46 protein-coding genes, 1 tRNA gene and 1 pseudogene (1 of these 48 only partly in view) are annotated in these 57671 nt (G+C 64.8%); 26 read left to right on the top strand and 22 right to left on the bottom strand.

Annotation, left to right across the window (positions count from 1 at the left end):
* Positions 1-144: 144 nt before the first annotated feature.
* Positions 145-756 (top strand): globin domain-containing protein, encoded by a 612-nt coding sequence (locus BLEFHOIH_RS03560; protein ID WP_088343104.1) that lies wholly within the window; start codon positions 145-147, stop codon positions 754-756.
* Between the two features lie 181 nt (positions 757-937).
* Here BLEFHOIH_RS03560 and BLEFHOIH_RS03555 read toward each other — a convergent pair whose 3' ends face one another.
* The 5 genes from BLEFHOIH_RS03555 to BLEFHOIH_RS03535 are packed head-to-tail and all read right to left on the bottom strand — an operon-like array spanning position 938 to position 6423.
* A complete protein-coding gene (locus BLEFHOIH_RS03555) occupies positions 938-1294 on the bottom strand; it encodes an Hpt domain-containing protein (RefSeq protein WP_088343103.1) in 357 nt (118 codons plus the stop codon).
* Between the two features lie 2 nt (positions 1295-1296).
* Entirely contained in the window at positions 1297-1695 is a 399-nt protein-coding gene (locus BLEFHOIH_RS03550) for a response regulator (protein ID WP_088343102.1), read from the bottom strand.
* A 54-nt stretch (positions 1696-1749) separates the two neighbouring features.
* On the bottom strand, positions 1750-3708 hold the full coding sequence (locus BLEFHOIH_RS03545; protein ID WP_088343101.1) for an ATP-binding protein: 1959 nt from the start codon (positions 3706-3708) through the stop codon (positions 1750-1752).
* Between the two features lie 21 nt (positions 3709-3729).
* Positions 3730-4860: an ATP-binding protein gene (locus BLEFHOIH_RS03540; protein ID WP_088343100.1), complete on the bottom strand. Its 1131-nt coding sequence runs from the start codon at positions 4858-4860 to the stop codon at positions 3730-3732.
* A gap of 6 nt (positions 4861-4866) precedes the next feature.
* The gene (locus tag BLEFHOIH_RS03535) at positions 4867-6423 is read right to left on the bottom strand and encodes an ATP-binding protein (protein ID WP_170936976.1); all 1557 of its coding nucleotides are present in this window, start codon (positions 6421-6423) and stop codon (positions 4867-4869) included.
* Positions 6424-6865: 442 nt separating this feature from the next.
* On the opposite strand from BLEFHOIH_RS03535, the gene BLEFHOIH_RS03530 reads away from it, so the two are divergent.
* The 8 genes from BLEFHOIH_RS03530 to BLEFHOIH_RS03495 all read left to right on the top strand — a co-directional run bounded on the left by BLEFHOIH_RS03530 (position 6866) and on the right by BLEFHOIH_RS03495 (position 16695).
* Positions 6866-8674: a response regulator gene (locus BLEFHOIH_RS03530; RefSeq protein ID WP_170936975.1), complete on the top strand. Its 1809-nt coding sequence runs from the start codon at positions 6866-6868 to the stop codon at positions 8672-8674.
* Positions 8675-8731: 57 nt separating this feature from the next.
* Entirely contained in the window at positions 8732-9727 is a 996-nt protein-coding gene (locus BLEFHOIH_RS03525) for a biotin/lipoyl-binding protein (RefSeq protein ID WP_088343097.1), read from the top strand.
* 407 nt (positions 9728-10134) lie between these two features.
* Positions 10135-11433: a porin gene (locus BLEFHOIH_RS03520; RefSeq protein WP_170936974.1), complete on the top strand. Its 1299-nt coding sequence runs from the start codon at positions 10135-10137 to the stop codon at positions 11431-11433.
* Positions 11434-11551: 118 nt separating this feature from the next.
* A complete protein-coding gene (locus tag BLEFHOIH_RS03515) occupies positions 11552-11782 on the top strand; it encodes a DUF2892 domain-containing protein (RefSeq protein WP_088343095.1) in 231 nt (76 codons plus the stop codon).
* Between the two features lie 93 nt (positions 11783-11875).
* Positions 11876-13216 carry a bifunctional UDP-N-acetylglucosamine diphosphorylase/glucosamine-1-phosphate N-acetyltransferase GlmU gene (gene glmU / locus BLEFHOIH_RS03510; protein WP_088343094.1) on the top strand — a complete coding sequence of 447 codons (1341 nt, stop codon included), beginning with the start codon at positions 11876-11878 and terminating at the stop codon, positions 13214-13216.
* 112 nt (positions 13217-13328) lie between these two features.
* A complete protein-coding gene (gene glmS / locus BLEFHOIH_RS03505) occupies positions 13329-15149 on the top strand; it encodes a glutamine--fructose-6-phosphate transaminase (isomerizing) (RefSeq protein ID WP_088343093.1) in 1821 nt (606 codons plus the stop codon).
* A 9-nt stretch (positions 15150-15158) separates the two neighbouring features.
* On the top strand, positions 15159-15596 hold the full coding sequence (locus BLEFHOIH_RS03500; protein ID WP_210191770.1) for a GNAT family acetyltransferase: 438 nt from the start codon (positions 15159-15161) through the stop codon (positions 15594-15596).
* A 250-nt stretch (positions 15597-15846) separates the two neighbouring features.
* Positions 15847-16695 (top strand): SPOR domain-containing protein, encoded by an 849-nt coding sequence (locus BLEFHOIH_RS03495; protein WP_125461564.1) that lies wholly within the window; start codon positions 15847-15849, stop codon positions 16693-16695.
* 463 nt (positions 16696-17158) lie between these two features.
* On the opposite strand, the gene recG is transcribed toward BLEFHOIH_RS03495, so the two are convergent.
* Positions 17159-19330: an ATP-dependent DNA helicase RecG gene (recG, locus tag BLEFHOIH_RS03490; protein WP_088343091.1), complete on the bottom strand. Its 2172-nt coding sequence runs from the start codon at positions 19328-19330 to the stop codon at positions 17159-17161.
* Positions 19331-19467: 137 nt separating this feature from the next.
* On the opposite strand from recG, the gene BLEFHOIH_RS03485 reads away from it, so the two are divergent.
* The 4 genes from BLEFHOIH_RS03485 to BLEFHOIH_RS03470 all read left to right on the top strand — a co-directional run bounded on the left by BLEFHOIH_RS03485 (position 19468) and on the right by BLEFHOIH_RS03470 (position 25194).
* Positions 19468-19725 (top strand): succinate dehydrogenase assembly factor 2, encoded by a 258-nt coding sequence (locus BLEFHOIH_RS03485; RefSeq protein WP_088343090.1) that lies wholly within the window; start codon positions 19468-19470, stop codon positions 19723-19725.
* A 3-nt stretch (positions 19726-19728) separates the two neighbouring features.
* Complete coding sequence (gene mfd / locus BLEFHOIH_RS03480) at positions 19729-23298, top strand: transcription-repair coupling factor (protein WP_088343089.1); 3570 nt, start codon at positions 19729-19731, stop codon at positions 23296-23298.
* A gap of 472 nt (positions 23299-23770) precedes the next feature.
* The gene (locus BLEFHOIH_RS03475) at positions 23771-24118 is read left to right on the top strand and encodes a DUF952 domain-containing protein (RefSeq protein WP_088343088.1); all 348 of its coding nucleotides are present in this window, start codon (positions 23771-23773) and stop codon (positions 24116-24118) included.
* Positions 24115-25194, top strand: coding sequence for a quinone-dependent dihydroorotate dehydrogenase (locus tag BLEFHOIH_RS03470; RefSeq protein ID WP_088343087.1), 1080 nt, complete (start codon positions 24115-24117; stop codon positions 25192-25194). The genes BLEFHOIH_RS03475 and BLEFHOIH_RS03470 overlap by 4 nt, the downstream gene beginning before the upstream one ends.
* A gap of 110 nt (positions 25195-25304) precedes the next feature.
* Here BLEFHOIH_RS03470 and BLEFHOIH_RS03465 read toward each other — a convergent pair whose 3' ends face one another.
* Both BLEFHOIH_RS03465 and BLEFHOIH_RS03460 read right to left on the bottom strand, forming a co-directional pair.
* Complete coding sequence (locus tag BLEFHOIH_RS03465; RefSeq protein ID WP_088343086.1) at positions 25305-26651, bottom strand: MATE family efflux transporter; 1347 nt, start codon at positions 26649-26651, stop codon at positions 25305-25307.
* Between the two features lie 6 nt (positions 26652-26657).
* On the bottom strand, positions 26658-26948 hold the full coding sequence (locus tag BLEFHOIH_RS03460; protein WP_088343085.1) for a DUF6460 domain-containing protein: 291 nt from the start codon (positions 26946-26948) through the stop codon (positions 26658-26660).
* A 373-nt stretch (positions 26949-27321) separates the two neighbouring features.
* Between BLEFHOIH_RS03460 and pdeM the strand changes: the two genes are divergently transcribed.
* Positions 27322-28059 carry a ligase-associated DNA damage response endonuclease PdeM gene (gene pdeM / locus BLEFHOIH_RS03455; RefSeq protein ID WP_088343084.1) on the top strand — a complete coding sequence of 246 codons (738 nt, stop codon included), beginning with the start codon at positions 27322-27324 and terminating at the stop codon, positions 28057-28059.
* A 15-nt stretch (positions 28060-28074) separates the two neighbouring features.
* Here pdeM and BLEFHOIH_RS03450 read toward each other — a convergent pair whose 3' ends face one another.
* Together BLEFHOIH_RS03450 and BLEFHOIH_RS03445 are read right to left on the bottom strand one after the other, a co-directional pair.
* Positions 28075-28533, bottom strand: a complete 459-nt coding sequence (locus BLEFHOIH_RS03450) for a GNAT family N-acetyltransferase (RefSeq protein WP_088343083.1) — start codon at positions 28531-28533, stop codon at positions 28075-28077.
* A 19-nt stretch (positions 28534-28552) separates the two neighbouring features.
* Entirely contained in the window at positions 28553-29164 is a 612-nt protein-coding gene (locus tag BLEFHOIH_RS03445; protein WP_088343082.1) for a LysE family translocator, read from the bottom strand.
* Between the two features lie 271 nt (positions 29165-29435).
* On the opposite strand from BLEFHOIH_RS03445, the gene BLEFHOIH_RS03440 reads away from it, so the two are divergent.
* The gene (locus BLEFHOIH_RS03440; RefSeq protein WP_088343156.1) at positions 29436-29996 is read left to right on the top strand and encodes a cysteine hydrolase family protein; all 561 of its coding nucleotides are present in this window, start codon (positions 29436-29438) and stop codon (positions 29994-29996) included.
* 19 nt (positions 29997-30015) lie between these two features.
* Here BLEFHOIH_RS03440 and BLEFHOIH_RS03435 read toward each other — a convergent pair whose 3' ends face one another.
* From BLEFHOIH_RS03435 to BLEFHOIH_RS03425, 3 genes are all read right to left on the bottom strand, one after another.
* Positions 30016-30798 (bottom strand): TIGR02186 family protein, encoded by a 783-nt coding sequence (locus tag BLEFHOIH_RS03435; RefSeq protein WP_088343081.1) that lies wholly within the window; start codon positions 30796-30798, stop codon positions 30016-30018.
* Positions 30795-31727, bottom strand: coding sequence for a sulfite exporter TauE/SafE family protein (locus BLEFHOIH_RS03430; protein ID WP_088343080.1), 933 nt, complete (start codon positions 31725-31727; stop codon positions 30795-30797). Before BLEFHOIH_RS03430 ends, BLEFHOIH_RS03435 begins: the two co-directional genes overlap by 4 nt.
* A gap of 178 nt (positions 31728-31905) precedes the next feature.
* Positions 31906-34344: an SEL1-like repeat protein gene (locus BLEFHOIH_RS03425; protein ID WP_170936973.1), complete on the bottom strand. Its 2439-nt coding sequence runs from the start codon at positions 34342-34344 to the stop codon at positions 31906-31908.
* Between the two features lie 457 nt (positions 34345-34801).
* Between BLEFHOIH_RS03425 and BLEFHOIH_RS03420 the strand changes: the two genes are divergently transcribed.
* Entirely contained in the window at positions 34802-35308 is a 507-nt protein-coding gene (locus tag BLEFHOIH_RS03420; protein WP_245296853.1) for a secondary thiamine-phosphate synthase enzyme YjbQ, read from the top strand.
* Between the two features lie 181 nt (positions 35309-35489).
* Positions 35490-35849, top strand: coding sequence for a response regulator (locus BLEFHOIH_RS03415; RefSeq protein WP_088343155.1), 360 nt, complete (start codon positions 35490-35492; stop codon positions 35847-35849).
* 94 nt (positions 35850-35943) lie between these two features.
* On the opposite strand, the gene BLEFHOIH_RS03410 is transcribed toward BLEFHOIH_RS03415, so the two are convergent.
* Complete coding sequence (locus BLEFHOIH_RS03410; RefSeq protein ID WP_088343077.1) at positions 35944-36669, bottom strand: hypothetical protein; 726 nt, start codon at positions 36667-36669, stop codon at positions 35944-35946.
* A 138-nt stretch (positions 36670-36807) separates the two neighbouring features.
* Positions 36808-40503 carry a vitamin B12-dependent ribonucleotide reductase gene (locus tag BLEFHOIH_RS03405; protein WP_088343076.1) on the bottom strand — a complete coding sequence of 1232 codons (3696 nt, stop codon included), beginning with the start codon at positions 40501-40503 and terminating at the stop codon, positions 36808-36810.
* Positions 40504-41096: 593 nt separating this feature from the next.
* On the opposite strand from BLEFHOIH_RS03405, the gene BLEFHOIH_RS03400 reads away from it, so the two are divergent.
* Positions 41097-41492, top strand: a complete 396-nt coding sequence (locus BLEFHOIH_RS03400) for an NADH:ubiquinone oxidoreductase subunit NDUFA12 (protein WP_088343075.1) — start codon at positions 41097-41099, stop codon at positions 41490-41492.
* 234 nt (positions 41493-41726) lie between these two features.
* On the opposite strand, the gene BLEFHOIH_RS03395 is transcribed toward BLEFHOIH_RS03400, so the two are convergent.
* The 3 genes from BLEFHOIH_RS03395 to lipB form a co-directional block, all read right to left on the bottom strand.
* Entirely contained in the window at positions 41727-42920 is a 1194-nt protein-coding gene (locus tag BLEFHOIH_RS03395) for an acetyl-CoA C-acyltransferase (protein ID WP_088343074.1), read from the bottom strand.
* 77 nt (positions 42921-42997) lie between these two features.
* Complete coding sequence (locus tag BLEFHOIH_RS03390; RefSeq protein ID WP_280950409.1) at positions 42998-43840, bottom strand: isocitrate lyase/phosphoenolpyruvate mutase family protein; 843 nt, start codon at positions 43838-43840, stop codon at positions 42998-43000.
* 239 nt (positions 43841-44079) lie between these two features.
* Positions 44080-44778, bottom strand: coding sequence for a lipoyl(octanoyl) transferase LipB (lipB, locus tag BLEFHOIH_RS03385; RefSeq protein WP_088343154.1), 699 nt, complete (start codon positions 44776-44778; stop codon positions 44080-44082).
* A gap of 291 nt (positions 44779-45069) precedes the next feature.
* Here lipB and BLEFHOIH_RS03380 point away from each other — a divergent pair.
* A tRNA-Leu gene (locus tag BLEFHOIH_RS03380) sits at positions 45070-45154 on the top strand.
* 261 nt (positions 45155-45415) lie between these two features.
* Here the strand turns inward: BLEFHOIH_RS03380 and BLEFHOIH_RS03375 are convergent.
* Together BLEFHOIH_RS03375 and BLEFHOIH_RS03370 are read right to left on the bottom strand one after the other, a co-directional pair.
* Positions 45416-45778 (bottom strand): hypothetical protein, encoded by a 363-nt coding sequence (locus BLEFHOIH_RS03375; RefSeq protein ID WP_125461563.1) that lies wholly within the window; start codon positions 45776-45778, stop codon positions 45416-45418.
* Positions 45779-45999: 221 nt separating this feature from the next.
* Complete coding sequence (locus tag BLEFHOIH_RS03370) at positions 46000-46950, bottom strand: sulfonate ABC transporter substrate-binding protein (RefSeq protein ID WP_088343071.1); 951 nt, start codon at positions 46948-46950, stop codon at positions 46000-46002.
* Positions 46951-47536: 586 nt separating this feature from the next.
* Between BLEFHOIH_RS03370 and BLEFHOIH_RS03365 the strand changes: the two are divergent.
* The 3 genes and pseudogenes from BLEFHOIH_RS03365 (at position 47537) to BLEFHOIH_RS03355 (ending at position 50510) form a co-directional block, all read left to right on the top strand.
* Positions 47537-49274 (top strand): annotated as a pseudogene (locus tag BLEFHOIH_RS03365) (fumarate reductase/succinate dehydrogenase flavoprotein subunit).
* 18 nt (positions 49275-49292) lie between these two features.
* The gene (locus BLEFHOIH_RS03360) at positions 49293-49526 is read left to right on the top strand and encodes a ferredoxin family protein (protein WP_088343070.1); all 234 of its coding nucleotides are present in this window, start codon (positions 49293-49295) and stop codon (positions 49524-49526) included.
* 9 nt (positions 49527-49535) lie between these two features.
* A complete protein-coding gene (locus BLEFHOIH_RS03355; RefSeq protein ID WP_088343069.1) occupies positions 49536-50510 on the top strand; it encodes a HEAT repeat domain-containing protein in 975 nt (324 codons plus the stop codon).
* Positions 50511-50697: 187 nt separating this feature from the next.
* On the opposite strand, the gene BLEFHOIH_RS03350 is transcribed toward BLEFHOIH_RS03355, so the two are convergent.
* Entirely contained in the window at positions 50698-51675 is a 978-nt protein-coding gene (locus tag BLEFHOIH_RS03350) for a tripartite tricarboxylate transporter substrate binding protein (RefSeq protein WP_088343068.1), read from the bottom strand.
* A gap of 483 nt (positions 51676-52158) precedes the next feature.
* Between BLEFHOIH_RS03350 and BLEFHOIH_RS03345 the strand changes: the two genes are divergently transcribed.
* A complete protein-coding gene (locus BLEFHOIH_RS03345; RefSeq protein WP_088343067.1) occupies positions 52159-53097 on the top strand; it encodes a D-2-hydroxyacid dehydrogenase family protein in 939 nt (312 codons plus the stop codon).
* A 101-nt stretch (positions 53098-53198) separates the two neighbouring features.
* Here BLEFHOIH_RS03345 and BLEFHOIH_RS03340 read toward each other — a convergent pair whose 3' ends face one another.
* Positions 53199-54050 carry a helix-turn-helix transcriptional regulator gene (locus BLEFHOIH_RS03340; protein ID WP_088343066.1) on the bottom strand — a complete coding sequence of 284 codons (852 nt, stop codon included), beginning with the start codon at positions 54048-54050 and terminating at the stop codon, positions 53199-53201.
* 189 nt (positions 54051-54239) lie between these two features.
* On the opposite strand from BLEFHOIH_RS03340, the gene BLEFHOIH_RS03335 reads away from it, so the two are divergent.
* From BLEFHOIH_RS03335 to BLEFHOIH_RS03325, 3 genes are all read left to right on the top strand, one after another.
* The gene (locus BLEFHOIH_RS03335; protein WP_245296852.1) at positions 54240-55250 is read left to right on the top strand and encodes a fatty acid desaturase; all 1011 of its coding nucleotides are present in this window, start codon (positions 54240-54242) and stop codon (positions 55248-55250) included.
* Between the two features lie 34 nt (positions 55251-55284).
* Positions 55285-56115 (top strand): PhnD/SsuA/transferrin family substrate-binding protein, encoded by an 831-nt coding sequence (locus BLEFHOIH_RS03330; protein ID WP_245296851.1) that lies wholly within the window; start codon positions 55285-55287, stop codon positions 56113-56115.
* A gap of 212 nt (positions 56116-56327) precedes the next feature.
* Positions 56328-57671: the 5' portion of an ABC transporter substrate-binding protein gene (locus BLEFHOIH_RS03325; protein WP_088343065.1), read on the top strand. 321 nt of this gene lie beyond the right edge of the window; 1344 of the gene's 1665 nt are visible here — the first part of the coding sequence; its start codon is at positions 56328-56330; its stop codon lies off the right edge, out of view.

Raw genomic sequence — 57671 nt, 5'->3', positions numbered from 1 at the left:
TGCGTATTTCCCGTAATCTCCCACGCAACAATAATTGCCGGTCACAGAGCAGATTGGCACCATGCTTGGCGTGTTCGGCCGCAAGGATTGCGACGATTTCAGGCCCCTGAGCTTGCGGTCGCCCCGGGGGAGGGAGCCGGCATCATGAGCAGAATTCGCCTTGCCCAATATGCGGGGCATATTTTCCTCGTGCGCACGGCCATGACCCCGGCACAGGTGAAGATCGTGCAGGATAGCTTCCGCGCGCTCGCCCCGAAAGCCGCCGCCGCCAGCAGCTTTTTCTACGCCGAGCTGTTCCGCCTCTCGCCCGGCATCCGCCAGCTCTTCCCGCAGGACATGGCCAAGCACGAGCTGAAATTCCTGCAAATGCTGGCCACGGTCGTGAAGGCGCTGGACAAGATTGAAACCGTCTCGCAGGAACTCGCCGATCTCGGCCGCAGGCATCTGTCCTACGATGTCGAGGATGAGCATTACGCGGCGGTGGGAGCCGCGCTGATGTCGATGCTGGAGGAACTGCTCGGCGCCGATTGCACGCCCGAAATCAAGGACGCCTGGAACGCGGCCTATGACATGCTGGCGCGGGTGATGCAGGACGCGGCCATCCTGCCGGCGACGGCGGAGGCCTATTTCGGCGGCATCATCCGCAGCGTCATCGCCGCGCAATATGGGCTAACCTTGGCGGCCCCGGTCGGCAAGCCGGGCAAGACGCTGGTCTCGCGCAAGCCCGAACGCGGCCAGGTCGTCCGCTTCCCGTAACGCTGGAAGAGTTGCACTGAAGTCCCGAAAAGCGAAATCCCCGCGAAGGCGGGGATCCAGTACGCCGCAGCGTAAGCGGTTGGGCAGAAAGCCAATTCGAGTTTGTGACTACTGGATCCCCGCCTTCGCGGGGATTACGAGAACGGGGGCGGCCTCGTCGAATCCCCCAAATCGCCACCTATCAGGGGCGCGCCGCATAGAGCTTCGACGATGCCGGGCCTGCCAGTTTGGCGAGGCGGGAGAGCTCGGCCGAGAGCGCGAGGGCGGTCGCCATGCCGGCGACGATCTCCGCTTCGGGACCGGCGAGCAGGCGCTTCAGGTAATCGTCAAGCGCGGTGGCGGCGCGGCTGATCTCGCTGAAGCCGGCGGTGCCGCTGCCGCCCTTGAGCTGATGTGCCAGCGCTTCCACTTCCTCGATGCCGGCCGCCGGCAGGGTCTCGCCCGCCGCGACGGCGGCGAGCATGTCACGCATCTCCTCCGCATTGCGCTTGATCGCCTCGCAATGCCTTTCGATGATCTCGTTGAGCTTGTCCTGCACGACTAGATTTGCGGCTCGTTCAGGACCTGGATCCAGATGGCCTGAATGTCGGCGGGAAGCGTGATCGGATTGAACGGCTTCGAGATGACGCCCGCCGCGCCCAAGAGCTTATATTGCTCAATTTCGTGGCTCTGCGCCTTGGCGGTGACGAAGATGATGGGCGTGATGGCGATCTCGGGCACTTCGCGCAGGGCGCGGTAGGTCTGGATGCCGTTCATGCCGGGCATCATGACGTCCAAGAGCACCAGATCGGGATGGAAGATCGGCGCCGAATCCAGCGCCTCCGCCCCGCTTTCGCAGACATGTAAAGTATAGCCGCCCAGTTCTTCTAGAGCGAGTTGCACGATCTCGCGAATATGGGGCTCGTCCTCGACGTAGGTGATCCGCTGTAATTCTTTCATACTTCATTCTCCTTCGGATCGGACGCCCTCAGTTACAGTTTTAGACCGGACACATTAAGAAGCGTTTGAGTTGGTCAAGCGGATTTGCTCGGTTTGAGGTCCGGTTTGGGGCTGGCCGGGCGAGATCCGGCGGCGATAGAGCGGCAGGTCGAAGAAAAAGCGCGTGCCATGGCCGGCGGCGGCGGGCCCGAAGCCGATGCTGCCGCCATGCTGCTCGACGATGGCCTTGGCGATGCTGAGGCCGAGCCCGGTGCCGCCCTTCTGGCGGGTGTCGGAGGAATCGGCCTGGGAGAATTTCTGGAAGATGCGGTCGCGAAAGCCCTCCGGGACGCCCGGCCCCTGGTCCTCGACCCAGACGCGCACATTGCCGCCGGCCGCCTCCGTGCCGATGGTGACCACGCCGCCATCGGGTGAGAATTTCGCCGCGTTCGAGATCAGATTGGCGAGCACCTGGGTCAGCCGGTCGGCGTCGGCCCGGATCAACGCGCCGCCGGCCGTCAGATGCTCGACGCGCAAACGGACATTGAACGGATCGGCAAAGCTGCGATTGGCTTCGACCGCGCGGTCGACCAGCGCCTCGACGGCGGTCGGCTCGAAGATGAAGCTCATCTTCCCGGACTCGAATTTCTCGATGTCGAGAATATCCCCGATCAGCCGCAGGAGCCGCTCGCTGTTCTCGAGGCCGATGCGGACCATGGACTGGGCGCGGGGCGGCAAGGCGCCGGCGACGCCATGATCGAGCAGCGCCAGCGAGCCGCGGATCGAGGTCAGCGGCGTGCGCAGCTCATGGCCGACCATGGCGACGAATTCATGCTTCAGCCGGTCGAGCCGGGTGCGCTCGGTAACGTCGCGGATGATGCCGGTCTGGATCGTGCGGTGGCGCAGCGCCACCGGGCTGATGGTCAGCTCGACCGGAAACACCTCGCCGCTCTTGCGCCAGCCGGTCACCAGCCGGGCGCCGGTCTGGCCCGCCTCGCCGCCATCCGGCGTGCCGATCAGCACCAGATGGTGGATATGGGTGCCGGTCAGCTCCTCGGGCGCGTAGCCGAACATCGCGGCGGCGGCGGGATTGACCGTCTCGATCAGCCCTTCGGCGCTGAAGGTGACGACGCCGTCGACGGCGCTCTCGAAGATCGCCCGCGCACGGTTCTCGCTCTCGCGCAGCGCATGTTCGATGGTCTCGCGGCGTTGGATTTCCTCGACCAGATCGGCGTTGATGCGCGACAGTTGCTCCGCCTGCGCGACCAGCGCCGCCTCGCGCAGCTTATCCGCCGTGATGTCGGTGGTTACCGTGACCATGCCGTCATCGGGCGTGCGGTAGCGCTGCATCTTCACCCATTTGCCGTCATGCTGCTGCTGCTCGAACGGCTCGCCATTGAGGAGCTGATAGGCCATCAGACGCTTCAGCGTGGTCTCGGCAGCGACGCCGGGGGCGGCGAACTGGCCGCGATCGAAGGCGGTGCGCAGGAGATCGGCATAGGCGATGCCGGCGACGATGTCGGCGCGGCAGCGGTCGAGGCTCGCCCGGTAGCGCTCGTTGCAGATGATGAGCCGGATGTCGGGGTCGAACAGCGCGACGCCCTGGTCGAGCGTCTCGATGGCGGCGGCGAGCCGATGCTCGGCGGCGGTCTTCTCCCGCCGGTTCCGCGCCAGCGCCAGTTCGCGCCCGACCGCCACCTTCAGCCGCGGCAGGTCGTCCTTCAGCACGATGTCCTGGACGCCGTGCTGGACGAGCCGCATGGCCAGATCGGGGTCGAGCCCGCCGGTCACCACGATGATCGGGATGTCGGGATTGATGTTGCGGACGCAGTCGGCGGCCTCGAAGGCGGTCAGCGCCGGCATGTTGAGATCGCACAGCACCAGATCCCAGCGCCGGCTCTCGACCGTCTCGGCCAGATCCTCGGCGCGGTCGACGCGCTGCCAGTTCGGATCGAAGCCGCAATGTTTCAGATAGCGCGCCAGCAGGACCGCGTCGTCTTCGCAATCCTCGATCATCAGGACTTTGAGCTGCATCGTCTCCCCGGCCCGCTCGGTTCAGAGGCTGAAGGTAATCGAGGTGCCTTTGCCCAGGCTGGCCTCGGCTTTGATGTCGCCGCCATGGCGGTGGATGATGCGGGCGACCACGGCGAGGCCGATGCCGGTGCCGGAGAATTCGGTCGCCTCGTGCAGCCGCCGGAAGGGCAGGAACAGCCTGCCGGCATGGGCCATGTCGAAGCCGACGCCATTGTCGCGGATGTAGTACATGGTCTTGGTGCCGCGCCGCTGATAGCCGAATTCGATCTTGGCGTTCTCCTGCTTGGAGGTGAATTTCCAGGCGTTCTTCAGCAGATGCGCCAGGGCGAGGCGCATCAGGTCGCGGTCGCATTCGGCCGTGGCGCCCTCGGCGATCAGCACGGTGACGACGCGGTCCGGCTCGGCGCGCTGCAACTCCTTGATGATGTCGGCCGCCATTGCCGAGAGGTCGACGCTGGTCATCTGCAGCGGCACCCGGGTCAGCCGCGACATGTGGATCAGGTCGTCGATCAGCGCGCCGGTGGTGATGCTGGTCTGTCGGATGCGCTCGAGCAATTCCCGGCCGGCCGCGTCGAGCTGGCCGCCATGCGTCTCGGCGAGCTTGGCGCCATAGGCGTTGATGCTGGTCAGCGGACGGCGCAGGTCATGCGAGATCGTGTAGGTGAAGGCGTCGAGCTCGCGGTTGGCGGCGGTCAGCTCGGCGTTGCAGGCCGCGAGCATGGCGTCGCGGTCGGTGACGAGCTTGGCCATCTCCCGGTTGGCGTCGCGCAGGCTGGCGAGCGTCGGCGCCGAGAGCGCCTTGGGGATCGCCGGCCAGAGCACATAGGCGGCGGCGACGGCGACGGTCGCGGTGAGCGCCTTCATGACGCCGTGCGCGCCATAGATCGGCATCCAGGTGGTGATCATGTCGATCAGATGGGTGATGCCGGTCAAAAGGATGACGGCCGCGAACAGGAGGAACAGGCCGCGAAATTCCAGATCGGTCCGGTGCCGGGCGAAATGCCAGAGCCCGGCGGGGATGATGACGAAGGCGACGGCGAGGACGATGTCCGAAACGGCGTGCAGGGTGACGAGATCCTGCCGCCACAGCAGGCAATAGCCCTGAGGCACGAGCGAGGCTGGGCCCAGATAGTCGGCGATCGCCCGCAGCATGCCGCTTTATTCCTTCAGGGCGCTGCGAAGCGGCAGCACGCGCCGCTCCGTCTCCCGCCCGCGCGCCCGTGCGGCGGTCCGCTGCGGTGCGAGGGGAAGCGCCGCCTCGCCGGCGCCGAGCTGGAAGTAGAAACTGGCGCCTTCGCCTTGCTTGCCCTCGGCCCAGACATGGCCGCCATGGAGCCGCACGATGCGCGCGACCGTGGCGAGGCCGATGCCGCTGCCCGGAAACGCCTCGGCCGAATGCAGGCGCTGGAGCGGCTGGAACAGCCTTTGCCGGTGGGCCATGTCGAAGCCGGCGCCGTTGTCGCGCACGAAGAAGGTGCGCTGCCCGGCTTCGGCGCGCTGGCCGAATTCGATTTCGGCGTGAGCGGTCTGCGCGGTGAACTTCCAGGCATTCTCGAGCAGATTGGTCAGCAGCACCGCGATCAGCCGCCCGTCGCAGCGGGCACGGAGGCCGGGTTGGATGGTCAGGCGCACGCTGCGCGCGGGCTCCTCCTCGCGCAAGGTCTCGCCGATGCGCGCGGCGATGGCGGAGAGATCGGCGTCGGCGAGGTCGGGCGGGCGCGTCAGCCGCGACAGGTTGAGCAGATCCTCGACGAGCTGGGTCATCTGCCCGGCGGCGCGGTGGACGCGGACGAGCATGGCCTTGCCCTCGGCGTCGAGGCGCGGCCCGTGATCCTCGAGCACGGCCTTGCTGAAGCCCGCGATGGTCCTGAGCGGCGCGCGCAGATCGTGCGAGACCGCATAGCTGAAGGCTTCCAGCTCGCGGTTGGCGGCCTCCAGCCCTTCGGTGCGCTCGGCGACGCGGTCTTCCAGATGCGCCTTGCTGCCGACCAGCTCCAGGTTGAGGCGGCTGAGCTCGCCCATCGATTGCAGCAGGCCGAGCCGCATGTGATGCAGCTCGCGCAGCACGTCGCCCATCTCGTCGCCGGCCGGGATCGGGATTTCGACGTCCAGATCGCCCCGGCCGATCGCCTGAATGATGCCCCGCAGCCGCAAAATCCGGTTCAGCAAGCCGGTCGCCAGCAAGAGCAGCACGAGGCCGCCGCCGAGCGCCAGCAGCATCAAGGCGCCACCGATGAGCAGGAACATCGCCTTGGTGGTGGTGTCGGCCGCCGCGATCATCAGCGTCTGCAACTCGGCGGCCCGCGCCTGGATCGCCGCCGACTGCGCCTGGGCGGTGGCGATCTGCGCGTCGCGGCCGCTGCCGGTCGCGGCTTCAAGGCTGGAAACCGTGGCTTTGAGCGCGCCGAGATCGCGGCCGAGCCTTGCGGCCAGCCGGTTGGCGCGGCCCCCCATGGGCGGCGCCCCGGCAAGCGAGGCGGCCAATGACTCATGCTGCCGGTGCCATTGCAAGGCCGCGTCTTCCGAGCCGCGCAGGAACAGCGCCGCGGTCCGCAGATTGAGCTCGGCCGCGCCGGACGTCACCCCGCCCGCGAAGGCGACGCGGCCCTGCGCCGCCCGCACGGCGACATAGGCGCTTCCCGCCGCCGCAAGCGCGAGAGTGCCGGCCAGCGCCGCGCCGATGATCGCCAGCCTCACCGCAGATTTCAGCGTCATGCCGTTCCTACCTGAACCCCAAGCCCGTCTCACCGCACGCGCCGTCCGGCCAGAGGGTTCCGTGCGCGCCGGTCGGCTGGCCATGCCAGCACAAGCGGCAGAGCTTGCGGGTGACTGACCCGCAAGGCGGGCGTCTCCGGCACCGGGGAAAGGGCGGTTTCGACTGTAGGGGCCATGCAACGGCTCACGATAAAATTGGATTGCACGCATTAGGTGTATTGCAGAGTTTTGCAATTAAAGGTAAAGGCCAGATTAGTGAGTCGAGATTTGCCTCAAGAAAGCCCTCGGACGTCCTTGGCGCGGCGCCCCGCCTTGATCCGGCTGCCGGAAGCGTGGGCGCTCGTAAGAATCGCGAAATTGTATTCGACGGGAGGCCGTAAGGGTCTGTTTGTTAAATGGTAATATGACGAATTTATCCAATAAAGAATTGAAAGAAGCCTCTGTGACCCAAGCGCAAACCTATAATATCGACGAAGACGCCCCAGCCCAGAAACGGGTTCTGGTGGCGGAGGACAGCCCGGTCACGCAAGATTTGCTGAAGCTGATCTTGGAGCAGCGCGGACATCTCGTCGATATCGCCCAGGATGGCGAGGAGGCCCTGAGCGCGCTGCGCCAGCACACCTATGACGTCGCCCTGATCGACTTCCGGCTGCCCAAGCTCGACGGGCTGCAGGTGGCCCAGAAATATCGCAGCGAGCGGGTCGGCGAGGCGCAGGCGCGGCTGATCGCCATCACCGCCGATGTCGAGGGGCTGCTGTCGCACAAGGAAAATTGCGAGAATTTCGACCAGATCATCCCCAAGCCGCTCGATGTCTACGAGGTCTGCGACGTCATCGAACGCACCACGCCGCTCGAGGCGCCGGCGGCGGGGCGCGAGGAGCCGCATAAGCCGGCCTCCGCCGCGCAGACCGCGCTGGACGCGCGCGGCGGCGCGGCCCTGCGCTCGGTGCGCGGCTCCGAGCCGTCCTGGGCGCTCGGCCTGGAATTGCTGCGCTGGCCGGAGGATTTCGACGCCGCCCGCTTCTCGCCGGGCCGCCCGCACATCTCCTCCGACCAGCTCGATATCGACGCCATCCTGGTGCGCGACCATGCCGACCCGACGGCCCTGGCCCAGATCTGGCAGCGCCGCCCGCTGCATCTCTTCCCGCTCATCGACCTGAGCGGCAGCCTCGGCGCGCGCGCCGATTACGACGCTTCGACCGCCTCCTTCGGCGATGGCGACGCCATCCGCGGGCTGGTGCAGGCCTTTCACCAGCGCCGGGCGCAGATCCACCACGATCTGGTGGTGACGGCCGATCTCGGCGAGAAGCTGCTCGGCCGCGCCTATGTGCGCGGCGAAAAGCTGACCGCCTGCTACGATCCCGGCGAGCCCTCGCTGATCCGCTACAATCTGGCGCTCGGCAATGCCGAGCTGATCCGCGAGGCGGAGAAACAGTGCAAAAACGGCTTCCTGCGCCGTGAATTTTTCGACCGCTTCCACAATTGCTACCGCTGCGGCTCCTCGCGCCTGCATATCCGCGAGGAATGCCCGCAATGCCGGTCATCGGACCTGCGCGAGGAGCAGTATCTGCATCATTTCCGCTGCGCCTATCAGGGCGTCGAATCGGATTTCAAGCGCGGCGACAAGCTGATCTGCCCGAAATGCCGCCAGGAGCTGACCCATTTCAGCGTCGATTACGACAAGCCCGGTTCGGCGATCATCTGCGGCAATTGCAATCATTCCAGCTCCGAGCCCTCGATCGGTTTCGTCTGCCTGGATTGCCACGTCCATGTCGATGGCGAGGCGGCGCAAACCCGCGACGTCTACTCCTATGCCCTCACCGACGAAGGCATCGCCTTCCTGAAGATGGGCGACGCCCTGCGCGGACCGGTGCAGCGCTCGATGCGCTTCTCCGACCTGCCGCTCGACCTCGTCGTCGCGCTGAACGTGGCGGCGAAGAAATACAATGAATCCAAGACCCCCTTCAGCGTCCTCAACCTTTCTTATGAGAATGAGCGCGAAATCATCCGCGAGGCCGGCCTTCGCCAGTTCAGCCAGGCGCGCGAGCTGTTTTTGGAGAATCTGCGCCATCAGATCGGCGACCGCGGCCTGGTGGTCAAAGGCCATTCCTATGATTTCGCCCTGCTCGACGGCGTCGCGCCCATCGAGACCGAACTGACCATCGTCAAGCTGCGCGAGGATGCCAGCGCCGGCTTGCGTCTCGATCTCGGCGTGACGATTCACATTTTCGGGCCGGAGGATTTTGCCTGATGCCGGCCGTCCCAACACCGGGACGCGCCGGACATTTTTTATCGATGGGAGACGACGATGATTCGCGCTTTGACGAAGCGGTCCCGGCCCGACACGCTGGCCAATGAGAAGCGCCGCGCGGCCAATCCCGTCGGCAGGACGATCTATCTGGGCATCCTGACGATATTCGTCGTCGCGGTGATGAACTATCTGTTCGGCGACCTGATTTTCCTGCGCGCCGACGGGCTGGTGCTGAAGGACCAGACGGTCGTCGCGACCACCTATGTGGTGCGCGTCCAGCAGGTCGACGTCAAGGAAGGCCAGCAGGTCGAGGCCGGCCAGGTGCTGATGCGGCTGCAATCCACCGAGATGCTGGAGCGGCTCGCCGATCTCTCCGCCCGCCGCGCCCGGCTGGTCGCCGACAATGTCGAATTCCGCGTCCGCTCCGAGACCGTCTCGGAATTGCTGCCGCTGGCGAAAAAGCGCGAGGAGGAGGCAACCCGCGTCGTCGGCAAGTTCGACCAGCTCAATCAGGCCGGCTTCACCACCGCCTCCAGCTACGACACCGCGCTGACAGCCAATTACAACGCCCAGCAGGACCGCGTCAAACTCGGCACCCAGCTCAAAATGCTGGAGCGGGAATTGATGACGCTGCAGGAGGCGCGCGACGATGCCGAATCGGCGCTGGCCAATCTGCAGGCGCATTATGCCGAAGGCATCATCACCTCGCCGGTCTCCGGCTCGATCGGGGCGACGGTGCCCTCGATCGGCAATGTCTACCGTATCGGCGACCCGATGCTGTCGATCTATTTCGGCGAGCCCTACGTGCTCGCCTATCTGCCCCGGCGCTACCTGTTCTCCATCAATGTCGGTCAGAACGTCACGCTTTCGGATGGGCGGCACGTCACGTCCGGCGAGATCATCGAGATTCTGCCGGTGACGGATGCGCTGGCCAAGGAGTTCCAGAACACTTTCAAGCCGCGCGACCGCAGCCAGCTCGCCAAGATCAAGCTGCTGGACACCTCGCCCTTCCCGCTGCTGGAGAAGGTCGAGATCACCTCGCGCTGGTTCTGATCGCCCGCGCCGAGCTCATCCATGGCCCCCGTCGCTCAGCCCCCGTTCCGGTCTTAGCCGGACGGGGGTTTTTAGCGTTCATCACGTGGTCTTTCCCACAGTCTGGCTTCCTCCGAAAACGCCGCCGCGAAACTTTGCAAATTTGTCACAGGCAGGGGGAGATTCCGGGGGCGGCGGGTGAATTAACATTGCCGCAACCATGGATTGCATATAAGCCAAATGGTGCAATAAGAAGTTGCAAATGCCGATTCCCACCAGCAGTGAACGCGTAAATCTCGGAAAGGCAGATGCAGGTGGACGCAGCCTGCAAATCTTAACATGGAGCCCGTTTGGCGGTGAAAATGATGATTCGCGGAATCACGCAGACAACAAGTCTAACGACTTTAGTCGCGGCGGCAGGCATACTCATGGGACATGCAGCCTATGCTCCGGCGTTTGCTGCGGATGTAGGCGGAAACTGCTGTTCGGATCTTGAAGACCGTGTCGCCGAACTCGAAGCGACCACGGCGCGCAAGGGCAACCGTGTTGTCTCCTTGCAGATTTACGGTCAGGTCAACAAGGCCATCTTGTGGTTCGACGCCGATATCGGCGGCAGCGATACCTACATCGTCGACAACGACACCTCCGGCAGCCGCTTCGGCTTCAAGGGCGAGGGCAGCATCCAGCCCGGCTGGAAGGCCGGCTACAATATCGAACTCGATTACCAGGACGCCGCCTCCGACAAGGTCGACAACGGCAACGTGCTGAACGGCGCCGGCGACGACCTCTCGGTCTTCGACGATCCGATCGACGAAATCCGCATCCGCATGAACTACGTCTATATCGAGAGCGAGCGGCTTGGCCGCATCACCCTCGGCCATCAGTCGCAGACCACCGACGGCGCCGCCGAAGTCGTGCTCGGCAACTCGATCAGCGTCGCCACGCTCTATGTTGGCAACAGCTTCACCATGGTGAACGGCAGCGCCACCGCCCCGACCTTCGCCAGTGCCAATCTTGCCGATTTCGCGAACAGCCTCGACGGCGGCCGTGACGACTTGGTCCGCTACGACTCGCCCTCGATCTACGGCTTCATCGCATCGGCAAGCGTCGGCGAAAACGATTATTGGGACGCTGCCCTGCGTTATAAGAACGAGTGGAACTCGATCCGTGTCGCCGCCGCGGTCGCTGTCGCGAGCTTCCGCGACAACAGCCAGGACGACTTCGATTTCTTTATCGATAACAACTTCGACCTCGGGCGCAACCTGAACGATTTCGATAACGTCCTGGGCTCGATCTCGGTCATGCACATCCCGACCGGCATCTACGTTGCTTTCGCGGCCGGCGCGACCCAGTTCAACACCGAGTTCGAGAACGATAGCGACGCCGATTATTGGTATGTCCAGCTCGGTCTCGAAAAGCGGTTCCTGAGCTACGGCTCCACGACCTTCTACGGCGAATACGGCCATTATAGCGACTTCGCGCGCGGCATCGTCGTCGGCAGCACTGCGGTTGGCGACGACGTCTTCGACAACGTCATCACCTCGAGCGACACCGAGCGCTGGGGCTTCGGCGTGGTTCAGCGGGTCGACAGCGCCGCGCTCGAACTCTATGCCCAGGCGACCTTCTGGGACATCTCCGCCGATGCGACCGACCCCATCGACGGCGGCAGCCTCGATCTCAGCTCCGACCTGACCACCGTCCTTGTCGGCTCACGCATCAAGTTCTGAGCCGGCTCCGCCTACCAAAGACCAAGAACAATTGATTGAAAACTGAGGCCGCTGTTCGCAGCGGCTTTTTTTATGCGCTCGGCACGGCTAAGCTCGGCGCTGGACTGGAGATTGACGGATGATGACCAATATCGGCGTGCTCGACGGCATGTTCCGCCTCCTTCTCGGCCTGGCGCTGCTGGGCTGGAGCGACGGCAAATTCGGCCCGCACCCGCCCGAATTCTGGGCCTGGCTGGCCTGGATCCCCGGTCTGGCGCTTTCCCTGACCGGGCTTTTCCGCTTCTCCCCGCTCTACTGGCTGCTCGGCACCGATAGCTGCGCGCCCTATCCGGGCCGCGACCGGCGGTAAGCACTATTCCCAGCCCGACTGGACATCTCCCCGGCTTTCTGCTTTGCCATTTTCAGAAAACGCCCCGAACACAACCGCTTCGAGACCTCGCGCATGACCTCCCAGCCCTGGCTTTCCATCATCCTCGCCGCCGGACTTGGCACCCGCATGAACTCGGCCCGGCCCAAGGTCATGCACCCGGTTGCCGGCCGGCCGATGGTCGCCCATGCGGTGGCGGGCGCGCTGCAGGCCGGCGTCTCGGAGCTCGCCTGCGTCATCGGCCCTGACATGGACGAGGTGCGCCGCGCCGTCGAGCCGCTGGCGCCCGCCGCGCAATTCTACATCCAGCCTGAGCGCCTCGGCACCGCCAACGCGGTGCTCGCCGCCCGCCCGGCGCTCGCCGATTTCGCCGGCGACGTCATCATCCTCTATGCCGACACCCCGCTGCTGACGCCCGAGACGCTCGTTCGCCTGCGCACCGCGCTCGCCGAAGGCGCGGCCGTCGCGGTGCTCGGCTGCGAGGCCGCCGACCCGGCAGGCTACGGCCGCCTCATCCGCGATGAAGCCGGAGCGCTCATCGCCATCCGCGAGGAGAAGGACGCCAGCCCCGCCGAGCGCGCCATCCGCCTGTGCAATTCCGGCGTCATGGCCTTCCGCGCCGGCGCCATCCTGCCGATCCTGGAGCGCATCGGCAATGCCAACGCCAAATCCGAATATTACCTCACCGACGCCGTCGAGATCGCCGTCGCGGACGGTCTCCCCGTGGCCATCGTCACCTGCCCCGAAGAGGAGGTGATGGGCGTCAACGACCGTGTCCAGCTCGCCCGCGCCGAGCAGCTCATGCAGAAGCGGCTGCGCGAGGCGGCCATGCGCGGCGGCGCCACGCTGATCGCCCCCGACACCGTCACCTTCAGCTACGACACCGTTATCGGCGAGGACGTCACCGTCGAACCGAACGTCTTTTTCGGCCTCGCCGTGCGCATCGAGAACAATGCCGAGATCAAGGCCAATTCCTATATGGAGCACGCCCATATCGGCGAGGGCGCGGTGGTCGGTCCGTTCGCGCGGCTGCGGCCGGGCGCCGAGATAGGCGACAAGGCCAAGATCGGCAATTTCGTCGAGATCAAGAAGGCGGTGATCGAAACCGGCGCCAAGATCAGCCATCTGAGCTACATTGGCGATGCCCGCGTCGGGGCCGGAGCCAATATCGGCGCCGGCACCATCGTGTGCAATTATGACGGCTTCCACAAGCACCAGACCGACATCGGCAAGGGCGCCTTCGTCGGCTCCAATTCGGCGCTGGTCGCCCCCGTCACCATCGGCGACGGCGCCTATATCGGCTCGGGCAGCGTCATCACGCAGGATGTCGAGCCCGGCGCGCTGGCGCTGGAGCGGAACACCCAGAAGGTCATTCCGGGATGGGCCGCGCGGAACAGGGAAAGACGGCAGAAATAGCCCTTCCCCTGCAACAGTCTGTAACTGGCTTTGATTTGGAATTCCGACGCCGCCGGATTAAACAGCGGCCGGCGGCGTTCGCGCGGTGCTTTTGCGATTTAGGGGATATTTTATGTGTGGAATCATCGGGATTTTGGGAAACGAGCCGGTCGCGGAGCGGCTGGTCGACGCGCTGAAGCGGCTCGAATATCGCGGCTATGATTCAGCCGGCGTCGCCACCGTCGAGAACGGCGTGCTGACCCGCCGCCGCGCCGAGGGCAAGCTGCGCAATCTGGAGACCCTGCTGCTCGAAAGCCCGCTCGGCGGCACCGCCGGCATCGGCCACACGCGCTGGGCGACGCACGGCGCGCCGAGCGAGCGCAACGCCCATCCGCATATGACGGCCAAGGTCTCGGTCGTCCATAATGGCATCATCGAGAATTTCCGCGAGCTGCGCGCCGAATTGCAGGAAAGCGGCGCGGTGTTCGAGACCGAGACCGACACCGAAACCGTCGTCCATCTGCTGACCCGCGAGCTGAAGCGCGGCGCCACCCCCGAGGCGGCGGTCGCGGAAACGCTGAAGCGGCTCGAAGGCGCCTTCGCGCTCGCCATGCTGTTCTCCGGCCAGGACAATCTGATGATCGGCGCCCGGCGCGGCAGCCCGCTCGCCGTCGGCTACGGCAAGGGCGAGATGTATCTCGGCTCCGACGCCATGGCGCTCGCCCCCTTCACCGGCCGCGTCACCTATCTCGAAGAGGGCGACTGGGCCATCATCTCGCGCGCTGGCGTCCTCATCCGCGACGAGAGCGGCGCCAAGGTCGACCGCCCGATCCAGCTCACCCAGGCCAGCGCGCTCCTCGCCGACAAGGGCAATCACCGCCATTTCATGGCCAAGGAAATCCACGAGCAGCCCGACGTCATCAGCCGGACGCTCGGCCATTACGTGAATTTTGCCGAAGAGCGCGTCACCCTGCGCGGCGCCGACATCGATTTCGCCAAGCTCTCGCGGCTGACCATTTCCGCCTGCGGCACCGCCTTCTACGCCGGCCTCGTCGCCAAATACTGGTTCGAGCGCTATGCGCGGCTGCCGGTCGAGATCGACGTCGCCTCCGAATTCCGCTACCGCGAGGCCCCGCTGCCGGCCGACGGCGTCGCCTTGTTCATCTCGCAATCGGGCGAAACGGCGGACACGCTGGCCAGCCTTCGCTATTGCCGCGAGCAGAAACAGGCCATCCTCTCCATCGTCAACGTCGCCACCTCGACCATCGCGCGCGACTCAGACGTGGTGCTGCCGACGCTCGCCGGTCCCGAAATCGGCGTCGCCTCGACCAAGGCCTTCACCAGCCAGCTCACCGTGCTGGCCTGCCTCGCCATCGCCGCCGGCCGCGCCCGCGGCAGCATCGACGCCCGCCAGGAGGCCGAACTGGTGCGGGCGCTGGTCGAGCTGCCGCGCCTGATGAACGACGTGCTGCGCCGCGAGGACGAGTTCGAAAAGCTCGCCCATGTGCTCTCCCATGCCAGCGACGTGCTCTATCTGGGGCGCGGCATCCACTATCCCATCGCCCTCGAGGGCGCGCTGAAGCTGAAGGAAATCTCCTACATCCACGCCGAAGGCTACGCGGCGGGCGAGCTGAAGCACGGGCCGATCGCGCTGATCGACGAAACCGTGCCGGTCATCGTCGTCGCGCCGCGCGACGGGCTCTACGACAAGACCATCTCCAACATGCAGGAGGTGGCGGCGCGCGGCGGCCAGATCGTCCTCATCACCAGCGAGGATGCCGGCGCGCCCGGCACGCAGCTTCTTGCCGACATCCGGCTGCCCAAAGCGCACGGCTTCATCACGCCGATCCTCTACGCGCTGCCGGTGCAGCTTATCGCCTATCACACGGCGGTGCTGCTCGGCACCGATGTCGATCAGCCGCGCAATCTTGCGAAGTCGGTGACCGTCGAATAAGAAGCGGGCATGACCTCGACCGTCCTGCCCGCCATCACGCGCTTCGCCGAGACCGACCGCGCCGACCTCATCGCGCTCTGGGAGGTCTGCGGCCTGATCCGGCCCTGGAACGACCCGGACAAGGATATCGACCGCAAGCTCGGCGATGCGGCCGGGCTGTTCCTCGTCGCCCGGCAGGACGGGGTTCTGATCGGCTCGGCGATGGCGGGCTATGACGGCCATCGCGGCAGCGTCAACTACCTGGCCGTGCATCCAGACCATCGCCACACCGGGCTCGGGCGGCGGTTCATGGCCGAAATCGAGGCCGCGCTTACCGCATGGGGCTGCCCAAAAATCAATCTCATGGTGCGCCGCTCGAACACGGATGTGACGCATTTTTACGAAAAACTCGGCTATCAGCAGGACGATGTCGTCGTGCTCGGAAAGCGTCTGATTTCCGACCTGTGACCAAACTGGCGCAGCTCCGGAAAATCCGCCGACCGTGGCCGCGCGTCACCAATCTGTCGTCGCATTTCTGTGCTGATATTATTGCGGCAGAGTGTTGCAATCCTGCGGTGTTTGCGTAAGAGTTCGCTTCGCAATGGCTAGGTGTATTCGCATTCGGCAGTTCCTTTCGGTGTTGCTCCTGGGCATGGCCGCGTCCGTCGCGATTGCCCGGGCCGACAGCGCCACGTCCGCTTTGACAGAAGCCGCCAAGATGATCGAGAAGGGTGTGCCGGTTAAGGCCATCGAGATCATCAACCAGACCTTGAAATCCGGCGAACTGCCGCCCGAACTCGCGGCCAAGGCGCTGCTGATGCGCGCCCAGGCGCAGGAGAAGGTCGGCAAGCAAGCTTACGCCCTGGCCGATTACAATCAGGCGCTCTGGATGCAGGGCCTGTCGGCGAATGACAAGGCCCTGGCCGAGAAAGGCCGCGACCGCGTGCTCGGCAAGCTCGGCGTCAACACCAAGACCGTGGAAGCCGCGCCCGCACCGGCCCCGGCTGCCGCCGAACCGGCCGGGGGCAAGCCGCGCGCCGCCCAGACCTGGGATACCGATGTGCAGACGACGCCATCCGAGCAGCGCACGGGCGGCATCGGCAGCATCTTCAGCGGCATTTTCGGATCGTCCGACTCCAAGGCGGCGGAAGTGAAACCGCAGCCCGAGCAGCAGCGGGCAAGGCCCGCCGCCTCGGCGCCTCCGACCGCCGCCCCGGTTCAGCGCGCCGCGCGCCCGCAGGCTCCGGCCAACCAGCCGCCGCCCAAGATCATCGCCACCGTCGACACGGCGGGTGCCGCTCCGGCGCGAGCCGATGCGGGCGGCAATTTCGCCATCCAATTCGCCGCGCTCCTGTCCGAGGACGGCGCCATTTCCGAGGTCAACCGCATCGCCAAGCGCTATGGCGGCGATCTCGGCGGCCGTTCGGCATCGGTGAAGATCGCCGAGACCGCCGATGGCGGCACGCTCTACAAGGTGATCGCCGCGCCGTATAACCGCAGCGAAGGCACCGCCATCTGCGAACTGCTGAAGACCAAAGGCGTCGCCTGCATGCTGATCACGAAGTGATCGGCGGCCGCTGACTTCACGGCGCTGGCTGCTCCTCTTTTGTCGCCCCGGCCACCGAGCCGGGGCCCATTGTCATCTCGTCGGATTCATCCTGATTGGTAAGGGGATTGGGCCCCGGCTCGCCGGCTTCGCGCCGTCCGGGGCGACGATGGGGGGAGGCCGCTCACCGGCGCGGTTCCCGCGCCCTCAAGCTGCGGCAAGGCGCTGTGCGTTGCTGCTTGCAACCGGATGCTCCCGCGCCGGGTTCGATGCGCTTCGTGCCGGTCAAGGCGACACCCCGCTTGTCATCCCCGCGAAAGCTGGGATCCAGTAAAGGGCAAATCCAGCCGTGGGACACTGCTGAAACACGACCGCTGCGGCGTAATGGATTCCCGCTTTCGCGGGAATGACGAGCGGAGTGTGGGGCTACCGTAAGGATGATAGTGAGCGCACTATGGCCATGCCTTCAATGGCGGGCTCTCCGTCAGCCTGCCCGCAGCAGCCTGATCGCCTCGTCGCGCTCGAACAGATAGAGGCAAATCCGCGCCGCCTTGCCTTGCTCCGAGGTCAAGTCCGGATCGCGCGCGAGCAGGTATTTCGTCTGGTCGCGCGCGGCTTGCAGCAAATCCTCGTCGAAGGGCAGATTCGCCACCCGGAACCCCGGATCGCCGGACTGCTTGGTGCCGAGAATCTCGCCGCCGCCGCGCAGCCTCAAATCCTCCTCGGCGATGCGGAAGCCGTCTTCGGTCTGGCGCAGGATGTCGATGCGCGCATGGGCGGTCTCGGTCAGCGGGGTGTTGTACAAGAGGATGCATGAGCTTTGCGCCGCGCCGCGCCCGACCCGTCCGCGCAACTGATGCAACTGCGCGAGGCCGAACCGCTCGGCATGTTCGATCACCATGATCGTCGCGGCGGGCACGTTGACGCCGACCTCGATCACCGTCGTCGCCACCAGAATCCGGAGCCGCCCTTCCGCGAACTCCTTCATCACCGCGTCCTTCTCAGCGCCCTTGGTGCGCCCATGCACCAGCCCGACCGTGTCGCCGAAATACTGGCGCAGATGCGCGGCGCGCTCCTCGGCGGCGGCGAGGTCGACCTTGGCCGATGTCTCGACCAGCGGACACACCCAGTAAATCTGCGCCCCCTCCTGCCGCGCCCGGCCGATGCCGCCGATCACCTCCTCAAGCCGGTCGATCGGCACGGCGCGGGTGAGGATCGGCTTGCGCCCCGCCGGCTTCTCGGTGAGCTTCGAGACGTCCATATCGCCGTAATGGGTCATTTGCAGCGTGCGCGGGATCGGCGTCGCGGTCATCACCAGGATGTCGGTGCCGCCGTTCTTGCCCTTGGCCTGCAAGGCAAAGCGCTGATGCACCCCGAAACGATGCTGCTCGTCGATGATCGCCAGCGCCAGATCGGCAAAGGCCACATCCGGCTGGAACAGCGCATGGGTGCCGATGGCGATGTCGATCTCGCCGCCGGCCAGCGCCTCGAGCAGCCGCGCCCGGGTCTTGCCCTTCTCGCGGCCTGTAAGCAGCGCCGCGCGCAGGCCCGCCGCCTCGGCGAGCGGCGCGATGGTCTCCAGATGCTGGCGCGCCAGAATTTCCGTCGGCGCCATCATCGCGGCCTGCGCCCCGGCCTCGACCGCCCGCGCCATCGCCATCAGCCCGACGACGGTCTTGCCGCTGCCGACATCGCCCTGCAGCAGCCGCAGCATCCGGCGGGGCGCGCCCATATCGTCGCCGATCTCCGACAGGGCGACCTGTTGCGAGCGGGTCAGCGTGAAGGGCAGGGCGGCGGTGATCCTCGCTGCGATCCGCCCGTCGCCCACGACCGAGCGGCCATTGGTGCGCCGGAAGCGCCGCCTGAGCAGCGCCAGCGCCAATTGCCCGGCAAACAGCTCATCGCAGGCGAGCCGCATCCTGGCGAGCGCGTTCAGCTCCATCTCGGCCTCGCCGCCCGGCCGGTGCAGCGCCCTGAGCGAGGCACCGAAAGCCGGCCACTCGCGCGACGCGATCAGCTTGCGGTCGAGCCATTCCGGCATTTCCGGTAGCCGCGCCAGCGACTGCGTGAAAATCTTGTAGAGAAACTTCTGCGTCACCCCTTGCGACAGCGGGTAGACGGGTTCGAGCTCCGGCAGCTTGTCCCGCTGCTCCTCCGGCAATATATAGTCGGGATGGGGCATCTGCAGTTTCTGGCCGTAGCGCTCGATGCGGCCAGACAAAATCCGTATCTCGCCGACCGGAAGCTGCCGCTCGATATAGGCGCGCTCGGTGTGGAAGAAGATCAGCTCGATCTCGCCGGTCTCATCCTCGCAGATCACGCGGTAAGGCGCCCGGCTGTTGCGCGGCGGCGAAGGAAAATGCTTCTTTACCCGCACCCGCAAGGTGGCGAGCTGGCCCTGCAGCGTCTCCTCGATCGAGGGCTCGGCGCGCCGGTCGGTCAGGCCGGAGGGCAGATGCCAGAGCAAGTCGATGATGCGCGCACCGCCGCCGCCGGGCGCGTCGAGCAGCTTGCCGAGCAAGGCGGCATAGCGCGGCCCCACGCCTTCGAGGCTTCCGACATCCGCGAAAAGCGGGTTCAGAAGCGCTGGGCGCGTGCCGCTTTTTTCCCCGGCCGGCGGGTCGTCTTGAACGTCTTGCTGGTATTCCACGACCATTTAGATATGGCTGCACGGACAATATCGCTAGCTGACACCGCCCTCAGAGCGCGCTATATCACGGCGAGGGATCGTCCGGCCATAGCGGCGCGTTCATCAGGCGGGACATCCACAAGCCTCTTCAAGCGCATCAGGGCATGACGGGTACGGATAGCCGGATCAAGCGCGCATTCTATCGCGCCCAGCATCGCGGCACGAAGGAATTGGACTTCATTCTCGGGCGCTTCGCACATGCGGAGCTCGCCGGCTTCGACGCTGCCGAATTGACGGCTTTCGAGGAGCTTTTGGCATTGCCCGACCCGCAAATCGATCTTTGGATCAAGGGCGATGCGGCGCCGCCGGGCGTTCAGCCGATGATCGCGCGCATCAGGCGGTTCCATCGCCTCGAAAGCTGAGACATGTTGAGCAATCCAGACGACCAAGCGAAGCCGAAGCAGGACGCCGCGCCGCGTTCCTCCGTCGCCATTGCCGCCTTGGTGGCGCAGGAGAAGCCGCTGGTCGCCGCCGGCGTGCCGGAAGGTTTTGATGCCTATCTGATCGCCCGCATGGCCGCCATGGCCCACAAGGAGACCGCGACGCCGGTCGCCGTGCTGCATGTCGCGCGCGACGACCAGCGCGCCGAGACCTTGCGCGAGCAGCTCCGCTTCTTCGCCCCCGGCGCCGATGTGCTGAATTTCCCGGCCTGGGATACGGTGCCTTACGACCGGGTTTCCCCGCATACGGAAATCTCCAGCCGCCGCATCGCGACGCTTGCCCAGCTTGCGCGGCTGAAGACGCCGAAGCGCCCGGTCATCCTCATCACCACCGTGAACGCCGCCTTGCAGCGCGTGCCGCCGCGCGAGGCGATGAAGAAGGCCCTCATCAAGCTGACGACCGGCATGGCCATCGACATGAGCAGCATCGGGCGGCGGCTCGAGCGCTGGGGCTATCGCCGCACCGGCACTGTCATGGAGCCGGGCGAATACGCCATGCGTGGCGGCATCCTCGACCTGTTCCCGCCGGCGAACACCCGTCCCGCCCGCCTCGATTTCTTCGGCGACACGCTGGAGGCGATCCGCTTCTTCGATCCGGTTTCGCAGCGCACCCAGGCCGCCAAGCAGCAGCTCATCCTGATGCCGGCGAGCGAACTGCCGACCGGCCCGGACGTCATCCGCCGCTTCCGCGAGCGCTATCTGGAGCTGTTCGGCGGCGCGACGAGCGACGACCCGCTCTATGAGGCCATCTCCTCCGGCATCGCCTATGCCGGTGCGGAGCATTGGCTGCCGCTGTTCTACGACCAGCTCGAAACCGTCTTCGACTACGTGCCCGACGCGGTGATCTCCTTCGATCATCTGGCAAAAGAGGCGCGCGCCGAGCGCATCGAGCAGATCGAGGACCATTATGAAGCGCGCAAGATGGCGCTGGAACAGGCCTCTTTCGGCACGCCGCCTTACAAGCCGGTGCCGCCCAAGCTGATGTTCCTCGGCGAGTCCGATTGGAACGCGGCGCTGGAAGGCCGCAAGCTGCGCATGTTCTCGCCGTTCGAGGACCTCGACGGCGTTCCGGGCGTCGCCAGCCTGCATTTCGGCGCCAAGCTCGGCCGCAATTTCGCGCTGGAGCGCGCCGAACAGGCCGAAAAGCTGTTCGACGCGGTGAACTCCCACATCGCCCGGCTACAAGCGGCCGGCAAGCGCGTCATCGTCGCCGGCTGGACGGCGGGCGCGCGCGAACGGCTCGGCTCGATGCTCGGCACGCATGGGCTGAAGGCCATGGAGCCCGTCGACAGCTTCGCCGAAGCCGCCAAGCTCAGCCGCGACACCGCCGCCTTCGCCGTGCTCGGCCTCGAAAGCGGCTTCGAGACCCCCGACCTCGCCATCATCGGCGAGCAGGACATTCTGGGCGACCGCCTCGTGCGCCGCCGCAAGGCCCGCAAGGGCAGCGACGTGCTCAGCGAAGCCTCCGCCCTCGCCCCCGGCGACCTCGTGGTCCACGCCGACCACGGCATCGGCCGCTTCCTCGGGCTGCAAGCCATCACGGCGGCCGGCGCGCCGCATGACTGCCTCGAGCTCGAATATCACGGCGGCGACAAGCTGTTCCTGCCGGTCGAGAATATCGACCTGCTCACCCGCTACGGCTCCGACGATTCCAATGCCCAGCTCGACCGCCTCGGCGGCGCGGCGTGGCAGGCCCGCAAGGCGCGGCTGAAGAAGCGCATCCGCGACATCGCCGACGCGCTCATCAAAGTCGCCGCCGAGCGCGAGCTGAAGGAAGCGCCCGCTCTGCCGCAGCCCGCGGGCGCCTATGACGAATTCGTCGCGCTCTTCCCCTACGAGGAGACCGACGACCAGCTCTCCAGCATCGAGGCCGTCATCGAGGATCTCGGACGCGGCCGCCCGATGGACCGGCTGATCTGCGGCGATGTCGGCTTCGGCAAGACGGAAGTCGCTTTGCGCGCCGCCTTCATCGCCGTGATGGCGGGCAAGCAGGTCGCCGTCGTCGTGCCGACCACCTTGCTCGCGCGCCAGCACTACAAAACCTTTACCGAGCGGTTCAAGGGCCTGCCCGTGCGCATCGACCACGCCTCGCGGCTGGTCACGTCGAAGGACCTGGCGACCATGCGCGAGGGCATCAAATCCGGCCAGACCGACATCGTCGTCGGCACCCATGCGCTCTTGGCGAAAAGCGTCGAATTCGCCGATCTGGGCCTGCTCATCATCGATGAGGAGCAGCATTTCGGCGTGGCGCATAAGGAGCGGCTGAAGCAGCTCAAATCCGACGTGCATGTGCTGACGCTGACCGCGACGCCGATCCCGCGCACCCTGCAACTGGCGCTGACCGGCGTGCGCGAAATGTCCGTCATCGCGACGCCGCCGGTCGACCGGCTCGCCGTGCGCACCTTCATCACGCCCTTCGATCCCGTCACCTTGCGCGAGGCGCTGCTGCGCGAGCGCTATCGCGGCGGCCAGACTTTTTACGTCTGCCCGCGCATTTCCGACCTTGACGAGATCGCCGCCTTCCTGCGCGAACACGTGCCCGAGCTGAAATTCACCATCGCGCATGGCCAGATGCCGCCGAGCCAGCTCGAAGACGTGATGACCGCCTTCTATGACCGCAAGTTCGATGTGCTGCTGTCGACCACCATCGTCGAATCCGGCCTCGACATCCCGACCGCCAACACGCTGATCGTCCACCGCGCCGATATGTTCGGCCTCGGCCAGCTCTACCAGCTTCGCGGCCGGGTCGGCCGGGCCAAGACGCGCGCCTATGCGCTGTTCACCATCCCGCCGAACCAGAAACTGACGCCCACCGCCGAGAAGCGGCTGAAGGTGCTGCATTCGCTCGACAGCCTCGGTGCGGGCTTCAGCCTCGCCAGCCACGATCTCGACATTCGCGGCGCGGGCAATCTCTTGGGCGAGGAGCAGTCGGGGCACATCCGCGAAGTCGGCTTCGAGCTATACCAGCAGATGCTGGAGGAAGCGGTTGCCTCCTTGCGCGAAGGCGGCATCGAGGAGCGCGCCGAGCAATGGTCGCCGCAGATCAATGTCGGCAGCGCGGTGCTGATCCCGGAGAGCTATGTCACCGATCTCCAGGCGCGGCTGGGGCTGTACCGGCGTCTGTCGGCGGTCACCGAGCGCGAGGAAATCGAAAATTTCGCCGCCGAGATGGTGGATCGGTTCGGGCCGCTGCCCGCCGAGGTCCGGCATCTGCTGGCGGTGGTGCAGATCAAGGGCTATTGCCGCAAGGCCGGCATTTCCCAGGTCGAGGCCGGGCCGAAGGGCGCGGTGATCAGTTTCCGTGGCAATAATTTCGCCAATCCGGCGGGGCTCGTGACCTTCATCAACGAGAACAAAACCGCCGTGAAGATGCAGCAGGACCATAAGCTGGTGTTCAAGGCGGACTGGCCGGACGCGGATGAGCGGCTGAAGGGGGCAAGGAATTTGGTGCGGCGCCTCGCCGAGCTGGCGGGCGATGTGAAGGCGGCGGCTTGAACGGGCACCCGGTTCCCTGCGTCCTCTGCCGTCGTCCCGGACACCGCGAAGCGGTGAGCCGGGCCCCAATCATCGATCGGCGGGCACTGCGGCAAGAGGAGAGGCGAGTAGGCCCCGGCTCTGACGGCCGGGGCGACGGACGAGAGGGTTTTTCGTTGATCCAGAGCGAGGCGGTGCAATGACCCTCATTTTCAAAGCGCGCGGCCTTGACGAGGGCGGAACCTGGTACGGCGTGTTGCCGAACTGGCAAGTGTTGTGAAGCGGCGGCTTGAGGTGCGGTGGAGCGAGGGGCTTACCCCTCACCCGGCCGCCTGCCGGCGTCCGCCCTCTCCCTCAAGGGGAGAGGGCTAAGCCGATGTGGGGCGACGCACAGTTTACCGCTGGCTTCCTTGCCCTCTCCCCTCGAGGGAGAGGGCGGGCGCGAAGCGACCGGGTGAGGGGGCTTTTTGTTGATCCAGCGCGAGGCGGTGCAATGACCCTCATCTTCAAACTCTGCGGCAGGGACGAGTGGCGCGCCGCCGAAGCCGCCGGCGTCTATGCCGGCTCGGCCGACGATCTCCGCGACGGCTTCATCCATTTCTCCAGCGCCGCGCAGCTCCCCGGCACGCTCGCCAAATATTTCGCCGGGCGCGACGATCTCGTGCTGGTCGCGGTCGATGCCGACCGGCTCGGCGGCGGGCTGAAATGGGAGGCCTCGCGCGGCGGCGCGCTGTTCCCGCATTTCTACGGCGCCTTTCCGGTCGCCTCGGCGCTTTGGGCGCATGAGTTGCCGCTCGGCGATGGCGGCCAGCCCATCCTCCCCGCCGAGGCGAGACCGTGATCGGCCGCTTCATCGATCTTGCCCAATCGGGCCTGTTGTTCCTCGATCCGGAGCGCGCGCATGAGCTGACCTTGCGCGCGCTCGAACGCGGGGTTTTCCCGCGCGGGCAGGCCGACGATCCGAGGCTAGCGCAAGCGCTATGGGGTCTCAAATTCCCGAACCCGCTCGGCATGGCGGCAGGCTTCGACAAGGACGCGCGCGTGCCCGGCGCGCTTTTGGCGATGGGTTTCGGCTTCACCGAAATCGGCACGGTGACGCCGCGTCCGCAGAAGGGCAATCCGCGCCCGCGCGTCTTCCGCCTGATCCGCGAGCGCGGCGTCATCAACCGGCTCGGCTTCAACAGCGGCGGCCATGCGGCGGCGATGGCGCGGCTGGCGACCCGGCCGGCTGGCGTTGTCGGCGTCAATATCGGGGCGAACAAGGACAGCGCCGAGCCGATCGAGGATTTTGCCGCCGGGCTTGCCGTGTTCTACAGCGCTGCCGACTACTTCACCGTCAACATCTCCTCGCCCAACACGCCCGGCCTGCGCGATTTGCAAGCGCCGGACCGTCTCGACGCGCTGCTCACCCGGCTGATGCGCGAGCGCGAGACGCTGACCGCCGGGAAGCCGCGCCGTCCGATCCTGGTCAAGCTCGCGCCCGATATCCATGACGATGATCTGCCGCCGGTCGTCGCCTGCCTGATGGCGCATCGGGTCGACGGCATCATCCTCACCAATACCACGATCTCACGCGCCGAAATCCCCCGCGCGTCCTATCGGGCCGAGGCGGGCGGCCTGTCCGGACGGCCGCTGTTCCAGCGCGCGACGCGAGTGCTGGCCAAGGTGCATCTGCTGACCGAAGGCAGGGTGCCGCTGATCGGAGTCGGCGGGGTGGATTCGGGCGAGGCGGCGCTGGCCAAGATCCGCGCCGGAGCGTCGCTGGTCCAGCTTTATACGGGGATGATCTATGAAGGCGGCGGGCTGATCGGCGGGATCAAGCAGCGGCTGATCGCGGCGATGGAGCAGGCGGGCGCCGCGAGTCTCGATCCGCTCAGAGGCCAGGACGCCGAGCGCTGGGCCGCGCTTGAATTGTGAGCGCCGCGTCACTTCCCTTGTCATTCCCGCGAAAGCGGGAATCCAGCCGGGTCCACGGCAGGCCCCTCAAGGATGCTGGATTCCCGCTTTCGCGGGAATGACAAGGAGGGTCAAGGGCGCGGGCCGAACGATGCCCGCTCCAGCGCCGGATAATACGCCCCCAGCGTCAGCGCCCGCGCGATGAAGAACACGATGATCGACGCCCACAGGCCGTGATTGCCATAGGCAGGCGTCAGCAGAGCCCACGCCGCCAGGAATAGCGCCAAACTCACCAGCATCATGTTGCGCATGTCCCGTGTCCGGGTTGCGCCGATGAAGATGCCGTCGAGCTGGAAGCAGGCGACGCCCGCGACCGGCGCCGCGACCGCCCAGGGCAGATAGAGCCGCGCCGTCTCGCGCACCTCCGCATTCGTCGTCATCGCGTCGATGATCGCGCCGCCGCCGAGGAGAAATCCGGCGCTTACCACCAAACTCACCCCCGCCGCCCAGACCGAAGACAGCCTGATCGCCCGCAGGAACGCCGCGCGCTGGCCGGCCCCGATCGCGCGCCCCGTCAGGACCTCCGTGGCGAAGGCGAAGCCGTCGAGCAGGTAGGAGGAAACATTGAGGAAATTCAACAGGATGGCATTGGACGCGAGGATGATCTCGCCGGCTTTCGCGGCCTGCGCGGTGAAGAAGGTGAAGGCGAAAAGCAGGCAGAGCGTCCGCACCATCAGGTCGGAATTGACCGCCAGCACCCGCATCAGGCCGGAGGTCCGGAGCGCCGCGCGCCAGTCGATCGGCGCGGCGCGGCGGCGCAATTCGCGGGCGGCGATGACAGCGCCGAGCACCGCCGCCATCGCCTCGGCGATGACTGTGCCGATGGCGACGCCCGCCACGCCCCAGCCGAGCCAGGAAACGAAGGCGATGTTCAGCGCCACATTCGCCCCGTTCAGCACCACCTGCAGAACGAGCGCCGTCCGCGTCTGGCCGAGACCGATGAACCAGCCGAGAAATGCGTAATTGGCCAGCGCGAACGGTGCGCTCCAGATGCGGATGGCGAAATAAGTCTGTGCCTCCGCTTCGACCGCCTGCGTCGCATCGAGCAGGGAGAAGGACAGCCAGTCGAGCGGCGCTTGCAGCAGCAGCAGCGACGTCCCCGCGCCCCCGGCCAGCAGCAGCGCGCGGGCGAGATTGACGCTGACCTCGGCCTGGTCGCCCGCGCCGTCGGCCTGGGCGGTGAGGCCGGTCGTGCCCATGCGCAGGAAGCCGAAGGCCCAGAACAGCAGCGTGAAGATGGTCGCTCCGAGCGCCACCGCGCCGATCAGATAGGCCTCACCCAACTGGCCGATGACGGCGGTGTTGGTGAGGCCGAGCAGCGGCGTGGTGATGTTGGAGAGGATGATCGGCAGGCTGATCGCCAGCACGCGCGCATAGGTCAGCGGCGCCGGGCCGCCTCGCTCGGTCGCGGCATCCATCAGCGGTCAGGAACGCGGTTTGGCATCGCCCTTATCGGTGTCGCCGGCGACGAATTTCAGGAAGCGCAGGATCAGCCACACCGGGATGACGATGACCGCGCCGAGCAGGAACCAGTTGAAGGCCGTCTCCACCCACTCGAAACCGAAATTGGCGATTCGGTGGATGAGGTCCGGGATGATGGACAAGAGGTCGCGCGGGTTGAAGCCGGCCGCGCTCAGCGCGATGCCGGTGATGGTCGAGATGATGATGAGCCGCACGAAGACCGCAAGCGGACTGCCGCCAAGAAACCGTTCCATAATCCACCCAAGCGCTGTGCCGACGAGCCGAAGCCAATGGAGTCTTTTCGGCGGAATCCGCCGCGCGGTCAATCGCCGCTTCGTCGGCGCCGGGGACGTTCCGGCTGCGGTGATTTGCGCGGGATATTCCGGCCTGATAAGATTCCCAACGTGCCAAATATGCCGCAAGCCGGCCCGAACGAATTAGGCACAAAGATGGCAGAAACGGCGAAGCGCCCGCAATAATTCGCTTCCCTTGGGACTTTTTCGTAACACAAACCGCCGCGAATCAGTCATAAATTCACGCATAATGTTACCAGGCCCGCCTTTAGTCCCTAGATTCGTTGCGGGCCGCTGCCTGACCGACTGCAGCAGTTAAGGGGCTTTGAGATCCATGCATAGCGCAGTCTATCTGCGAACCGTTGACGAGACCGCTCTCGACACCGGCTCGTGCCGCGTCCTGCTTTGCGGCAAATCCTTCATCGCCGATCGCACCGGCGCCCTCTATTGGCCAGCCGAAAAAACGTTGATCGTCTCCGACCTCCACCTCGAAAAAGGCTCTTATTTGTCCGAGGACGGCGTCGTGTTGCCGCCTTACGATACGGGCTCGTCCTTCGAAAAATTGGAAGAGGCGCTCGACCGCTTCGATCCGCACCGCGTCATCGCGCTGGGCGACAGCTTTTGCGGCGACAGCGACGTGCGCCTGACCGCTCATGACGGCGACTGGCTGTTCGACCTGATGGAAGACCGCGAATGGTTCTGGGTCAGCGGCCCGGATCAGGCCGAGGTGCCGGAAATGTTCGGCGGCACGGTCGTTCCGCATCTGACCGTCGGCGGAATCAAATTCCGCTATGAGCCGGTGAAGGCGCCCGTCAGCCACGAGATCGCGGGCCGGATGCACCCCGTCGCGCAGATCTCCGAATATGGCCATCTGATGCGCGGCCGCTGCTTCGTTTCGAACGGCAGCCGGCTGATTCTGCCGTCGATGGGTGCCTATTCGGCCGGCTCGAACGTGCTCGGCTCGGCTTTCGACCCGCTGCTCGGCCATGAAGGGCTGTTCGTCTGGTCGATCCATGCCGGCCGCGTCAGCCAGGTCGCCTCGGGTCAGTTGCTGGAAGAGATGGCCGCTTAACTTTGCCTGCGCCGGTCACGCGAGATCGAGATGCAGGAACTGGTTGAATTCCGTTGGAACGTAATCGCCGAACGGGCTTCCATCCAGGAAGCCGCGCCGGCGGTATAGGGCGAGGGCCGGTTCGAAGGCGGGCCCTGAGCCGGTTTCCAAGCTGACGCGGCGATAGCCCCGCGATTTTGCAACGGCGAGCAAGTGATCGAGCATCGCCGTAGCAATGCCCCGGCGCAGATGCGCCGGGTCGGTCCGCATCGACTTGATTTCCCCGGATAGAGCATCGAGCTCCTTTAGCGCGCCCATGGCGAGCAGCGTTTCGCCCTCCCAAGCCGCGTAGAAGCTGATGCTGGGCGCCTTGAGACCAGACAAGTCGAGCGCATAGACGCTTCCGGGCGGCGAACTCGCGTGCATTCCACCAAGATGCAGGTGCAGCAAGGCCTTAAGCCGAAGGTCGTCGAAGTCAGCGGGGATGATCATCATGGGCCGTCGCCACATCCTCCTATCGCGCCGCGATCGCAGCAGCGGCTCCCGCCATCATACCCGCACCGCAGCGATTTGCGAGACGTATGGCGCTCGGGCTGCGCAGGTAGCGCCGGGCGCGGGCCGCCATCGCCACCCAGATGATATCGACGGCCATCAGAACCAGGATCAGGGTCGCGGTGAGTTCCGCCCAGCCGAGCATGGTTAGGCGCGTCAGGTCGATGATCGAAGGCACCAGCGCCATGTAAAACAGCATGACCTTCGGATTGCCGAGCGTGATGGCGAGGCCTGCGGCGAACATTTTTGCGGCGGAGCGGCGCTCGGGGACGCTGCCTTCATCCAGATGGGACGGCGCATTCCACATGCGCCAGGCGAGATACGCAAGATAGGCGACGCCGAGCCATTTGATGGCGAGGAAGATAAGGTGGAAGGACTGCGCCACGGTGCTCATGCCCCAGACCGCCAGCGACAACCAGATCGCCTCGCCGATCCACATCGCGGCCAGGAACGGCAGCACGTCGCGATGGCCGCGCGCCAGAACGCGGGCGACGAGCGCGGCGACGCTCGGCCCGGGCGACCCGGCGGAGACGAACAGCGCGCCTGCGAAAATAAGCAGCGACGATAGCTCCATGGGGTGTTCCAATTCGATGGTTGTGACGAAAGCGGCGCCGGTACAGGAGGTTTACAATGGATCGCGGATCTGCGTCGACTTCTCCGATGCCATACTCCGTTGCCCCGGCCGACAGAACGGGGGCCCAATGCCGAACCGGCAAACGCTGCGGCAAGCGGCGATGCGAATAGGCTCTGACGGCCTGGGCGACTAGCAGGGCGGCAGGCTAACAAAAGCTTGCCGCGATCACATGCTATGACATGCGCCGCCCGACCCACCGATGGAGAAGCCCTTGGCCACCGCGCTTATCATCGTCGACGTCCAGAACGGTGTACTTGACTATTCGGGCTCGCGCGAACGGCAGCCGCTCATCGTGAAGGCGCAGACGGAGATGGTGCTGCGGCTGAAGAAGGTCCTGTCGCGGGCGCGGGGCACTGGCGTCCCGGTCATTTTCGTGCAGCACAATGAGGGGCCGGGCGAACCGCTCGAGACGAACAGCCCAGGCTGGCCGATCCGCGAGGAGGTGGCGCCCCTATCCGGGGAATCGGTCGTGCAGAAGTCGAGCCCGGACGCCTTCCACGACACGGATCTTCATGACCGGCTCCAGGCCGCCCGGATCGGCCATCTCGTCATCGGTGGAAATTCCACTCAGTTCTGCATCGACACGACCTGCCGCCGCGCCGTCGGCCTCGGCTACGACGTTACCTTGCTGGCCGATTGTCACATGACCGGCGACTGGGGCGACCTGCGCTTCGACCAGATCATCGCCCACCACAATGCGACACTGAACGGCTTTGCGGCCGGCGTGCGGCGGATCGCGGTGACTGCATCAGCGGACGTGCTGGCGGATTAATGGCGGTCTGCGGGCCGCCCTAACTCCGCCCGAACAGCATCCAACCGGTAAAACCGCAGGCGACGGCCATCAGCACGGCCATGAACCCGTAGAGCCAGGGCCGCTCGAAGGCCAGGGTTTCCAAGATCCGCTCCAGCCCAACCTTCTTCACCGTCAGGGTTACGTCGTCGCGGCTGAGCAGCTTGCCCGCCTGCAACAGGTAGATGGTCGCGGTGTAGTCGCCCTCGATCACCTTGACCGGCAGAGTGATGTTGCCCCGGAACAGGCTTCGGCCGAGGAACTTCACCGCGTCCGGCTTCTCGATATACAGCCCGTCGCGCTTCTTGATGCGGACGATGGCGTCGGCGAATTCTTCCGCCATTTTGGCGCCGCCCCAGGAGGCCGGATTGGGATCGAATTCGACGCCGTATTTGCGCAGCGTCTCCATGTCGGCGATCTCGGTGAGCGGGCGCGTCGAGAGCACGGCGTAAAAGCTGGGCAGTTCGGTGACGCCCTCCGAGGGGCCATTGACCCAGATCCCGGCAAAACGCTCCTTCTTGCGCGCGATCACGGTTTCGGCGGGGCCTCGGATCACGATGATGACGTCGTAATAATCGGGATCGCTGTCGGTCCGTTTGCTGCCGTCGACCGAGCCGAACACCACGATCTCGGCGCCGGTGAAATCCGATTTGATCGAGATCTCGCGCGAGGACATGTCGGCCTCGACGGCCTCGGCGCGGTCCTGGGCGGAGGACGGTCGCGCGAAGGCGAGCAGCGCCAAGCCGGCGGCAACGAGGATCGCGAGGCGGAGACGGCGCATCATAGCGAGCTTCTCGGCAGCACGTTTTGGATTGAGAACAACTCCGGCGGCGTCGTCAGTAGATCGACCATCAGCCGCACGCAGACGCCGAGCACCAGCAGCGCCAACAAAGCGCGCAAATGTTCGCTGCGCAGTTTGAGCCCCGCCTGCGTGCCGAATTGCGCGCCGATCACCCCGCCAACCATCAGGATCAGCGCCAGGAGGAGGTCGACGGCCTGGTTGGTCGCGGCATGCAAAATGGTGGTGACCCCGGCGACAAAGATGACTTGGAACAGGCTGGTGCCGATCACGACCTTGGTCGGCATCCGCAGCAGATAGATCATCGCCGGCACCATGATGAAGCCGCCGCCGACGCCCAGAATGCCCGATAGAAAGCCGACCGCCGCGCCGATCACCAGGGGCGGAATCGCGCTGATGTAAAGCTTCGACCGCTGGAAACGCATTTTCAGCGGCAGGCCGTGGATCCAGTGATGCTGCGCGGCGCGGCGCGCGGAGGGGGCGCCGCCATTACGCGCGCGGTGCATCGCGCGCAGGCTCTCGCTCAGCATTAGCACGCCGATGCTGGACAGGAAGACCGAGTAAAGCAGCGATACCGCCAGTTCGACCTGTCCCGCCTCACGCAGGACCTTGACCGCCTGCACGCCGCCGAAGGCCCCGACAACGCCGCCGAGCAGCATGATCGTGCCCATCTTGAAGTCGACATTGCCGCGCCGCCACTGCGTCATCGTGCCCGAGACGGAGCTGGCGACCACCTGATTGGCGCCGGTCGCGACGGACACGGCCGCCGGGATGCCGGTCAGGATCAGGAGTGGCGTGATCAGGAAGCCGCCACCGACGCCGAACATGCCCGAGAGAAATCCGACTGCGGTGCCCATGCCAAAAATGGTGAAGATGTTCACCGTGGTTTCGGCAATCGGCAGATAGATATGCATGTGACCGGCATCCAGTCGGTGCCTTGCGCCATGCCCCAGCGGCCTCACCGCGTGAGGATGCCGGGCCGGGCGCCTTTACGAGATTGCCGCCGATAAAGCAGAAGGAGGCCCGCTTCGTCAATGCGCGGCTCCGTCGCCTTGATCCCCAGCCCTTGTGTCGGTGCCCCGCCCGGTGGTCCTATTGCTGGGCAAATTTCATTTTTGCAACCAGAGCTTCGGTGAGCTGCCCGCTACCATGCTGGCCAACCCGTTGTTCGAATTCGTGGATCGCGGCGATGGTCTTCGGGCCGAGCACGCCGTCGACCGGGCCGGGCTTGTAGCCGAGCCGGGTCAGCAGCGCCTGTGCGTCCGCCACCATCGATTCACGCGGTGCGATTTCGGCCTTCCAGGCAGCATTGATCAGTTGGGTGCTGGGGAGTTTCGGCTGGATGACCGGCTGGACGCGTTGCGCCGTCTCTACGGGCGGCTCCGGCGCGACACCGTTGATGGCAGGGTCGATACGGGCGGCTTTCCAGTTGGACATGTTGAACTCTGCCGTCGCCCGCTGGATCTGCGTCAGCTTCGGGGCCAAATTGTCGCGCTTCTGCACGGCGTCGCCGTCGCCGTCGCGGGCTGCAAGCGCGAACCACTGATAGGCCAACGCCGCGTCTTTCGGCACGCCCAGGCCGATCTCGTAGAGGATCCCGAGATTGTACTGGCTATCGTGAACGCCGGCTTCGGCAGCCTTGCGGTACCATTTCGCGGCGAGGGCGTAGTTGAGGGTCGGATTGTTGCGATTGCTCAACAGACCCGCCAATCGGGACATGGCCTCCACATGGCCCTGCTCCGCGGCCAAGCCGTACCAGCGCGCCGCCTCGGCGAGACTCTTTGGCGCGCCCCGGCCCTTTTCATAAAGGATCGCCAGCCGGTATTGCGAGGGCGCATGGCCGTTTTCGGCGGCGCGGCGGAACCAGCGGGCCGCTTTCGACAGCCTCTCATCGACCGGCATCGCCTGGTCGGCGTCGCTGCCTTCGAGATAGGTTTGGCCGACGGAGAACTGCGCATTGGCGTCGCCGTCGACGGCGGCCTTGCGCAGGCTGTCGCCCTTGCCGGTGCTGCCGATGGACATGGTGGCGGCGGGCGCCGAGGTGTCGACCGGCTCGGCGGCGCTCAGCGCGGCAGGGGCGGTCTGCTTCGGGTGAAGCGTGGCAGCGGTCTTTTCGGCCGGAATGGTCACCCAGTGGTCCTGGGACAGGGCGATCCGGCTCGGCGTGGAACCGATCCGTTCGGCGCTCTTGCCCGTCGAGGACGTCGTCATCGCGGCGGCGGAAGCGGCACTGTCGGACAGCGCGGCGCTGGCCTGCGCGCCCGGGGGGATCCTGTCGCGCAGATTGAGATAGAGCATCGCGGCGCTGGCCAGCAGCAGGATGATGGCGGCGACCACGAGGCCGGTGCGGGAACTGCCGCGCTCATCCTCGGGGAGGAACTCGCCATAAGGGATTTGGTAGCGCACCGGCTCTCCGTGCTGGGGGAGTTGGCGGGCGGGACCGTCGGCGAGCCGGGCGGCCCGCTGCGCTGCCGCGATCAGCTTGCCGTCATAATCGTCCTCATCGTCGAAATCGCCGTGATCGGCCGGGGCGGCCTTCCAGCCTGGCTCGGGCGCGGCTTGCGGCTGCCGGCGCGCTTCGTCCTCGAGCCGGTCCAGGCTTTCGTCGAGGCAGCTCTGAAGCTGCTTCAGGCGCTCTTCCGTGCTGCGCGTGCCGTGCGCGGACTGCATCGCCAGATGCGAGACCTCGCGGCTGAGATCGGCGATCGAGGATTTTGGAGCCAGGGTGTCGAGCTTGGCCTCCAGCTTGCCGGCGACCAGATCCGCAGTGGCGCGCGCCAGGGTCGGTCCGGTGCCGCGCGCAACGATCTCCAGTCCTTTGGCCGTCGCCGAGATCGCCGCATGCGACTGCGCAACGAGGCCGCTCAACTGGTTCAACCGCTCCTCGACGCCGCGCACCCGCGCGTCCTGGGTGACGCTCCAGTGCTTATTGTCCTCGAGATAGGCGGCGAGCTTCTTAAGCCCGGCCTCGACCGGCACCATCGATCGGTCGGTCTCGCGGGATTCGAGCTTTTCCATCAGCAGGTGAAACTGCCGCTCCAAAAGGTCGAGGCGCTGCGTCGGGATCTTTTCCGCGAGCATGTCGATGGAGGAGCGCATCGTCGCGAACCGGTCCTCGAACCAGATCCGGTCGAGTATGGGCGCGTTTGGGGTAGTCCTGTGCAGGGTCGGGCGGGCCGAGCGTTCGCCAGGTTTGAAGGGCGTCAGCGGGATCTGGCGCGCGGGGGCGTCGGCGGACTCGGCGGGAGCTGCGGCCGGCGCGGCGGCGGCTTGCTGCGAGAGATCGGCATGCAGATAGGCCGACAATTCGCGCAGCCTGTCTTTCAGCGCCGGCCCGCGGTCGTCGGGCTGCTTCAGCGAGCGCTGCTTCAGGGGCGCCGCCGAGGCCGGTACGCCGCGCTGGGCAGGCAGCGGCTGAGCTTCGGCCGGCTGCGGCGACGCGATGGCGGCGAGCCGATCCTCCAACTCGCGCAGCGCCACATTGCCCAATTGCCGGTAGCCGTGAACTTCGGATAGGAAACGCCGCAGCAATTCCTCCGCTTCCGGGTGGTGCGCGCCAGGAGGGGATGCTCGGCCGGCGGCGGAGGGACCGGCCGGCGGCGATGGCACAGGGCGATCCGCCCCCACATTGGCATTTGAAGTCATGGCACGTCCCGAAAGCTCTCGCGAGCAATGATGCCCCTGTCAGCGGCGCAGACGCCTCGGGTGATGCGATGAGACGATTGACGGCCTTGCCTGGCGGGGCGTGAAACTGTGACTGGCGACACGACGCAAACAACTCTTTCCCAAATGTTGCGCGTGCGAGTAAATATTCAGTAAAGCATTGGATCTTTTTTGAATTTTCTGTGTCGGAATGGGACTGGAAAAGCGGCAAAAGCCCGCATCGCGACGCTGCCAATTTTGTGGAAAATGGCGATTTTAGGCTCCGCGCCGCTGCGTTCGGCGTTAGTCTGGAAGACCGATCCGGCAGGGGTCGTTAACGCGCTTGATGCAAGCTGATCGCATGACAGACAAATTGCCATCGGCGCCCGGCGATGACGGTGCGGGCGGCGGGCGGGTCTTCGCCCAGGCGAACCACGCGCTGCAAGTGCGCACGGCTGGGCCTGGTTTTACCGAGATTACGGAAAAAGTTCGCGGCTGGATCGATGAGATCGGCGCACAGGACGGGCTATTGACACTGTTCATCGCTCACACCTCGGCCTCGCTGACGATCCAGGAGAATGCCGATCCCGATGTTCGGCACGATCTGCAGCAGGCGCTGAATAGCCTAGCCCCGGAGGGCGCGGGCTACCGGCATTCGAGCGAAGGGCCGGACGACATGCCGGCCCATATCAAGGCGATGTTCACCTCGGTCAGCCTTTCGATCCCGGTGATCGACGGGCGCACGGCGCTCGGCACATGGCAGGGCATCTATGTGATTGAGCACAGAACCCGTGCTCATGCCCGCAAGGTAGAGTTGCATTTTATCGGAACGCGCCAAACTTCCGCCGCTTAGTAGCCCAACTCTGTCGAAAGCGTCACAGCTTATTAACCGTTACGAGTAAGGTTAATCCGATGATACCTCTCGATTTTGCCGTCGGATCGAGTAGTTTGAGGAAGGCGGGTCTTTATTTAAATTTTGGTCAACGCCGGGTTGTAGCGTATATTTCCACCAGGTGAGAACTCCTATCATGACGATGCCCTGTATTCTCCTCGCTGAAGACGATGAGTCGATGCGCCGCTTCCTGGTGAAGGCGCTGCAGCGCGCGGGCTATGACGTCGTGTCGTTTTCGAACGGGGCGGAAGCCTTTGAGTGTCTGCGAAATCGCCAGTTCACTCTGCTGCTCACGGACATCGTGATGCCGGAAATGGACGGCATCGAACTGGCCAAGCGGGCCTCGGAGTTGCAGCCCGAAATGAAGATCATGTTCATTACCGGCTTCGCGGCCGTCGCCCTGCATCCCGATTCCAAGGCACCGCGCGAGGCGCGCATCCTCTCCAAACCCGTCCATCTGCGCGAGCTCGTGCATGAGGTGGATCGGCTGATCGCCGCTTAGGCTTCTGCGCATCACCGGTCGCGGATTCTCGCTAACACTATGCGGTGCAAAGCGCCGAACGGTCTCGCGGGAGAAGTGAAAATGCGCCGATAGGCTAATGCCGCAGCACCTGACCGTTCACCGGCAAGCTGTTCCAGTCGAACGGCAGCGCTGATCCGTCCTCGCCGACAATCTCGCTGAGTTCCGTCAACAGGAACGGCTCTTCCGTATCGTCGCCCAAGAGGCTGACCTCTTCGCCGCCGGCATGGCCGATCAGCACACGCGAGGGCAGCGCGTCGAAGCCGTAGCGTGCGGCAAGGCCGAAATGCAGCGCTTCGCAAGCATCAAGCAGCAGCCGCACATCGACGCGACCGGCAACCTTATAGCCAAGCAGCGGATCGTTCTTACCGACGCCGTCAAAACCGAGAAAGCCGCGCGCTTCCAGAAACCGCTTCGGCTGCACCGCGCCGTTGAAGACGTTCTGGGCGTCGGGCAAAAGCGTGTCTTGCAGGTCCGAGCTGTTCACCGTCGCCAGACGGAAGGTGTCGATCTCGGGTCTAAGTTCGGGCTCGTACAGCCGCAGTTCCTTGGCCAGATCGCGGGCGCGCAGGATTTTGGCGAGCATCATCACTTCACAGCTCCACAGGCTGTGCGTGTATTGCCGGAAGCTCGCCAGCTTGCTGGCGATTTCCGAGCAGTCCATGCCGGGCGCAAGCTGCGGCATGTCGCAGACACTGAGCTGTAGCCGGTCGCCGGCTTCGATGGCGGCGCGAAGCGCCTCGCTCAGAAAGTAGACGATGGACTCCTGGTGCCCTTCATCATTGGTCGAAAGAATTCCCATTTACTCCGTTGCCAGCCGCTAGGCCGCCCCCCGCTTTGTTTCAGGAAGAGCCGAAACGCGCCAAACTCCGGATTGACGGCCGGGCCACTTTCCTCGCGGCCCAGCCGATGATCCGGCGGCATTCAACTTATGTGATACTCAGGAACATCCGCTGGTCGAACCGCAAGTGTCGCATTTCAGACAAGTGCCGTTCCGGACCAGGGTGAAATTTCCGCAATCGCCGCAGGCCTCGCCCTCATAGCCCTTGATTCGGGCCTCGACGCGAAGTGCGCTTTCGGATTTTTCAACTGGCGCGACATAAGTGTGTACATGGGCAGCCGGAGTGATCGCCATTGCGTTGTTGCCATGGACATGGCCGACCGACGCCGCTAGCGCCTGCCGGATCTTTGCAACGGGACCGTCTCCCTCGCCCGAAGAGACAGCCTCGCTCGAAACCATGACAACTTTATGGTTAAGAGCGCCGCGCATCATGCCGCGGCTCATATAGCGGTCGGCGGAGACGGCGGCATGGCCCTTATCTTCGGCGACGCCCGCGCCCACGGTCATATTGTCGATCTCGGATGGATCGACATGGGCGAGGTCGTTGCGGCCGAGATAGGAGACGGCGAGTTCGCGGAAAATGTAATCAAGAATGGAGGTTGCATTCTTGATCGTATCATTGCCTTGAACAAGCCCGGCCGGCTCGAAGCGCGTAAAGGTAAAGGCGTCGACATATTCCTCCAGCGGCACCCCGTATTGCAGGCCGAGGCTGATGGCGATGGCGAAATTGTTCATAAGTGACCGGAAAGCCGCGCCTTCCTTGTGCATATCTATGAACAACTCGCCGAGGCGCCCATCCTCGTACTCGCCGGTGCGCAGGTAGACCTTATGGCCGCCGACCACCGCCTTCTGGGTATAGCCCTTGCGGCGGTTGGGGAGCTTGGCCCGCGTCGCCAGCTCGCGCTCGCGCTCGATGATCCGCTCGACGATGCGCTCGGCCACCAGCTCGACATGCTTCTGGGTCGGCTTCTCCGCGATGATCGGCTCGCCGTCATCCTCGCTCTCCTCATCGCTGAGGAGTTGAGCCTGCAAGGGCTGGGAGAGCTTGGAGCCATCGCGATAGAGCGCATTGGCCTTCAGCCCGAGCCGCCAGGACATCATATAGGCGTTCTTGCAATCCTCGACCGTTGCGTTGTTCGGCATGTTGATGGTCTTGGAGATGGCGCCCGAGATGAACGGCTGCGCCGCCGCCAGCATGCGGATGTGGCTCTCCGCCGACAGGAAGCGCTTACCCTTGCGGCCGCACGGATTGGCGCAATCGAAGATCGGCAAATGCTCGTCCTTCAGCCCCGGCGCGCCTTCAAGGGTCATTGCGCCGCAGCAATATTCGTTGGCCGCCTCGATCTGCGCCTTGGTGAAGCCGAGATGGCCCAGCAGGTCGAATTTGGGGGAGTCGAGCTGCTCCTTGGAAATGCGGAGCGTGTTGACGCAGAACTCTTCGCCCAGCGTCCATTTGTTGAAGGCGAATTTGATGTCGAAGGCGCTCGCGAGGCCGGTCTCGACCTTGGCGATCACTTCCTGGGTCAAACCCTTCTTCAAAAGGCTCTGGTGGTTGACGTGCGGCGCGCCGTCCAGCGTGCCATGCCCGACGGCATAGTCGATGATGCCGTGCACGGTCTTCTTGTCATAGCCGAGCGAGTCGAGCGCTTCCGGCACCGCGCGGTTGATGATCTTGAAGTAGCCGCCGCCCGCCAGCTTCTTGAACTTCACGATGGCGAAATCGGGCTCGATGCCGGTGGTGTCGCAATCCATGACGAGGCCAATGGTGCCGGTCGGCGCGATCACCGTCGCCTGGGCATTGCGGAAGCCGTGCCGCTGGCCGAGCGCCAGGGCGCGGTCCCAAGCCTGGCGGGCCGCCAGGATCAGGCGCTGATTCGGGCAGGAATGCTTGTCGAGCGGCACCGGCAGGGTGTGCAGGCCCTCATAGCATGAGGTCTCGCCGTAAGCCGCGCGGCGGTGATTGCGGATGACGCGCAGCATGTGCGGGGCGTTCGATTCATAGCCGGCGAAGGCGCCGAGGCGCTGCGCCATCTCCGCCGAGGTGGCGTAGGAGACGCCGGTCATCAGCGCGGAGAGGCTGGCGGCAAGGGCGCGGCCCTCATCGCTGTCGTAGGGCAGGCCGGAGACCATCAGCAGCCCGCCGATATTGGCAAAGCCCAGGCCCAGCGTGCGGTAGCGGTAGGACAGCTCGGCGATTTCCTTCGACGGGAACTGCGCCATCGTCACCGACACTTCGAGCACGACGGTCCACAGCCGCACGGCATGGGCGTAGCCGTCGACGTCGAAGCGCTTGCTGGCGTCGCGGAAGCTCATTAGGTTGAGCGAGGCGAGGTTACAGGCCGTGTCGTCGAGGAACATGTATTCCGAGCAAGGATTTGACGCCCGGATCGGCCCCGAGGCAGGGCAGGTATGCCAGTCATTGATGGTGGTGTGGAACTGCACGCCCGGATCGGCCGAGGCCCAAGCGGCATGGGCGACCTTGTCCCACAGCTCGGCGGCATTCAATGTTTTGACCGTGCGGCCGTTCTTGCGCGCCTTCAGCTCCCACGGGCTGCCATTCTCAACGGCGGCCAGGAAATCGTCGTCGACGCGGATGGTGTTGTTTGAATTCTGGCCGGAGACGGTGCGATAGGCCTCGCCTTCCCAATCGGTGTCGAAGACCGGGAATTCGATCTTGTCATAACCCTGCTTGGCGAACTGGATCACGCGCTGGATATAGCTGTCCGAGACATGTGCCTTGCGGGCCGCACGGATCTCGCGCTTTAGCGCCGGGTTCTTGGCCGGGTCGAAGCAATCATCGCCATCGCCGTCGCAATGGGTGCAGGCGCGCATGATCAGGTTCAGGTGCTTGGCGCAGATTTTCGAGCCCGCCACCATGGCGGCGACCTTCTGCTCTTCCTTCACCTTCCAGTCGACGAATTCCTCGATATCGGGGTGATCGGCATCGACGATGACCATCTTGGCCGCGCGCCGCGTGGTGCCGCCCGACTTGATCGCGCCGGCCGCCCGGTCGCCGATCTTGAGGAAGCTCATCAGTCCCGACGACTTGCCGCCGCCCGACAGTTTTTCGCCCTCGGAGCGGACCATCGAGAAATTGGTGCCGGTGCCGGAGCCATATTTAAACAGCCGCGCCTCGCGTACCCACAGATCCATGATGCCGCTCTCATTGACGAGATCATCCTGGACCGACTGAATAAAGCAGGCGTGCGGCTGAGGGTGCTCATAGGCCGTGGAGGCGCGGGTCAGTTCGCCGGTTTCGTAATCGACATAATAATGGCCTTGGCTCGGCCCATCGATGCCGTAGGCCCAATGCAGGCCGGTATTGAACCATTGCGGGCTGTTCGGCGCGGCCATCTGCATGGCGAGCATGTAGCAAAGCTCATCATGGAAGGCGTGCGCGTCTTCCTCGGTGGAGAAATAGCCGCCCTTCCAGCCCCAATAGGTCCAGGTGCCGGCGAGGCGGTTGAAGACTTGGCGCGCGTCGGTCTCGGAGGTGTAGCGGTCGGCCTCGGGCAGCTCCTCAAGGGCCGCTTCATCGGCCACCGAGCGCCACAGCCATGACGGAATGGAATTTTCCTCGAACCGCTTCAGCCGCGCCGGGACGCCCGCCTTACGGAAATATTTCTGCGCCAGGATGTCGCTGGCGACCTGGCTCCATTGCGCCGGGACCTGGATGTTTTCCAGCCGGAACACGATCGACCCGTCAGGATTGCGGATTTCGCTGGTTGCGTTGTGAAATTCGATATCCGCATAGGGGGATTGTCCCGTCTTGGTAAACCGCCGCTCGATCCGCATCGTCCTGTCCCTCTGAAGCTTTGCCGCGCCGTTCAACTCTAAGAAAACGCACATACGCAACTCGCGCTGGAGGCGGAGGACCGTCTCGCAGCGAACGCAACTTCACAAAGGCGCACACGACAGCGCGGCGCCTGACGTCGGGAATTTTTACGCTGATGGCCTCCGCTCTCGGCCCTGAGCGGGCCCGAAGGCTCACAGTTGATAAGCTGACTGATTCACGCCCTTATGGCCAGCCCTAGCGCATAAAAATTTTTGGGCCACCAAATCTAGTTGCTTCGATGCACCAGCGCCTGTCCCGAGCTCCCCGTCCCCAGCTCGCAGGGGCAGGATATGGCGATTCCCACATGGCAAGCCCGAAGGAGTCGGGGATCGCCCGCCGCCATCAACAGGCAAGCGCTTGCCAGGGCATTTCGCTGATTCTGTATTGGCCTGATGCCGAATCGCAGGGCCGGAAGGGGGATGCGGGAAGCGCGCCCATCCGCTTCCGCTCGGCATGCCGCGCCAAGCGTAAGAACCCCATCACTATAGTGATCTGGACATCGGCCGGGCGCCGATGCGATAGTCGCGTCGACTTAGCAGTGGGCGAGATAGATATGAGCCTCTTCAGCGATCTCTTTACCTGGTGGAACGGCGCGACGCTTTCGACGCGGCTCTATACGGCGCGCCACGGCCGCGCCATCGGCGAAGATGGCTTCGGCAATAAATATTTTGAGGACAAGACCGGCATTGGCCCGGCCGGCAAGCCGCGACGCTGGGTGATCTACAATGGCGACGCCGAAGCCTCGAAGGTGCCCGCGGAATGGCATGGCTGGCTGCATTATAGCCTGGATGAGCCGCCGGGCCATGATTATCAGGCCAAAAGCTGGCAGAAGCCGCATTTGGAGAACCGAACCGGGACCGCTGAGGCGTATCGTCCTGCGGGCAGCATTCTGAACAGCGGTCGCCGCCGCGCACCCGCCCCGGATTATGAGCCTTGGCGGGCTGAATAGGCCCCATTGCTCCGCCGGTCGGCATTACCCCTCACCTGGCAAAACGGGACATCCGCTAAGTCTCGTCGTCCCGGACGCCCGCGAGGGCGAGCCAGGACCAATCCCGCATCCCCAAGCGCTGCTGCAAGCGGAAATGCGAGTAGGTCCCGGCTCTGACCTCCGGGCCGACGGATGTGAGGTTATTCGAATCGAGAAGGTCGGGCAGCGAAGAAGACGGAGGCGGCACCCACCGCCCTAAACCATCTCCACCGCGATCGCGGTCGCTTCGCCGCCGCCGATGCAGATCGCGGCGACGCCGCGTTTGCCGCCGCCACGCTTCAGCGCATTCAGCAGCGTCACCACGATCCGCGCGCCCGACGCGCCGATCGGATGGCCGAGCGCGCAGGCGCCGCCATTGACGTTGACCACGTCATGCGGCAGGCCGAGATCGCGCATCGCCGCCATCACCACGACGGCGAACGCCTCATTGATCTCATACAGATCCGCGTCGCCCGCCTGCCAGCCGGTGGCCTCATAAATCTTGCGCACCGCCTGTATCGGCGCCGTCGTGAACCAAGCGGGTTCCTGCGCATGACTCGCCGTCGCAATGATGCGCGCGATGGGCGTGACGCCGCGCCGCTCCGCCTCGCTTTCGCGCATCAGCACGAGAGCCGCCGCGCCGTCCGAGATCGAACTGGAATTGGCCGCCGTCACCGTGCCGCCCTCGCGGAAGGCAGGCTTGAGCTGTTGGATTTTCTCCGGCCTGGCCGAAAACGGCTGCTCGTCGCGTTCCACCACGCTCTGCGTCTTGCCCGAGATCACGGTCACTGCTGCGATCTCATCGGCAAAACTGCCATCCTCATTGGCCCGCTTGGCGCGTTCCAGCGAGGTGATCGCAAAGGCGTCCTGATCGGCGCGGGTGAACTGGTAATGCTGGGCGGTGTCCTCGGCGAAGGTGCCCATCAGGCGGCCCTTATCGTAGGCGTCCTCCAGGCCGTCGAGGAACATGCTGTCGAGCACCTGGCCGTGGCCGAGCCGCATGCCGCCGCGCGCCTTCGGCAGCAGATAGGGCGCGTTCGACATGCTCTCCATGCCGCCCGCCACGATGATGTCGCCGGGGCGTGCGTGCAGCGCCTCGTAAGCGGAGATGGCGGTCTTCATGCCCGAGCCGCACATCTTGTTGACGGTGGAGCAGGGCACCGACAACGGCAATCCCGCGCCGAGCGCCGCCTGCCGCGCGGGCGCCTGGCCCTGTCCGGCGGGCAGCACGCAGCCCATCAGCACCTCGCTGATATCGCCGGGCTTCAGCCCGCTCTTGGCCAGCGCCGCCTTGATCGCCTCGCTGCCGAGCTGCGGCGCGGTGAGGAGCGACAAGCTGCCCTGGAAGCCGCCCATTGCGGTACGCGCCGCACCGACGATAACGATGGGATCGCTCTGCCTGCCGCTCATGAAACGTCCTCACCTGCCTGATTTGAGGACAGAGTACCGCCGCAGGACGCGCCGCGCCATTCAAACCGCCAGGACGGTTAGCGCAGCAGCGTTTCGAGCGCGTCTTCGGGAATGGCTTTGTCGAGATGGTTGAAATGCCCGAACGCCAGCAGCTCCTCGCCCTTCAGCCGCATATTGCCGAGCAGCGAGCGCAACAGGCTGCCGCCGAAAGTGATGCAGGCGATGCCGATTCCGGCAAAGGCCTTGATCTCCGGCGCCGGGCTGTAGCCGACGGTAATCGCCAGCGGCCCGTCGACGACGCCCGCCAGCCGCTCCAGGATTTGCAGGTGCTGCACGCCGGGGACCATCACGCAATCGGCGCCGGCGGCGAAATAGGCCTCCGAGCGCTCGACCGTGGTCTCGAACGGCGAATGCACTTTCGGCCCGAGCAGAAACGCCTCGGTGCTGATGGTGATGACGGCCGGCATCTTGGCCTCCGCCGTCGCCGCCTTCACCGCGCGCACGCATTCGGTCATCTCTTCGATGGTCAGGATGCCGTGCGAGCCGTTGCGGCCGCCATCCGAAAGCGTGATGCCGACGCAGCCCGCCGCGATCGCCGCGTTGACAGCATATTTGATTTCTTCCAGCGACCGGCCCGCCGCGCCTTCGAGATCGGCGTTGACCGGAGTCTCGAAACCTTTGGTGATGCGTGCCGCCATGGTGAGCAGATCGTCCGTCGCGATGCGCTCCTGGGCGGTATAGCCGAGGCACCAGCCGATCGAGGTCGAGGAGGTGCCGATGAATTCGAAACCGGCATCCGCCATGACGCGCGAACTCGCCACGTCCCAGACTTCCGGCATGACGAAGGTTTCGGATTGTTGCAAACGCCGGCGGAGACGTCTGATTTTGTCTTTCTGGCCGCTCGCCGAGACCTGATCCATGAGTAAACTTTGGTCCATCGCTGTAACGCTTCGCACTTGATGACAGAGGCGACCCGGCAACAGACGAACTGTCAGATTCCGACGCGCTGGCTCATCATCTCTCCGGTCCGGCCGTCAAGCCCCACCTGCCCAAATTCTTATGGAAGGATAAATGCCCGACACGCAGGGTTGGCTTGGTAATTTGACGAATATTTGACTGAGCGGCAGGAAAAGACCGGCCGGCAGTTTCCTCCATTGTTTTATAGCGGGACGTTTTCGGGATGGGAAGATGGGGAATTGAGGTCGAGCTCGGGATCCGGCGCCGCGCGTGAGCCGAAATGGCGCGAAAAGGCGGAGGCGAGGGCGGTGTCGAGATCGTCCATCGACGCATTTTTTCCCAGATCCGTTAAACTTGTCACACCCTGATCGCGGATGCCGCAGGCGACGATGCCGTCATAATGCGTAAGTTCCGGATCGACATTGATGCTGACGCCGTGGAAGCTCACCCAGCGTCGCACGCGAATACCGATGGCGGCGATCTTATCCTCGGCGAGCGGCCCCTTCTCCGGCCGCGGCACCCAGATTCCGGTGCGGCCCGTGCGGCAGGTCGCGTCGACGCCCAGGCCGCCGAGCGCGTCTATCACCCAGCGCTCGATGTCGCGCACGAAGCGGCGCACATCCTTGCCCCGCCGTGACAGGTCGAGCATCAGATAGGCGATGCGCTGGCCGGGCCCGTGATAGGTGAACTGGCCGCCCCGCCCGGTCTGGAACACGGGCAGCCCCTGGGCGTCGAGCAGATCCTCGGGCTTGGCGCTGGTGCCGGCGGTGTAGAGCGGCGGATGCTGCAGCAGCCAGACCAACTCCCCCTCTTCGCCCCTGTGGATGGCGTCCACCCGGCGCTCCATCGCCGCGACGGCATCCTCATACGGCACCGGCTCGCGGCTCGTCGCCCAGGCCAGGAAATCGTCACCGCGATCCGCAAAATTTTCGCCAAACCCTTCAAATTTTACCAAATCGAAACTCCCTCGTGCGAGCTTAGAACTCGTCAAGCGTTGGATGGTGCGGCCCGCGACGATCAAGCCCCGCGTACGTTGCGGCCGCCCTCCTAATTCCAGCCCATTTTCGGCACAAGACCCTCAGGGTCCGCTTGCAATAAGACCGCCCCTTTGCTAAACGTTCGCACGCGCCGTGGTCGCCCTTAATCTCAAGCCATAAGCTTTAAGGGCGAGGCTATCCACGCGCAATATCGTGCGGTCGTGGCGGAATTGGTAGACGCGCAGCGTTGAGGTCGCTGTGGGGCAACCCGTGGAGGTTCGAGTCCTCTCGACCGCACCATTAGGCTTCTCGCCGGTGCTCGCTGAGTGCTGTTACAGCGGAGGCGGTGAAGGCGGCCTAGCAACTGTTCGCAGCGCAGCAATGCCGCGCAGTGAGATCCTCAATTGCTCCGCAAGCTTCAGACCCACGACGACGCGCCGAAACGGGCGGCAAGAATGTCAAGGATCTGAAGACGCGGATTACGCCTGTTGAGGGCAGCTTCGGGCTCGCTGCCCGCTTCGCGGAGAGCCGCCAACCCGGCGAGGCGCGGGGAAGATGATCTCAAACTGATCCCGCAAACCCTGCCAACTCGCCGACGGCCTCGCGAATTGCCGCCAGGCTGGTGAAGACGTTTCGGTCGAGGCCGTCCGTCCGGTGGCCGGCCGAGAAAAATACGAAACGTCCATCGACCCCCAGCGCGAGCCCAACCAGATATCCCCCGACATGGATTGCCACGGGGCCGCCCGATGGCCTTGCAACCGCGACCGGCAGACCGCGGGTGATCTCGGCAACGGCCTGGCTCAGGGAAGGCGGCGGCGCCTTACGGGCCTTTACGAAGCGCATTGGGTCGAGGCGCTTTCTTTTGTCGCGGTCCGCGAGACGCTTCGGGCGCTGGATCGATATTACAGGGGGTTCAAGTCTCATGTGTCAGCTCCCTTATCGCGCGGTGCCTATGTGCTGGCGCGCTTACAGTGATCTGACGAATTTACGAAGCCAATGAGCCCAATCAAACAAATAAATTTCGATAAGCTGGGCCGTTATTTGATATATCGAAATAAATCGCGAACGTAAGCAGTAATTATTGAAAAATGTTTGGGTGGTCGCACCCTCGCGCGGCCACCCAAGCTTTTTCCCCTATCCGGCTATTAAGAGCCTGCCTTCCAGACGACTTCGGCCACGGAGATCTTCTTTGGCAGCAGGCCAAGCGCGTGGAACGTGTCGGCGATGTCCTGTTGAGCGGCGACAACCTGGTCGCCGATCGGCTTGATGCCGTAGGACTGCCGCGCCAACGCCAATTCGACGACGGGCGCCGGAATGCCGGTCGAGGCGCTGAGCTGGGTGGCCGCGCCCTTCGGGTCGGTCTGCACCCATTTGTCGACGTCGCTCAACTCGGCCAGCAGCGCCTCGATGATCTTCGGATTGGCTTCCGCGAACGTCTTGGACGAGAGATAGAACTGATGGTTCGAGACGGTGCCCTCGCCATCGGCCAGGATGCGCGCGCCGACCGCGACTTCGGCGGCGGCCTGGAACGGATCCCAGATCGCCCATGCATCCACCGCGCCTTTCTCGAATGCGGCGCGCGCGTCGGCCGGGGGCAGGTAGCTGGTTTCGATCTCCGAATATTTGACGCCGGCCTTTTCCAGGGCCTTGACCAGCAGATAATGGACGTTCGAACCCTTGTTCAGCGCCACCTTCTTGCCCTTGAGGCCGGCGACCGATTTGATCGGGCTGTCCTTGGGCACCAGAATCGCCTCGCCGCGCGGGGCGGGCGGCTCATGCGCGACATAGAGGAGCGGGGCGCCGGCCGCCTGCGCGAAGATCGGCGGCGCTTCGCCGGTATTGCCGAAATCGATGGCGCCGACATTGAGGGCCTCCAGCAATTGCGGTCCGGCCGGGAACTCAGTCCAGGTGACCTTGAAGCCGAACGGCTCGAGCTTTTTCTCCAGCGTCCCCCGGCTTTTCAGCAGGATCAGCTTGCCATATTTCTGGATGCCGACGCGGATCGTCTTGTCCTGCGCCATCGCGGGGAGGGAGAAGCCGGCGGCAAGCCCCGCCAGCGCCAACGCGCCCACCAATCGCTTCAGTCGTCCTGTCATTGGGATGCTCCTTTTCGATGAACGCCGCTGTCCCGCGACGAGGCAAAGTCCGGCAGGCTTTGCCAGCAGGGTTCCGGATTGCGCTTCATCGAGTCTTACGGGCGAGCATCCGGGCGGCTAACGAAGAAGTTCTCATAAGCTTATCACCCCGCGACCGGCACGACGTCGCCCAGTGTTTAGAACTTAGGCTGCTTTGCTTAGCTGATTTGATTGGTGGTCACCGGCGGATCATTGCCGGACATTGACATTCTCTGAACCTCCCGCTCAGACAATCCTATGGGCCTGGGCCGGTTTGCCGTGCGCAGGCCGGCCCTTTTTAGGCGATTGCCGCCGGCACGGATCGACCGCGCGCCGCAACTGATAAGCTTTGCAGATATTCTTCGTTCGCCGCGGCAGGGCGCCGGTTCGATACTGGAGGACCGTTGCGCGACCGGCTTGAGCCCCCGCGCGAAACAGTGGGGCCGTGGAGGCTTCCCGGCCAGGAAGGAGCTCAACGTGAGCCTCGACATTCGCAATCTCGATGCTTCTTCACGGACAAACTGCCCATGCACGGCTGTCGCCGAGACAGTTTGAAAAGGGGACGCGAATGGACGAGATCGTCGACGGCCTGTCCGAGGTTTCCTGCAACGTGCTGGTGATCGGCGGCGGCACGGCGGGCCCGATGGCGGCGCTCAAGGCCAAGCTGAAAAACCCCCGGCGGCACCGTCATCCTTCTGGAGAAGGCCAATGTGAAGCGCTCCGGCGCCATCTCCATGGGCATGGACGGGCTCAACAATGCCGTCATTCCCGGCCATGCGACCCCCGAGCAGTACACCAAGGAAATCACCATCGCCAATGACGGCATCGTCAACCAGGCGGCGGTGCTAAAATATGCCCAGCGCTGCTACGGCATCATCGAGGAGCTGGACCGCTTCGGCATCCGCTTCGCCAAGACCGAGAACGGCGATTTCGCGGTGAAGAAGGTGCATCACCTCGGCAGCTACGTGCTGCCCATGCCCAATGGCGACACGGTGAAGAAGGCGCTGTATCGCCAGTTGCGCCGGGCGCGCCTGCTGATCTCCAACCGCTACATGGCGACGCGGCTGCTGACGGGCGCGGATGGCCGCATCGCCGGCGCCATCGCGGTGAACACGCGCAGCGCCGAGTTTCTGGTCATCCGGGCGAAGACCGTCATCCTGTGCATGGGCGCGGCCGGGCGGCTGGGGCTGCCCGCCTCGGGCTATCTGTTCGGCACCTACGAGAACGCCGCCAATTCCGGCGACGGCTATGCCATGGCCTATCATGCGGGCGCGGCGCTCGCGAACCTCGAATGCTTTCAGATCAATCCGCTGATCAAGGACTATAACGGCCCGGCCTGCGCCTATGTCGCGGGGCCTTTCGGCGCCTACACGGCCAACAACGAAGGCGCCCGCTTCATCGAATGCGACTACTGGTCCGGCCAGATGATGCTGGAATTCTTCAACGAGCTGAAGTCCGGCAAGGGGCCGGTTTTCCTAAAACTCAATCATCTGCACGAGGACACCATCGCCGAGATCGAGAGCATCCTGCATAAGGTCGAGCGACCCTCGCGCGGCGAATTCCATGCCGGTCGCGGCACCGACTACCGCCGCGACATGATCGAGATGCACATCTCCGAGATCGGCTTCTGTTCGGGCCACAGCGCCTCGGGCGTCTTCGTCGACGAATTCGCGCGCACCACGGTGCCCGGCCTCTACGCCGCTGGAGACATGGCCAGCGTGCCGCATAATTACATGCTCGGCGCCTTCACCAACGGCGCCATTGCCGGGGAGGACGCAGCCGAACAGGCGTATGGGCTCGATTTCGCGGAGATCGACCCCGTGGACATCGCCAGGGAGCGCGAGCGCGTGCTGGCTCCGACCCGGCGCGAGGACGGCATTCCGCCGAACCAGATCGAGTACAAGACGAGGCGGCTGGTGAACGACTACCTGCAGCCGCCAAAAGTCCGGCGCAAATACGAGCTGGCGCAGGCCCGCTTCGCTGAGATCCGCGACGATCTCGAAAATCGCATGCTGGCGCGCAATGCGCACGAGCTGCTGCGGGCGCTGGAGGCGGCCTCGATCCTCGACTGCGCCGACATGGCGGCCTTCGCCTCGCTCTATCGCCAGGAGAGCCGCTGGGGCCTCTATCACCTGCGCACCGACTATCCGGCCAAGGACGAAGCCAATTGGTTCTGCCACACGCTGCTGTCCAAGCGGGATGGCCGCATGACCGGCGAGAAGCGCGCCGTCGATCCTTATATCGTGCCCGTCGCCGACGATGAGAAAGCCCTTTACGGCAAGCAGCGCCTGCGCGCCAGCGCCTGAGGCCGAGGAGTACCGACCATGCCGCTCGCCGCCACCCAGACCTCCGTTCCCGTCGTCGTCGATAACGACAAATGCATCGCCGATAAGGGCTGCACGGTCTGCGTCGACGTCTGTCCGCTCGACGTGCTGCGCATCAGCGAGATGACCGGCAAGGCCTACATGGCCTATGACGAGTGCTGGTATTGCATGCCCTGCGCCTGCGACTGCCCAACCGGCGCCGTCACCGTGAACATTCCCTATTTGCTGAAATAGAGGCGTTACATGGGCGGACCGTTCGAAGCCTATAGCGATCTGGACGAGAGCGCCGAGCGCCTCAAAGCCGCCGACGCCGGAGAGCGCCGCGTCGCCGTGATGGAGCTCGGCCATGCGGGCGATCCGGACGCGATCCCGCTGCTCGCCGGTGTGCTCGCCGATCCCGACGCTGGGGTGCGCCGGGAGGGGGCCCGCGCGCTCGGGGAATATGATGGCCTTGAAGCCGCGGAAGCCATCGCGCTCGCGCTCATCGATGCCGATCCGGACGTCGCCGCCGCGGCGGCTGACAGCGCCGCCGAGCTGAGAGATCCCGCCGCCGCCGATCCGTTCATCGCCCTCGCCGGCCACGCATCGGCATCCGTGCGCGCCGCCGCGTTGAGGGCGCTCAAGGAATTGCGGCGCGGCGATGCGCTGAAACCCGCGCTGGAGGCCTTGCGCGATCCAGACCCATCGGTTCGGGTGCAGGCGGTGGGCGTGCTCGGCTTCCTCAAGCGCGAGGAGACCATCCCGGCCTTGCGGATCGCGACGGCGGACGCCGACCCCCAGATCCGGCGGGCGGCCGTCAGCGCGCTCGCCTTTGCCCAGTCCGCCGCCGCGACCGAGGCGATCCACGCGGCGCTCCGGGACGAGGACTGGATGGTCCGCGAAGTCGCCGCCGATACGCTGGGGAACGGCGCTGCGGGTGCGCTGGTCGCCCCGGCTCTGATTGCCGCGCTGGACGATGCATTCTGGCAAGTCAGGCTGAAGGCGGCGCGTAGCCTCGGCCGTCTGCGGGCCGTTAACGCCGCCCCCCGCATCGCCGCCAGCCTGGTTGCGCCGCAGGTCAATCTGCGCAAGGAAGCCGCCGCCCTCGGCGAGATCGCGGCAGCCTCGAGCCGCCCGCATCTCGAAGCTGCTCGAGACGATCCCGATCCCGACGTGCGCAAGACCGTAGGCTGGGCCTTGAGGCAGATCGATCGCCGCGCCGCCGCGCGCGAGGCTTGACGTGGGTATCAGGCTGTTGCGGAGGTTCGGCTGACCTCTGTCCTCGCACGCGGCGATGGAAGTCGAAAACAATCGTGTCGCCTTGGAGATCGGCCGGAAGTTCGCAGGACTTTTAAGGCGTTGGCGGGCCGCCGGTTAGAACCGGCGGCCTTGAATTACGGTCCGGTGTTCGGCAGCTATTGCGCGGTCAGGAATCCAGCTTGATGTTGTTGTCCTTGATGATCTTGCCCCAGATTTGGATCTGATCGTTCAAAAAGGTCCGCAACTCGTCGGCTCCGCCGTTCACTAGCGTCATTTGCTGGCCGTCGACCAACTGCGAAACCACCTTTTCATCCCCGAGCACCGCACGCAGTTCCCCGGCGAACCTGTCGACCGTCGGCTGCGGCGTCCCCTTGGGAGCAAACACGCCCCACCACGCATGGGATTCCAGCCCGCCGAAACCGGCCTCGGCGAGCGTCTGCGTATCGGACAGCGCGGGCAGGCGACTCTTGCCGGTCTGCACCACGGGATGGAGTTTGCCGGCTTTCACATGCGGAGCGCCCAACGCCGCGCTGCCGACGACCAGATCGATGTGCCCGCCGATCGCATCCGTCACGGCAGGGCCGCCGCCCTTGTAGGGCACGTGAACCAGCTTCACGCCGGCGGCGTTGGCGAGCCTGACCATGGTGAGATGGCCGAGGCTGCCGATGCCGATGGAACCATAGGTGATGGTGTCCGGTGCCTTTTTCGCGGCCTCGATCACATCAGCGAAGGTCTTGAAGGGCTTGCTCGGGCTCGTCGCGAGAAGGTTCGGCGCCGTGCCGATCAGATAAACCGGAACCAGATCCGCCTTGGTGTCGAACGGCAAGTTGGGCATGAGAGTCGGATTGATGGCGTGCGTATCGAACACCAGGAGCCAGGTGTTCCCGTCCGGCTGCGCTCGGGCCGCTGTTGCCGCGCCGATGCTGCCGGATGCGCCGCCGATATTCTCGATGACGACATTGGCGCCGAGACGCCCCTGGAGACCGGGGGACAGCGCGCGGCCCACCGCGTCAACGGAACCGCCCGGCGGAAACGGCACAATGATGCGGATCGGACCCGAAGGCCAATTCGCGGCGCGCGCCAATGTACTGGCGAAAGGTAATGTCGAGAGTCCTGACACAAATATGCGTCTTGTGAGCGCCATGGGTCGTCCTTTTACCTTGGGTGCGTCAGAGGAAGCGAATGCCGGCCCAGCTTAACTCTGCGGGCGGCACCGTGGAACACAAACGCCGACTTTGTGAAAGTCTTGTGCCGCGTTTTCGGCGGGCAGCCTATTGCTGGGCGAGCGTCTCCCGACGTTTGCGCGCAATGGCATTTCGATGGCCTTGCGGTACCACTGCATTATCGTCGCACTATCGGGAGTGAGGTCCCACCATTAAATTCTGCCTGAGCATCTCGGAGTCTTAAGTCTGGGCCATCAGGATGGCAGCTTGCGCGGTGCCGTCGTCACTGCTTGAACATGACAAGGGGCGGCCCGACGCCTGGAAGGTCGGCAGCGTGATAGACTCAGGGTCGCCAGAGTTGATTTTATGTCCCGAATGCGGGCATGGCTTGCTGATTCAGGCTCAAGGGCCTCGAGCGGCCGCGATACAACGCCCGCAGGTGACAGAACAATCGGAGGACAGGCATGCGGATCGCGATCTTGGACGACTATCAGGGCGTCGCGCTGGACATGGCGGACTGGTCGGCCGTTGCGGCGCGCGCGGAGATCACGGTGTTCCGCGACACCATTCGCGATCCCGATGCGCTGGTGGCGCGGCTTGAGCCGTTCGACGTTCTCTGCGTCATGCGCGAGCGCACCCCGCTGCCGCGCAGCATCATCGAGCGCTTGCCACGGCTGCGCCTGATCGTCTCGACCGGGGCGCGCAACGCCTCCATCGATCTCGAGGCGGCAGCCGAGCGGGGCATCGCCTTCGCCAATACCGGCTATAACGCCACACCGACCATCGAGCTGACCTGGGCCCTGATCCTCGGCCGCGCCCGCAGCATCGTCGATGAGGCAACGTCGCTGCGAACGGGAGGGTGGCAGCGATCGGTCGGCACCGGCGTCAATGGCAAGACGCTCGCGGTCCTGGGACTGGGCCGGATCGGGTCGGAGGTGGCGCGGATCGGCAAGGCGTTCGGCATGGAGATAATCGCGTGGAGCGAGAACCTGACGGCCGAACGCGCCGAAGCCGCGGGAGCGGCGCTGGTGTCGAAGGACGAACTCTTCGCCAAGGCGGATTTTCTGACTATCCACCTCGTCTTGAGCGACCGGACGCGCGGACTGGTCGACGCGCGTGCGCTCGGATTAATGCGGCCGACGGCGTTTTTGATCAACACCTCGCGCGGTCCGATCGTCTCGGAACCGGCATTGCTCGAGGCGCTGCGGGAGGGCCGGATCGCGGGGGCTGCCCTCGATGTGTACGACGTGGAGCCGCTGCCAGCCGATCACCCCTACCGCTCCGCCGCCAACCTGCTGGCCACGCCCCATATTGGTTATGTCTCCGAGGAGGTCTACCGGGTTTTCTACGGCGACACGGCCGCCCAGGTCCTTAAATGGATCGAGGAGAATCCGGCTAAGTGATGCCCGTCGAGGCCAGATGGGCGGACATGCCGGCCGCTGCCACCGGGAGGCAAGATCGACAAGCAGCGGTGGTGTGTTGCATTCGACGAAACCCATCGGCTCTAGCGGGGGCTGCGATGCACCGGCAAGGCGGTGACGAAGTCGCATGCTGCGTGGGCATTGACCCGCGCAACGCGAATGAGGTTGTCGAAATGCCGCTGCATCGACAAGACGGACTCGCGTGAATTGAGCACCAGATACATCTCGCCGACGAAGATCGCGGCGCGGTACGGCCCGAACACGGTGTAAGGCACCGAAAAACGCTGTCGCCCGTCGAAGAGATAGAGTCTGAACGAAGGATAGAGTTCGTCCAGCAGCGAGGCCATATGCCGAAGCTGCTCCTGCCGAATATCGGGATGCAGGTCGCGCCAGACGCCATGCCCCGCCGCAAAATCCTCCAGCGCCTGCATCGGCATGCACACTTCCATATCGGTGCCGGGCTGGCGATTGTAATCCAGTCGGAACGCCGTCTCGCTGATCTGGATTTCGGGATTCACCCGGACATGCGCGGTTTCGTAAGCGATAACGGCCTGTGTCCGCACAAGGTCCGGCAGGCGCATCGGCACATAACGGATTTTCGTTCCGGCGGCTTCCGCGTGCCAATGCGCCAGCAACGTCTGGCGCTGCGCTCCAGCCGGCTCCTCCTCGATCTCGAAACTGGGCCGCAATCCGCCGGTGATGCCTTCATCCTGGCTGAGGCCCAACAGCCAGTCGAGCGAGACGCCATAACGTTCCGCAATGTTGAGCAACGTCTCCGCTCTCGGCAGGCGTGCGGACTGCCCCGCGAGGAGTTGAGACAGGGCCGAGCGATCGATCCCCACCGATGCTGCGAAACCCGACTGGCTCGTCGCACTCCGCCTCAAGAGCGTCTTGAGGCGCTCTTGAAAAAGACCAGCTAGATCGCGCTTGTCCACTTTCGTCCTCTTTTGCTGACTTTACGCAACAGATGCCATGTTTGCTGTTCAGAATTAACACATCATCACAATTCTCGCAGTGCCGCATGCTGCCTCAGGGTGAGAGTCTTAAAGTTCCGAACTTGCTGGAGCGGATGAGCCTTGGGGAAACGCCGAAAGATTGGACGACCGAATTCACCAATTCGGCGCGTGAGCCTCGGTGCGGTCGAATGGCCGACGGTCGGCTTGCTGCTCGTTTGCTACGGGCTTTGGTTCGCGACGGCGTCTTATCTTTATCCGCTCATGCCGGCGGCCGCCCTGGCGGTATTGGCGGTGGTGATCGCGCTGCATTCGTCCTTGCAGCATGAGGTTTTGCATGGCCATCCGACCCGCAACCGCCACCTCAATGAATGGCTGGTCGGGCTGCCGCTTGGCGTCTTCTACCCCTATCGGCGCTACAGGGCCGTGCACCTCCGGCATCATGCCGACGAGCGGCTGACGGATCCTTATGACGATCCGGAATGCTACTACCGGGCACAATATGACTGGGAGAAGCTTCCTCGCGCGCTGAAGATGCTGCTCCGCTGGAACAATACGCTGGTCGGCCGGGTCACCCTGGGCCCGGCCCTGGCTGTGCCGGGGTTCCTCGTCACCGAGGTCGGGCAATTCGGTTCCAGTCCAAGCATCCGGAAGGCATGGATGCTGCATGCCGCAGGTCTCGCTGTTCTCGCGGGTCTTCTGGAAGGTGCGTTCGGCATCTCGTTCTGGCTGTATGCGGTGAGTTCGGCCTATGGCGGGATGTCGATCATCTGCATCCGGTCCTATTGCGAGCATCAGTGGTCGGAGCGGCCGGAGGGGCGAACCGTCATCGTGGAGAAATCGTGGCTGGCCCTGCTGTTTCTCAACAATAATCTGCATCTCGTGCATCACAAGCGACCGACCGCACCTTGGTACAAGCTTAAGGCCCTCTATGCCGAAGAGAGCGAGGCGTGGCGGGCGATGAACGAAGGCTACGTGTTCCGCAATTATTTCGAGATATTCCGGGCATTCGCTTTGCGGCCGAAGGAACCTGTCGTGCATCCGGTTCTGCGCCGTGCCGTGCCCTCGTCGAAACCTGGTCATGCCATTACAGTCGAACTGGGAAATACCGATCCTGCCAAGGCGCCCGGAGAGGGCAGGACTTCGGAGCGGCCTCGCGCGGCGGCACATTCGGGTTGCTGAGAGCCGTCGCGAGATCGGCGCACGGAGATCGAATATGGCACCCGCCGCCATGCGGTATATCGCTTCACTTCCAATGTATGACTGGCCCGAGCGGTGCGGCGAGGTCGACGCCGAGTGGGCGGCGATCCGTGACCGGCTGAGGGCCTGCGGCGTCGACGCTCCCGAGCATTTGACGCGCCGTAATGGCGATATGCCGGCGGTACCGGACGGTATCCGCGACGCCCTGGGAGCTGTGATCGCTTCGGATCCCGCGGCGCTGCCCGCCGATGACCTTCATCTGCACACCTTGTGGCGGCATCCGGCGCTGCTGTTCGGACAGACCTGCTGGGGCCCGATGGAACTCGGCCTGCAACCGCATGTCGCGGTGATCGGCCTCCCGGACTATAGCGGCATCGAGGGCGGCGAGGGATCGCTCTATTCGAGCGCCATCGTGATGCGGCGGAGCGATGCCCGGGCGCGCGCCGATTGCCGCTCGCCCGAGGATGGACGCGCAATGGTCCCGCTCGGGTCGTGGCGCGGCGCCCGCTTCGCTTTCAATGGACCGGATTCAATGTCGGGCTACATCGGATTGAAACGGGACGTGGAGCGCGCGGGAAACAGTCTCTCGCTCTTTGCCGGGACCTTGGAAACCGGCTCGCACCGGACCTCGATCCGCGCCGTCGCCGGTGGTGCCGCCGATGTCGCCGCCATCGATGCCAGATCCTGGCACCTGGCCCGGCGATTCGAGCCATCTGCACAAACGCTCGCCGTCGTCGGATGGACGTCGCGCCGCCAAGGCCTGCCTTTCATCACCGCGCCGCGCCTGGCGCGTCTTTTCACGCCTTCGCGGCCTATTCTTTTCAATAACGAGCCGCCCCTCATTTAAAGCCGACGGCGTTATTTCGTGCAATCTCCGAGGCAACTGCTCAAATCGGCTGCATCGCTGTGCCAAAGCCCCGCGTTGCTTCGCCTGGATGTCGCGGGGTCCAGCAAGTATTGCGATCGATAGCAGAAAAGGCTTGTTGGACCCGCAATACCGCATGTTACAGTCCAACGGAGACATTTCTAATCTGCCGCGCCGGTGAAGAGGTTAGAGCCATGCGTAAGGACTATCGGACCATCGACGCAATCCGGCGTGGCCGCACGGAGATCGAAAACCATCTGATCGACGGTGTCGTCGACGGGAGGATCAGCCGCCGCGAATTCCTCCGCCATGGCAGTCTGCTTGGATTATCGCTGCCGCTGCTCGGACGCGTCGCCGCCGCGACCGGGTTCGGCGTCATGCCGGGCCTCGCCTACGCCGCCGGTGCGGCAGGCGCGACCATCCGCATCGGGAACAGCATCCCCTCCGCCGCGATCGATCCGGTCACGGTCGCGGATGCGGGCGGATTGTTGATGCTGCAGCAGGTGGGCGAATTTCTCTGCCTCGACGGCCCCGATCTGGTTCTGCGGCCGATGCTGGCGGAAAGCTGGAACCCGAATGCCGATGGGACAGTTTGGACTTTCAAGCTTCGGAAAGGCGTGAAATTCCATGGCGGTGGCGAGATGAAGGCCGACGACGTCGTCGCCAGCATCGACCGGCTGGCCGATCCCGCGAACTCCTCGAACGCCTTATCCGTCTTCAAGGGCACATTGCAAAAGGGCGGGGCGAGGAAGGTCGACGACTACACGGTGGCGTTCCACCTCGACAGCCCGAGCGGCAACTTCCCCTACCTCGTATCGTCAGACAACTACAACGCCATCATCATCCCGGCGGCCTATGCCGGCGATTTCGAGAAGACGTTCAACGGCACCGGACCGTTCAAACTGGAAAAATATACGCCGAAAGTCGGCGCGAGCTTCGTGCGCAACGAAGACTATTGGGGAGAGAAGGCCCTGCCCGCGCGCACCGAATTCACCTTCTTCGCCGACCTCCAGCCGCAGATTCTTGCGCTGCAGGGGCGGCAGATCGACATCATCAACCAGCTTCCGGCGCTCGCCGGCGTGGCCCTGCTCAATGATCCCAATATCGAGATCATGAGCCTCAAGTCCGTGGCGCATCAGCAGGTGCATATGCGCTGCGACATGGACCCGTTCACAGATGCCCGCGTGCGCCGCGCCGTGGCTCTCAGCCTCGACCGCAACAAGCTCGCCAAGGGGCTGATGAAAGGCCGCGCGGTCGTGGGCAATGACAGCCCGTTCGCCGCTGCCTATCCGTCCGCGGACAAGACTGTGGCGCAGCGCGAGCGGAACATCGCCGAGGCCAAGCAGCTCATGGAGGCGGCGGGCCTCGGCAAGGGCGCCAAGGCAAAGCTGACCACCGAGCGATATCTCGAAATCCCCGAATATGCCGTGCTGATCCAGAATGCGGTGAAGGAGATCGGCATCGAGCTCGAGCTCAGTATTCTCGACCAGAGCACCTATTATGGCGACGCCGTTTTCGGCAAGTCCAACTGGCTCGAT

Source organism: Rhodomicrobium sp. R_RK_3, from assembly GCF_002198715.1.
GTDB lineage: Bacteria > Pseudomonadota > Alphaproteobacteria > Rhizobiales > Rhodomicrobiaceae > R-RK-3.
This window is presented reverse-complemented; position numbering and strand designations above follow the sequence as displayed.

What these genes read in the sequence shown, in the direction of transcription:
- mfd (WP_088343089.1), top strand. Translation starts at nt 19,729, where the DNA reads ATGTTGAGCAATCCAGACGACCAAGCGAAGCCGAAGCAGGACGCCGCG.
- BLEFHOIH_RS03465 (WP_088343086.1), bottom strand. Translation starts at nt 26,651, where the DNA reads ATGGATGCCGCGACCGAGCGAGGCGGCCCGGCGCCGCTGACCTATGCG.
- BLEFHOIH_RS03435 (WP_088343081.1), bottom strand. Translation starts at nt 30,798, where the DNA reads ATGATGCGCCGTCTCCGCCTCGCGATCCTCGTTGCCGCCGGCTTGGCG.
- glmS (WP_088343093.1), top strand. Translation starts at nt 13,329, where the DNA reads ATGTGTGGAATCATCGGGATTTTGGGAAACGAGCCGGTCGCGGAGCGG.
- BLEFHOIH_RS03330 (WP_245296851.1), top strand. Translation starts at nt 55,285, where the DNA reads ATGGCACCCGCCGCCATGCGGTATATCGCTTCACTTCCAATGTATGAC.
- BLEFHOIH_RS03390 (WP_280950409.1), bottom strand. Translation starts at nt 43,840, where the DNA reads ATGGATCAGGTCTCGGCGAGCGGCCAGAAAGACAAAATCAGACGTCTC.
- pdeM (WP_088343084.1), top strand. Translation starts at nt 27,322, where the DNA reads ATGCATAGCGCAGTCTATCTGCGAACCGTTGACGAGACCGCTCTCGAC.
- BLEFHOIH_RS03495 (WP_125461564.1), top strand. Translation starts at nt 15,847, where the DNA reads ATGATCGAGAAGGGTGTGCCGGTTAAGGCCATCGAGATCATCAACCAG.
- BLEFHOIH_RS03420 (WP_245296853.1), top strand. Translation starts at nt 34,802, where the DNA reads ATGCAAGCTGATCGCATGACAGACAAATTGCCATCGGCGCCCGGCGAT.
- BLEFHOIH_RS03525 (WP_088343097.1), top strand. Translation starts at nt 8,732, where the DNA reads ATGATTCGCGCTTTGACGAAGCGGTCCCGGCCCGACACGCTGGCCAAT.
- BLEFHOIH_RS03515 (WP_088343095.1), top strand. Translation starts at nt 11,552, where the DNA reads ATGATGACCAATATCGGCGTGCTCGACGGCATGTTCCGCCTCCTTCTC.
- BLEFHOIH_RS03415 (WP_088343155.1), top strand. Translation starts at nt 35,490, where the DNA reads ATGCCCTGTATTCTCCTCGCTGAAGACGATGAGTCGATGCGCCGCTTC.
- BLEFHOIH_RS03460 (WP_088343085.1), bottom strand. Translation starts at nt 26,948, where the DNA reads ATGGAACGGTTTCTTGGCGGCAGTCCGCTTGCGGTCTTCGTGCGGCTC.
- BLEFHOIH_RS03375 (WP_125461563.1), bottom strand. Translation starts at nt 45,778, where the DNA reads ATGAGACTTGAACCCCCTGTAATATCGATCCAGCGCCCGAAGCGTCTC.
- glmU (WP_088343094.1), top strand. Translation starts at nt 11,876, where the DNA reads ATGACCTCCCAGCCCTGGCTTTCCATCATCCTCGCCGCCGGACTTGGC.
- BLEFHOIH_RS03485 (WP_088343090.1), top strand. Translation starts at nt 19,468, where the DNA reads ATGACGGGTACGGATAGCCGGATCAAGCGCGCATTCTATCGCGCCCAG.
- BLEFHOIH_RS03400 (WP_088343075.1), top strand. Translation starts at nt 41,097, where the DNA reads ATGAGCCTCTTCAGCGATCTCTTTACCTGGTGGAACGGCGCGACGCTT.
- BLEFHOIH_RS03445 (WP_088343082.1), bottom strand. Translation starts at nt 29,164, where the DNA reads ATGGAGCTATCGTCGCTGCTTATTTTCGCAGGCGCGCTGTTCGTCTCC.
- BLEFHOIH_RS03520 (WP_170936974.1), top strand. Translation starts at nt 10,135, where the DNA reads ATGGGACATGCAGCCTATGCTCCGGCGTTTGCTGCGGATGTAGGCGGA.
- BLEFHOIH_RS03355 (WP_088343069.1), top strand. Translation starts at nt 49,536, where the DNA reads ATGGGCGGACCGTTCGAAGCCTATAGCGATCTGGACGAGAGCGCCGAG.
- BLEFHOIH_RS03395 (WP_088343074.1), bottom strand. Translation starts at nt 42,920, where the DNA reads ATGAGCGGCAGGCAGAGCGATCCCATCGTTATCGTCGGTGCGGCGCGT.
- BLEFHOIH_RS03410 (WP_088343077.1), bottom strand. Translation starts at nt 36,669, where the DNA reads ATGGGAATTCTTTCGACCAATGATGAAGGGCACCAGGAGTCCATCGTC.
- BLEFHOIH_RS03535 (WP_170936976.1), bottom strand. Translation starts at nt 6,423, where the DNA reads ATGACGCTGAAATCTGCGGTGAGGCTGGCGATCATCGGCGCGGCGCTG.
- BLEFHOIH_RS03405 (WP_088343076.1), bottom strand. Translation starts at nt 40,503, where the DNA reads ATGCGGATCGAGCGGCGGTTTACCAAGACGGGACAATCCCCCTATGCG.
- BLEFHOIH_RS03360 (WP_088343070.1), top strand. Translation starts at nt 49,293, where the DNA reads ATGCCGCTCGCCGCCACCCAGACCTCCGTTCCCGTCGTCGTCGATAAC.
- BLEFHOIH_RS03560 (WP_088343104.1), top strand. Translation starts at nt 145, where the DNA reads ATGAGCAGAATTCGCCTTGCCCAATATGCGGGGCATATTTTCCTCGTG.
- BLEFHOIH_RS03475 (WP_088343088.1), top strand. Translation starts at nt 23,771, where the DNA reads ATGACCCTCATCTTCAAACTCTGCGGCAGGGACGAGTGGCGCGCCGCC.
- BLEFHOIH_RS03370 (WP_088343071.1), bottom strand. Translation starts at nt 46,950, where the DNA reads ATGACAGGACGACTGAAGCGATTGGTGGGCGCGTTGGCGCTGGCGGGG.
- BLEFHOIH_RS03450 (WP_088343083.1), bottom strand. Translation starts at nt 28,533, where the DNA reads ATGATGATCATCCCCGCTGACTTCGACGACCTTCGGCTTAAGGCCTTG.
- BLEFHOIH_RS03550 (WP_088343102.1), bottom strand. Translation starts at nt 1,695, where the DNA reads ATGAAAGAATTACAGCGGATCACCTACGTCGAGGACGAGCCCCATATT.
- BLEFHOIH_RS03545 (WP_088343101.1), bottom strand. Translation starts at nt 3,708, where the DNA reads ATGCAGCTCAAAGTCCTGATGATCGAGGATTGCGAAGACGACGCGGTC.
- BLEFHOIH_RS03540 (WP_088343100.1), bottom strand. Translation starts at nt 4,860, where the DNA reads ATGCTGCGGGCGATCGCCGACTATCTGGGCCCAGCCTCGCTCGTGCCT.
- recG (WP_088343091.1), bottom strand. Translation starts at nt 19,330, where the DNA reads ATGGTCGTGGAATACCAGCAAGACGTTCAAGACGACCCGCCGGCCGGG.
- BLEFHOIH_RS03350 (WP_088343068.1), bottom strand. Translation starts at nt 51,675, where the DNA reads ATGGCGCTCACAAGACGCATATTTGTGTCAGGACTCTCGACATTACCT.
- BLEFHOIH_RS03345 (WP_088343067.1), top strand. Translation starts at nt 52,159, where the DNA reads ATGCGGATCGCGATCTTGGACGACTATCAGGGCGTCGCGCTGGACATG.
- BLEFHOIH_RS03430 (WP_088343080.1), bottom strand. Translation starts at nt 31,727, where the DNA reads ATGCATATCTATCTGCCGATTGCCGAAACCACGGTGAACATCTTCACC.
- BLEFHOIH_RS03500 (WP_210191770.1), top strand. Translation starts at nt 15,159, where the DNA reads ATGACCTCGACCGTCCTGCCCGCCATCACGCGCTTCGCCGAGACCGAC.